This window comes from Microcoleus sp. ARI1-B5, assembly GCF_036705795.1.
In the GTDB taxonomy this organism is placed as follows: Bacteria; Cyanobacteriota; Cyanobacteriia; order Cyanobacteriales; family Microcoleaceae; genus Microcoleus.
The window spans coordinates 74,539-131,639 of sequence record NZ_JAUBVK010000002.1; the positions used below are offsets into that span (position 1 = coordinate 74,539).

At 46.1% G+C, this 57,101-nt stretch carries 57 protein-coding genes and 1 pseudogene (1 of these 58 running past the window's edge); 32 read left to right on the plus strand and 26 right to left on the minus strand.

Translation table 11 applies throughout. The annotated features are described in order from the left end of the window. Positions 1-181: pseudogene (locus QUB63_RS03125) on the minus strand (leucine-rich repeat domain-containing protein); the annotation flags it as partial. 36 nt (positions 182-217) lie between these two features. On the opposite strand from QUB63_RS03125, the gene QUB63_RS03130 reads away from it, so the two are divergent. Continuing rightward, entirely contained in the window at positions 218-367 is a 150-nt protein-coding gene (locus tag QUB63_RS03130) for a hypothetical protein (RefSeq protein ID WP_332943344.1), read from the plus strand. Here the strand turns inward: QUB63_RS03130 and QUB63_RS03135 are convergent. Continuing rightward, positions 364-945: a Uma2 family endonuclease gene (locus QUB63_RS03135; RefSeq protein WP_332943345.1), complete on the minus strand. Its 582-nt coding sequence runs from the start codon at positions 943-945 to the stop codon at positions 364-366. The two genes, QUB63_RS03130 and QUB63_RS03135, sit on opposite strands and share 4 nt — an antisense overlap. A gap of 25 nt (positions 946-970) precedes the next feature. Next, complete coding sequence (locus QUB63_RS03140; protein ID WP_332943346.1) at positions 971-3,847, minus strand: diguanylate cyclase; 2,877 nt, start codon at positions 3,845-3,847, stop codon at positions 971-973. 519 nt (positions 3,848-4,366) lie between these two features. Here QUB63_RS03140 and QUB63_RS03145 point away from each other — a divergent pair. The 7 genes from QUB63_RS03145 (at position 4,367) to QUB63_RS03175 (ending at position 11,138) form a co-directional block, all read left to right on the plus strand. Continuing rightward, positions 4,367-5,050 (plus strand): class I SAM-dependent methyltransferase, encoded by a 684-nt coding sequence (locus QUB63_RS03145; protein ID WP_332943347.1) that lies wholly within the window; start codon positions 4,367-4,369, stop codon positions 5,048-5,050. A gap of 440 nt (positions 5,051-5,490) precedes the next feature. Beyond that, entirely contained in the window at positions 5,491-6,036 is a 546-nt protein-coding gene (locus QUB63_RS03150) for an RNA 2'-phosphotransferase (RefSeq protein WP_332943348.1), read from the plus strand. 71 nt (positions 6,037-6,107) lie between these two features. Continuing rightward, positions 6,108-7,316: an AAA family ATPase gene (locus tag QUB63_RS03155; RefSeq protein WP_332943349.1), complete on the plus strand. Its 1,209-nt coding sequence runs from the start codon at positions 6,108-6,110 to the stop codon at positions 7,314-7,316. Between the two features lie 265 nt (positions 7,317-7,581). Further along, entirely contained in the window at positions 7,582-9,774 is a 2,193-nt protein-coding gene (locus QUB63_RS03160; protein ID WP_332943350.1) for a PAS domain S-box protein, read from the plus strand. A 187-nt stretch (positions 9,775-9,961) separates the two neighbouring features. Continuing rightward, positions 9,962-10,255: a TIGR03792 family protein gene (locus QUB63_RS03165; protein WP_332943351.1), complete on the plus strand. Its 294-nt coding sequence runs from the start codon at positions 9,962-9,964 to the stop codon at positions 10,253-10,255. A 143-nt stretch (positions 10,256-10,398) separates the two neighbouring features. Further along, positions 10,399-10,815 (plus strand): XisH family protein, encoded by a 417-nt coding sequence (locus QUB63_RS03170; protein WP_332943352.1) that lies wholly within the window; start codon positions 10,399-10,401, stop codon positions 10,813-10,815. Beyond that, positions 10,806-11,138 (plus strand): XisI protein, encoded by a 333-nt coding sequence (locus tag QUB63_RS03175; protein ID WP_332943353.1) that lies wholly within the window; start codon positions 10,806-10,808, stop codon positions 11,136-11,138. The genes QUB63_RS03170 and QUB63_RS03175 overlap by 10 nt, the downstream gene beginning before the upstream one ends. Positions 11,139-11,315: 177 nt before the next feature. Here QUB63_RS03175 and QUB63_RS03180 read toward each other — a convergent pair whose 3' ends face one another. After that, a complete protein-coding gene (locus tag QUB63_RS03180; protein ID WP_332943354.1) occupies positions 11,316-11,576 on the minus strand; it encodes a hypothetical protein in 261 nt (86 codons plus the stop codon). A gap of 109 nt (positions 11,577-11,685) precedes the next feature. Between QUB63_RS03180 and QUB63_RS03185 the strand changes: the two genes are divergently transcribed. Next, positions 11,686-11,934, plus strand: a complete 249-nt coding sequence (locus tag QUB63_RS03185; RefSeq protein WP_332943355.1) for a hypothetical protein — start codon at positions 11,686-11,688, stop codon at positions 11,932-11,934. A gap of 85 nt (positions 11,935-12,019) precedes the next feature. On the opposite strand, the gene QUB63_RS03190 is transcribed toward QUB63_RS03185, so the two are convergent. The 3 genes from QUB63_RS03190 to QUB63_RS03200 form a co-directional block, all read right to left on the minus strand. Then, on the minus strand, positions 12,020-12,148 hold the full coding sequence (locus QUB63_RS03190) for a hypothetical protein (RefSeq protein WP_332943356.1): 129 nt from the start codon (positions 12,146-12,148) through the stop codon (positions 12,020-12,022). 61 nt (positions 12,149-12,209) lie between these two features. Next, positions 12,210-13,535: a radical SAM/SPASM domain-containing protein gene (locus QUB63_RS03195; RefSeq protein ID WP_332943357.1), complete on the minus strand. Its 1,326-nt coding sequence runs from the start codon at positions 13,533-13,535 to the stop codon at positions 12,210-12,212. Continuing rightward, a complete protein-coding gene (locus QUB63_RS03200) occupies positions 13,532-14,614 on the minus strand; it encodes a glycosyltransferase family 4 protein (RefSeq protein ID WP_332943358.1) in 1,083 nt (360 codons plus the stop codon). Before QUB63_RS03200 ends, QUB63_RS03195 begins: the two co-directional genes overlap by 4 nt. A gap of 253 nt (positions 14,615-14,867) precedes the next feature. On the opposite strand from QUB63_RS03200, the gene QUB63_RS03205 reads away from it, so the two are divergent. After that, positions 14,868-16,253, plus strand: a complete 1,386-nt coding sequence (locus QUB63_RS03205; RefSeq protein WP_332943359.1) for an NB-ARC domain-containing protein — start codon at positions 14,868-14,870, stop codon at positions 16,251-16,253. 141 nt (positions 16,254-16,394) lie between these two features. Here QUB63_RS03205 and QUB63_RS03210 read toward each other — a convergent pair whose 3' ends face one another. Continuing rightward, positions 16,395-16,529, minus strand: a complete 135-nt coding sequence (locus QUB63_RS03210) for a hypothetical protein (RefSeq protein WP_332943360.1) — start codon at positions 16,527-16,529, stop codon at positions 16,395-16,397. A gap of 437 nt (positions 16,530-16,966) precedes the next feature. Here QUB63_RS03210 and QUB63_RS03215 point away from each other — a divergent pair, with 437 nt between their 5' ends. From QUB63_RS03215 to QUB63_RS03225, 3 genes are all read left to right on the plus strand, one after another. Next, positions 16,967-17,788 (plus strand): hypothetical protein, encoded by an 822-nt coding sequence (locus tag QUB63_RS03215; protein ID WP_332943361.1) that lies wholly within the window; start codon positions 16,967-16,969, stop codon positions 17,786-17,788. A gap of 376 nt (positions 17,789-18,164) precedes the next feature. After that, entirely contained in the window at positions 18,165-20,267 is a 2,103-nt protein-coding gene (locus QUB63_RS03220; protein ID WP_332943362.1) for a M3 family metallopeptidase, read from the plus strand. A 131-nt stretch (positions 20,268-20,398) separates the two neighbouring features. Then, positions 20,399-20,626, plus strand: coding sequence for a hypothetical protein (locus QUB63_RS03225; RefSeq protein ID WP_332943363.1), 228 nt, complete (start codon positions 20,399-20,401; stop codon positions 20,624-20,626). A gap of 378 nt (positions 20,627-21,004) precedes the next feature. Here the strand turns inward: QUB63_RS03225 and QUB63_RS03230 are convergent, their stop codons facing one another. Further along, a complete protein-coding gene (locus QUB63_RS03230; protein ID WP_332943364.1) occupies positions 21,005-21,196 on the minus strand; it encodes a DUF433 domain-containing protein in 192 nt (63 codons plus the stop codon). A 557-nt stretch (positions 21,197-21,753) separates the two neighbouring features. Here QUB63_RS03230 and remA point away from each other — a divergent pair. Next, positions 21,754-22,020 (plus strand): extracellular matrix/biofilm regulator RemA, encoded by a 267-nt coding sequence (remA, locus tag QUB63_RS03235; protein WP_293251527.1) that lies wholly within the window; start codon positions 21,754-21,756, stop codon positions 22,018-22,020. Positions 22,021-22,098: 78 nt separating this feature from the next. Further along, a complete protein-coding gene (gene gmk, locus QUB63_RS03240) occupies positions 22,099-22,662 on the plus strand; it encodes a guanylate kinase (protein WP_332943365.1) in 564 nt (187 codons plus the stop codon). A gap of 139 nt (positions 22,663-22,801) precedes the next feature. Here gmk and QUB63_RS03245 read toward each other — a convergent pair whose 3' ends face one another. Then, positions 22,802-23,527, minus strand: coding sequence for a hypothetical protein (locus QUB63_RS03245; RefSeq protein WP_332943366.1), 726 nt, complete (start codon positions 23,525-23,527; stop codon positions 22,802-22,804). A 127-nt stretch (positions 23,528-23,654) separates the two neighbouring features. On the opposite strand from QUB63_RS03245, the gene xseA reads away from it, so the two are divergent. Further along, positions 23,655-24,815: an exodeoxyribonuclease VII large subunit gene (xseA, locus tag QUB63_RS03250; RefSeq protein ID WP_332943367.1), complete on the plus strand. Its 1,161-nt coding sequence runs from the start codon at positions 23,655-23,657 to the stop codon at positions 24,813-24,815. Between the two features lie 5 nt (positions 24,816-24,820). After that, positions 24,821-25,048 (plus strand): exodeoxyribonuclease VII small subunit, encoded by a 228-nt coding sequence (gene xseB / locus QUB63_RS03255; protein WP_332943368.1) that lies wholly within the window; start codon positions 24,821-24,823, stop codon positions 25,046-25,048. Between the two features lie 228 nt (positions 25,049-25,276). Here xseB and QUB63_RS03260 read toward each other — a convergent pair whose 3' ends face one another. From QUB63_RS03260 to QUB63_RS03285, 6 genes are all read right to left on the minus strand, one after another. Then, positions 25,277-25,660 carry a DUF5615 family PIN-like protein gene (locus QUB63_RS03260; protein ID WP_332943369.1) on the minus strand — a complete coding sequence of 128 codons (384 nt, stop codon included), beginning with the start codon at positions 25,658-25,660 and terminating at the stop codon, positions 25,277-25,279. Next, positions 25,657-25,917: a DUF433 domain-containing protein gene (locus QUB63_RS03265; RefSeq protein WP_332943370.1), complete on the minus strand. Its 261-nt coding sequence runs from the start codon at positions 25,915-25,917 to the stop codon at positions 25,657-25,659. Before QUB63_RS03265 ends, QUB63_RS03260 begins: the two co-directional genes overlap by 4 nt. Before the next feature lie 228 nt (positions 25,918-26,145). Next, positions 26,146-26,355 (minus strand): CsbD family protein, encoded by a 210-nt coding sequence (locus tag QUB63_RS03270; protein WP_293251539.1) that lies wholly within the window; start codon positions 26,353-26,355, stop codon positions 26,146-26,148. 291 nt (positions 26,356-26,646) lie between these two features. Next, a complete protein-coding gene (locus QUB63_RS03275; RefSeq protein WP_332943371.1) occupies positions 26,647-27,486 on the minus strand; it encodes a PHP domain-containing protein in 840 nt (279 codons plus the stop codon). Between the two features lie 229 nt (positions 27,487-27,715). Next, complete coding sequence (locus QUB63_RS03280; protein WP_332943372.1) at positions 27,716-27,997, minus strand: hypothetical protein; 282 nt, start codon at positions 27,995-27,997, stop codon at positions 27,716-27,718. An 86-nt stretch (positions 27,998-28,083) separates the two neighbouring features. Beyond that, positions 28,084-28,332 (minus strand): hypothetical protein, encoded by a 249-nt coding sequence (locus QUB63_RS03285; RefSeq protein ID WP_332943373.1) that lies wholly within the window; start codon positions 28,330-28,332, stop codon positions 28,084-28,086. Between the two features lie 154 nt (positions 28,333-28,486). On the opposite strand from QUB63_RS03285, the gene QUB63_RS03290 reads away from it, so the two are divergent. Further along, on the plus strand, positions 28,487-28,813 hold the full coding sequence (locus QUB63_RS03290; RefSeq protein ID WP_332943374.1) for a hypothetical protein: 327 nt from the start codon (positions 28,487-28,489) through the stop codon (positions 28,811-28,813). A gap of 169 nt (positions 28,814-28,982) precedes the next feature. On the opposite strand, the gene QUB63_RS03295 is transcribed toward QUB63_RS03290, so the two are convergent. Then, entirely contained in the window at positions 28,983-29,447 is a 465-nt protein-coding gene (locus tag QUB63_RS03295; protein WP_332943375.1) for a hypothetical protein, read from the minus strand. 55 nt (positions 29,448-29,502) lie between these two features. Here QUB63_RS03295 and QUB63_RS03300 point away from each other — a divergent pair, with 55 nt between their 5' ends. Both QUB63_RS03300 and QUB63_RS03305 read left to right on the plus strand, forming a co-directional pair. Next, entirely contained in the window at positions 29,503-30,123 is a 621-nt protein-coding gene (locus tag QUB63_RS03300; protein WP_332943376.1) for a histidine phosphatase family protein, read from the plus strand. 50 nt (positions 30,124-30,173) lie between these two features. Beyond that, positions 30,174-30,548 (plus strand): VOC family protein, encoded by a 375-nt coding sequence (locus QUB63_RS03305; RefSeq protein WP_332943377.1) that lies wholly within the window; start codon positions 30,174-30,176, stop codon positions 30,546-30,548. A gap of 162 nt (positions 30,549-30,710) precedes the next feature. On the opposite strand, the gene QUB63_RS03310 is transcribed toward QUB63_RS03305, so the two are convergent. Both QUB63_RS03310 and QUB63_RS03315 read right to left on the minus strand, forming a co-directional pair. Beyond that, complete coding sequence (locus tag QUB63_RS03310) at positions 30,711-30,980, minus strand: hypothetical protein (RefSeq protein ID WP_332943378.1); 270 nt, start codon at positions 30,978-30,980, stop codon at positions 30,711-30,713. A 63-nt stretch (positions 30,981-31,043) separates the two neighbouring features. Next, on the minus strand, positions 31,044-31,715 hold the full coding sequence (locus tag QUB63_RS03315; RefSeq protein ID WP_332943379.1) for a phosphoribosyltransferase: 672 nt from the start codon (positions 31,713-31,715) through the stop codon (positions 31,044-31,046). A gap of 289 nt (positions 31,716-32,004) precedes the next feature. Here QUB63_RS03315 and QUB63_RS03320 point away from each other — a divergent pair, with 289 nt between their 5' ends. Continuing rightward, the gene (locus QUB63_RS03320; protein WP_332943380.1) at positions 32,005-32,691 is read left to right on the plus strand and encodes a uracil-DNA glycosylase; all 687 of its coding nucleotides are present in this window, start codon (positions 32,005-32,007) and stop codon (positions 32,689-32,691) included. 65 nt (positions 32,692-32,756) lie between these two features. Here QUB63_RS03320 and QUB63_RS03325 read toward each other — a convergent pair whose 3' ends face one another. Genes QUB63_RS03325 through tyrS form a run of 3 tightly spaced genes read right to left on the minus strand, consistent with a single transcriptional unit; the run spans position 32,757 to position 35,370 of the window. Then, entirely contained in the window at positions 32,757-33,347 is a 591-nt protein-coding gene (locus tag QUB63_RS03325; protein WP_332943381.1) for a hypothetical protein, read from the minus strand. Positions 33,348-33,384: 37 nt separating this feature from the next. Continuing rightward, positions 33,385-34,095, minus strand: coding sequence for an orotidine-5'-phosphate decarboxylase (gene pyrF / locus QUB63_RS03330; RefSeq protein ID WP_332943382.1), 711 nt, complete (start codon positions 34,093-34,095; stop codon positions 33,385-33,387). Positions 34,096-34,137: 42 nt separating this feature from the next. Continuing rightward, the gene (gene tyrS / locus QUB63_RS03335; protein WP_332943733.1) at positions 34,138-35,370 is read right to left on the minus strand and encodes a tyrosine--tRNA ligase; all 1,233 of its coding nucleotides are present in this window, start codon (positions 35,368-35,370) and stop codon (positions 34,138-34,140) included. A gap of 308 nt (positions 35,371-35,678) precedes the next feature. Between tyrS and QUB63_RS03340 the strand changes: the two genes are divergently transcribed. Next, on the plus strand, positions 35,679-37,598 hold the full coding sequence (locus tag QUB63_RS03340) for a transglycosylase domain-containing protein (protein WP_332943383.1): 1,920 nt from the start codon (positions 35,679-35,681) through the stop codon (positions 37,596-37,598). Positions 37,599-37,970: 372 nt separating this feature from the next. On the opposite strand, the gene QUB63_RS03345 is transcribed toward QUB63_RS03340, so the two are convergent. From QUB63_RS03345 to QUB63_RS03355, 3 genes are all read right to left on the minus strand, one after another. Then, positions 37,971-38,294, minus strand: a complete 324-nt coding sequence (locus QUB63_RS03345) for a DUF1825 family protein (protein ID WP_332943384.1) — start codon at positions 38,292-38,294, stop codon at positions 37,971-37,973. 333 nt (positions 38,295-38,627) lie between these two features. Next, positions 38,628-39,221, minus strand: coding sequence for a signal peptidase I (gene lepB / locus QUB63_RS03350; RefSeq protein ID WP_332943385.1), 594 nt, complete (start codon positions 39,219-39,221; stop codon positions 38,628-38,630). A 327-nt stretch (positions 39,222-39,548) separates the two neighbouring features. Beyond that, positions 39,549-42,026, minus strand: coding sequence for an ATP-dependent Clp protease ATP-binding subunit (locus QUB63_RS03355; RefSeq protein WP_332943386.1), 2,478 nt, complete (start codon positions 42,024-42,026; stop codon positions 39,549-39,551). A 705-nt stretch (positions 42,027-42,731) separates the two neighbouring features. Here QUB63_RS03355 and QUB63_RS03360 point away from each other — a divergent pair. The 8 genes from QUB63_RS03360 (at position 42,732) to QUB63_RS03395 (ending at position 53,838) form a co-directional block, all read left to right on the plus strand. Beyond that, positions 42,732-44,807, plus strand: a complete 2,076-nt coding sequence (locus QUB63_RS03360; RefSeq protein WP_332943387.1) for a histidine phosphatase family protein — start codon at positions 42,732-42,734, stop codon at positions 44,805-44,807. A 104-nt stretch (positions 44,808-44,911) separates the two neighbouring features. Continuing rightward, entirely contained in the window at positions 44,912-45,106 is a 195-nt protein-coding gene (locus QUB63_RS03365) for a hypothetical protein (RefSeq protein ID WP_332943388.1), read from the plus strand. Positions 45,107-45,198: 92 nt separating this feature from the next. Further along, positions 45,199-47,493 (plus strand): ABC transporter substrate-binding protein, encoded by a 2,295-nt coding sequence (locus tag QUB63_RS03370; RefSeq protein WP_332943389.1) that lies wholly within the window; start codon positions 45,199-45,201, stop codon positions 47,491-47,493. A 495-nt stretch (positions 47,494-47,988) separates the two neighbouring features. Continuing rightward, entirely contained in the window at positions 47,989-48,759 is a 771-nt protein-coding gene (locus tag QUB63_RS03375) for a carbonic anhydrase (protein ID WP_332943390.1), read from the plus strand. Between the two features lie 95 nt (positions 48,760-48,854). Continuing rightward, positions 48,855-49,286: a hypothetical protein gene (locus QUB63_RS03380; protein ID WP_332943391.1), complete on the plus strand. Its 432-nt coding sequence runs from the start codon at positions 48,855-48,857 to the stop codon at positions 49,284-49,286. Between the two features lie 36 nt (positions 49,287-49,322). Further along, a complete protein-coding gene (locus QUB63_RS03385) occupies positions 49,323-50,042 on the plus strand; it encodes a mechanosensitive ion channel family protein (RefSeq protein ID WP_332943392.1) in 720 nt (239 codons plus the stop codon). Between the two features lie 204 nt (positions 50,043-50,246). Next, positions 50,247-52,376, plus strand: a complete 2,130-nt coding sequence (locus QUB63_RS03390; protein WP_332943393.1) for an adenylate/guanylate cyclase domain-containing protein — start codon at positions 50,247-50,249, stop codon at positions 52,374-52,376. Positions 52,377-52,386: 10 nt separating this feature from the next. After that, positions 52,387-53,838 carry a mechanosensitive ion channel family protein gene (locus tag QUB63_RS03395; protein ID WP_332943394.1) on the plus strand — a complete coding sequence of 484 codons (1,452 nt, stop codon included), beginning with the start codon at positions 52,387-52,389 and terminating at the stop codon, positions 53,836-53,838. A 134-nt stretch (positions 53,839-53,972) separates the two neighbouring features. Here the strand turns inward: QUB63_RS03395 and rimI are convergent, their stop codons facing one another. After that, positions 53,973-54,632: a ribosomal protein S18-alanine N-acetyltransferase gene (gene rimI, locus QUB63_RS03400; RefSeq protein ID WP_332943395.1), complete on the minus strand. Its 660-nt coding sequence runs from the start codon at positions 54,630-54,632 to the stop codon at positions 53,973-53,975. Positions 54,633-54,791: 159 nt separating this feature from the next. On the opposite strand from rimI, the gene lysA reads away from it, so the two are divergent. Together lysA and cdaA are read left to right on the plus strand one after the other, a co-directional pair. Next, the gene (lysA, locus tag QUB63_RS03405) at positions 54,792-56,231 is read left to right on the plus strand and encodes a diaminopimelate decarboxylase (protein WP_332943396.1); all 1,440 of its coding nucleotides are present in this window, start codon (positions 54,792-54,794) and stop codon (positions 56,229-56,231) included. Between the two features lie 176 nt (positions 56,232-56,407). Next, positions 56,408-57,101, plus strand: partial view of a diadenylate cyclase CdaA gene (cdaA, locus tag QUB63_RS03410; protein WP_332943397.1) — the 5' portion only. The gene runs 200 nt beyond the window's last position; the window shows 694 of its 894 coding nt (coding positions 1-694); its start codon is at positions 56,408-56,410; its stop codon lies beyond the right edge, outside the window.

Below are 57,101 nucleotides of genomic sequence, written 5' to 3' on the forward strand. Positions count from 1 at the left end.
GATTCAGCTCTGTCAAATTTGACAGTATCTGTTCCGCTCCATAATGGTCATACTTTCTTAGTGCTGTTTTTATCACCACATTAACTGTATGCTTCGCTTCTTTTGAAAGGCTGCCAAAGTGCAAGCGCCAGTCGGCAAAGCGGATGTAAGTGGCAGCAGGGTGTGGCTTTTGAGAGGACATAGGGCAATAACCTCCTGGAAAAGTTGCCAAAATCTGATGTCGGCATCTACCTTAAATAACATATCTCTAGCGTTTTGGGGGTTATGCAAGCAAGGGCTCGCGCTTATTGGTGGTGCGATCGCGATCGCCAGCATTGCAATCTGGAACTCGGGCTGCAAGCGATCGCCCAACCCGCTTGGACTCTAAACCCCAGAAATCCCGCGCCGAAACTCCTTAACCGCTTCAATTTTAGAAGCCATCAGCAAGCACCGAGACAGCAGGTTAATATCTAAGTCTGGCAGAACTTCGCTTTGGGCAATTTTTTCATAGCCGTGCGATCGCAAATGATACAGAGCAAATAATCCATCCTCCCAAAACCAAACTTCGGGCACTCCCAAGGCTTGGTAGCGATTCAATTTGCTTTCTCCCCCACTGGTAAATACTACTTCGATGGCAAGATCGGGGGTTTTACCTGTTGATTTTCCAATTAAAAAAGATTCATCAGCTTGCACCGAGACTTCCTGTCCCTTCTCTTGAGTAAAGCTACCCAAGGGGTTAAACTCGATGTCTTTTTCAACAAAGTAGTCCATCAGTAAACCTGCAATCGTCCTGCTGAATGATTCGTGTTCTTGCGAAACTGCCAAAATTTCTACCTCGCCTTTGAAATAAAACAGTCTGATACCGGGGGAGTCGGAGAATCCCTGTTCGATTAGTTTGAATTGTTGCCAATCAATCCCGGAGTGAGTTAACCGTTGGTCTTTGGGCTTATCTAATATTAGTGTCATGGCGCGACCTCCTTTAACTATTATATTATCCTAGAAATGCGGCAACCGAAACCCGATCGCGCCCAGCCTCTTTCGCCCGATAAAGCGACTCATCCGCGATCGCAATTAACGTCGCCGGCTGCGACATCGGCGCCGGAATGCAGCAAGCCACACCCAAACTCAGCGTGACATATTCGCTGACAGCAGACTTAGCGTGAACAATCTGCAAACCCCGCACCTGTTGGGCGATAATTTCAGCAACGCAAGCCGCACCTTCAATATCCGTATTCGGCAAAACTATGGCAAATTCTTCTCCACCGTAACGCGCAACTAAATCAGCCGATCGCTTTACCGAACGCTGCAGAACCTGCGCCACTTGCCGCAAACACTCATCCCCCGCTTGGTGGCCGTAAGTGTCGTTATAAAGTTTGAAATAATCGATATCGCACATAATCAAAGACAGCGGTGCTTCTTCCCTCGCCAAACGCCGCCATTCCGTATCCATATAGTCATTAAAAAAGCGGCGGTTTCTTACCTCAGTCAAACTGTCGTAAGTTGCCAAATACTGCAAGGCTCGATTCACCGTTTCTAACTGCCGTTTCTGCTGCTGCAACTGGCGGTTTAGCGCCGTCAACTGCTGTTCGGCTGCGTGGGTTCTGAGCAAATTTCTTACCCTCGCCAACAGTTCCCTCTCGTCAAAAGGCTTGGAAATATAATCGTCAGCACCGGCATCCAAACTTTCGATCCGAGCTTCCATACCCGATCGCGCTGTCAAAAAGATTACCGGAGTCGAACTCAACTCAGGCGTGTTCCGAATCTCCTTGAGCAAATCCAGTCCGTTTTGTCGGGGCATGATTTGGTCGCTCAAAATCAAATTGGGCTGCAAACTCTTGGCTTTTTCTAAACCTTCCACCCCGTCCATCGCCACGGCGACTCGATAGTACGGACTCAATAAATTTTGGAGGTAAGACAGCAGAAAATGGTTGTCTTCTACTACCAGCAACAGCGGTAATTCTCGGCTGTCACTCGTCAATTGTTCCCCATTATTTTTGTGATTAAAACTGTTAGAGTCTGGCAGCGGGGCTTCGGGTGCGATCGCCCCGACATTTCCCGCGCACAAGTTTTGAGAGCCGCATTCAGTCAGTCCGGCCAATTGGGCGATCGCGCTCACCAACTGATTCGCCTCCACCGGCTTCGACAAATGCCTCTGAAACCCCGCAGAGAGCGCCGATGCCGAATCATCCTCCCGGACGCCTCCCGTGAGCGCTACCGCCGGCAGCAGTGCCCTGTGCTCGGACATTTCCATGGCTCGGATGCGGCGGATCAAATCGCAGCCGTCTGTTTCCGGCACCGCCATATCGCTCACCAACACGTCGGGCCGCGACTGTTCCAACTCGGCCATCGCTTCGCCGGCGCTACTCACCGCTGTTACCTTGGCTCCAAATGCTTCGAGGGCTGTTTTCAGAAATTCCCGGATCTCGGCGCTGCTTTCCACCACCAGCACTTGCTTTCCGGCTAGCGGTTTGGAAACCGATCCGGCGTGATTTTCGGGGAAATGGGCGATCTCCCGAGTGCGATCGTCGTGTACATTTTTGCTGTGAGCGATCGGTAGCAGCACTCCAAACGTCGTTCCCTGTCCCAGCCCGGGACTCTGGGCCCAAACAGTTCCCCCGTGCAGTTCCACCAAATGCCGCACAATTGACAGCCCCAACCCGAGCCGATTTTGTTCCTTGGACTGGAAGCTATCTGCGGGGCGGAAGTAGTCAAAGATGTGGGGCACAAATTTGGGTTCTATCCCGCAACCGCAGTCGCTGACCCGAATCAAGGTGCCCGACTCTGTAGGCTCGATCCGCACTTGAACGGGGCCTGGTGTCGATTCTGGGGTGAATTTGATGGCGTTGGCGAGGAGGTTCCAGACTATTTGCTGCAAGCGTTTGGCATCTGCCAAAATGTAGCTGGCGCCGGGGTAGAAATGTGTTTCTACGCGGATGTTTTTGGCCTCGGCGGCGGGGCCGAGGGTCTCGATCGCCGATTCTATGACAGAGGGGAGGTGAACCCGGCCGACGTTGAGGTGGACTTTCCCCCGCAGCAGCCGACTCAAATCGAGGAGATTGTCTATTTGCCGGTTTTGCAATCTGGCGTTGCGCTCGATGATTTCCAAAGCGCGGCTGGTGGTGGCTTCGTTTAACTTGCGCGATCGAGCTAGCTGCACCCATCCCAAAATCGCGCTCAGGGGCGATCGCAGTTCGTGGGACGCGATCGCCAAAAATTCGTCTTTTGCCTGGTTGGCTGCTGCTTGGGCTGTTTCAACGGCTTTGCGATCGGTGATGTCGAATCCGATCGCCAAATACTGACAGGGTTTTCCCTCGAAGTCCAACACCGGAACTACTGCTGCGTACACCCAATAATGGCTGCCATTCTTGGCTTTGTTCTTAATTTCTCCTTGCCAAACTTCATTTTTAGTAACAGTTGACCGCAAATTTTTGATGAATTCCCAAGACTTATATTCCGAGTGGAGGATGCCGAAATGGCAGCCGATCAGTTCGGTACGCGAATAGTTAGAGATGCTGCAAACTCGATCGCTGACGTAGTTGATAATTCCTCGGGCGTCGGTTCTCACCGCCAGTGCTGAGCGGTCGATCGCTCCTTTAAAATCTAAACATTCTTGCAGCGACGAATCTAGTTTTTTTGTCGGAGAAATTTTGGCCCGGCGATCGTGCGTGTCCGGTTGCTGGCGATCGGCCTTATCCTTGCTCCGCTGTTGGATTTCCATTGCTTCTATTTTCCCCTGACGGCTGACACCTAATCTACTCGCATCCTGATTCATTATCACAGTTTTTTGGTTGGCGCTGGCGGGTGCAATATTTTGTATATTTTCATTTTCCTGAAAACTTTGCCGTCCGCACATCCGCTCGGGAGTCATACCATTTTAGATTTTAGATTTTAGATTTTAGATTTTAGATTAGGAATGACTAATGACTATCCAAGTTGGGAGCTTACCTGCACTTGCATTATTTTTTTCAACTGGAGTACCCTCAAATTTTATTGGGAGTTGAGACTAAATTTGTCAACCTGAGGACATATTTTCTCATATCTGCCCGACGGGCGGCTGGGTACAAACCGTCAACTTTTTTCTCACAATTACCCTCCCGCATCTGGCACAAAATCTACTTTGCCGCAGGCTTTCGGGTCTGGGGCATTCTACCTCATCTCCACATACCATATATATGTGCAGGGCTTGACAGTTTCCAAATAATTGGCTCTTAAAGGGCGAACAAAGTCCGTGTTTTGCGATCGTCGGCAACTTCTGTTAAATTATTTTAATCTACATCTTGACAGCGCTGTAAATATTTTGTATTATATATGTAATATAGCCTCAAACGAGAAAGCAGCCCAACTGCATTAACGCACTCAAGTATTAACAGGTTGAGGAAAATTTTCAGTGAATTTAGACGCTGTACGCGAACAATTTGAACAAAGAGCCTTTGATTATGACGGTTTAATTCCCCGCCTGATTCCGCACTATCGCGAGCAACACGATTTAATATTGCAGTTAATCCCTTTTGAAACCAAGGTTAAAATAAAAGTTCTGGATTTAGGCGCGGGAACTGGCATACTGTCGGCGATGATTTTGCAAACATATCCTCAAGCAAATGTCACAGCTTTTGACATGGCTCAAAATATGCTGAAAGTTTGTCAAACTAACTTGTCCGCTTTCGGAGAAAGGCTGACATTGCAGCAGGGGAACTTTGCCGAAGATGATTTCGGCCGCGGTTACGATTTGGTAGTTGCTGGGTTGGCAATCCACCACCTAGACGGCGCAGGGAAACAAAAGCTATTTCACAAACTTTTTCAGTCAATGAATGCCGGGGGAATCTTGCTAATCCGAGATATTGTGACAGGTGCTACCCCAAAGTTGACCGAGCAATACGAAAACTTGTGGCGGCAGTACATGAAAGCTAACGGAGAAGACGATGCAGCCTGGTTTCAAAACTATCTAAAAGAAGATATTCCTTCCTCTGTGGAAGAGCAGACAAAGTGGCTTGCCGAAGCTGGTTTTGCAGACGCAGCCTGTCACTGGCGCTATCTCAATTTTGCTATTTTTGGCGGAGTTGTCCGAAGGTAGAAGGCAGAGTTTTTGAGAATTATCAAAAAATTTTGTAGGTACTTCAGCGATGAATGTTTTGACTGCTTACTGAAAAAAAAATCCCTGCTCCGCACCCTACAATTAGTTAGCTTGCTACTTCTAGCTGAGGCCCGATCCCCCCTAACCCCCCGCGCAGGGGGGAACCGGAAGCGCAATCAAAGTCAACCCCTACTCCCCTGCGCGGGGGATTTAGGGGGATCGAGCCTTCCCAAGGGGGGAAGCGGAAGCGCAATCAAACTCAACCCCTACTCCCCTTCTTAAGGGGGATTTAGGGGGATCTAGATTCGGCTATAAACGAAAGATACAAAGGATTTTAGATTTAAGCAGACAAGCTTTGGCTTCACTCACCCTTTCGCAGTCCAAACAGATTAAATAAACCCGATTATTACACAAAATAACGCAACAAATCAAGTAAAATCATGAATGATACCCGATTAATCAAAATCAGCAGATATCTCAGCAAACACCTGCGCCACGCGCCCTCGCGCATCGGCATTCAACTCGCGCCGGGGGGCTGGGTTCCTGTTAGCGAACTCCTCGATGCCTGCAAAAAAAATAACTTCCCCGTTCAGCTTTCTGAACTCAAGGAAGTAGTCGCGAAAAACGACAAACAGCGCTTTTCCTTCCACGAAACGGGCACTCTCATTCGTGCCAACCAAGGACACAGTGTAGAGGTTGACTTGCAGTTAGAACCCGCTGTTCCCCCAGATATTTTATATCACGGAACAGGTAGCACTGCCGTCGAGTCTATTCTCAGTCAAGGTATTAGGAAAATGTCGCGGCATCACGTTCATTTGTCGGCGGACATTCAGACAGCGCGTAAAGTAGGTGCCAGACACGGCATCTCGGCAGTCTTGGCTGTAGATGCCGCAGCAATGCAACAGGAGGGACATACATTTTACTGCTCGGATAACAGAGTTTGGTTAGTAGATATGGTGCCCCCCAATTATCTAAAAGTCGGTTGAGAAAATCCTGTTTGGTTATAGCAAATGTGCGGAAAATATTTTAAAATAAGAGTAAGTAGGAGTTTCACAAAATGAGTGCGGAAAATATGGGCGATCGCGAAAACAATCTCAATCAAAACAATCCTCAAAATCGAGGATTGCTCGGCTCTGGCTGGCGCCCTCTCTACCGTCAATTTGATTGGGAACACCTGCTGCACTTAGCGTCGAGCGACCCCAGAGAACTCGCTCAAAAGACTTTAGATGCAGCCAGCGATATTGCCGATGCAATGGGACGACATCAATATACCTGGTGGGCAAACATCTTAAATGTATTCTCGGAAAATACTCGCTACGAAATAGACGAGTTTTGGGATTACATTACTCCGCAGCCCGTTTACCCGGATTACCGTTACAAAGATGTTTTAGTTACCGAAACGCCTGTTGTTCAATTGGTCAGCCGCGCTAGCATTCCCATCGACTACGTTCTCAACAAACTCCAAGAGATTACTGTTTTCAAAGTTCTGGAGTTGCTGGGAAAACCGGATGCGATTACCCAGTTTTTTATGGAACGGCATTTTTCTTATCCGCCGGAACGATTTGTTAGCTGGGAACGCTTGGAAGTTTTGGGTACTGTTTATGCTTATTGGGCCCGATGCGGCTGTTGGCTGCAAATTGACAGCTACGACAGGGGAAGACGCTGCTACACTCTGATTTGCCAAGATATTGCGCCGCTGGTTAGCAAGGCAACTTACAATTTAGCGGTGATTCTCAGCGGGTACAAAAGCCGCGTCGGACAGGTTCACAGTCAGTTCCCTATTCGGACGTTTTCTGCGGAAGTTCAAAGTTTTACGGATACTGTTCAGCAGGCTATTCTGGATCAAAATCAGTTGGCTGTTTTGGTCAGCGGTGAACCGGGGACGGGCAAAACTGCTTGGACTCAAGCGGTAGCAAAGGAGATTTTAGTGCCGCTGGGTTATGTGATTTTTATCTTGGATCACGATGCTGTGGAAAATTTTGTGCCGCCGAGTTATTTGGAGCGGATTTGCATCATTATTAACGAGGCTGATAATTTGGCTCAAGATCGATCGACCGCAGCGGCGCAACGCAGTAACAAAACTGAACATATTTTGAGTTTGCTGGATGGAACTTTGTATCAAAGCGTCATGGACGAACACGGCATTCAATTTCAGCAAAAACTTGTAGTTTTACTAACTTGCAACACGATTGAAAGATTAGATCCTGCAATGTTGCGGAAAGGGAGAGTGGATTTTACCAGTGAATTTACGCACAAATTTGTTTGAGCAGACACGTAAAGTCTCAAGCAATTTGGGCGATCGCACTTACGGCACGGCCTCAAATATTGAATAATTATGAGGAAATCTTCTGAAGGTCAAAGTTTGGGGAACAATTTATTCAGTACCTCTAGACACATCCCTCTCAAAAATGATATTAATGAGGGGTGAGACCCTCTAAGGGTCTCACCCGAAACCGCGAATCAGGGGAAGAGCATTTTGGGTCGGAAATAGAATTTTTCAAACTTGACAGCTATGGAGGAAATCCCAAACCGTGCAAACTAAGCCAGTTAATCAAAACATTCGACTGGGAAGGTATGCCGACGGGACAATCCCGATCGCCCACCAACCCCCAGAGGCAGCCGTGTCAGAGAGTAAAGAGGGATTTCGGCGGTTGGTGGAGCGCTCCGCTGACGCCGTGGCAATGGTAGATTGTGAAATGTGCTATCTGTCGGTTTCTCGTCGCTGGAAAACAGATTGCGGGCTCGGTGGCGGTGAGGCGATCGGCCGCTGTCATTGGGAAGTGTTCCCGAATCTCCCCGAATATTGGCAGCAAAACGCCCGCGCTTGTTTGGATGGAGTTTTGGAATACAGCGAGTTTGTGGCAGGGCGAGCGACCGCATCTGTAGCAGAACAAATCGAAAGTGAGGTCGGCCGGCCGGTAAAATGGGTATTTTGGCCGTGGAAAAATAGCTCGGGTGCGATCGGCGGTTTGATCCTGTTTGCCGAAAAGATAGCTGAAACAAATTGCTACAATACATGGACGCCCGAGGCCAAAAGCAAGCAGTTAGAAACAAAACTACAACTAACTCAAATTGCCCTCGACAATGCTGCTGATACAGTTTTTTTTACTACCTCAGACGGTCAAATTTGCTACGCGAACAAAGCCGCTTGCGCTCGGGGAGGCTACTCGGAATCGGAACTGCTAAACCTGAGAATGAGCGACATAGATTCGCAGTTACCAGCATCGGATTGGGAAGCACACTGGGATCAACTCAAGCAGCAAAGCAACCTCACTTTTGAAACCAGTTACAAAACCAAAGACGGCGCCTGTTTTCCCGTCGAAGTTCAAGTCAATTATTTAGAATATGACGGCTGCGAATACTGCTGCGCGATCGCGCGCGACATTTGGGATCGCCTCGCAGCAGAATCAGCACTTTTAGAGGCGAAAGAGCAGCTTCAAGCCGTCTTGGACGCCGTGCCAGGATTAGTTTCTTGGGTAAGTTCCGATTTGCGCTATTTGGGAGTAAACCGACATTTAGCTACCGCTTACCAAATGCCTGCGGAACTATTTACGGGTCAGAAAGTAGGTTTTTTAGATACAAGTCCCAAATTTAACGATTTAGTCTACGATTTTTTTGCCAGCGACCAAAAGAAGACATCTCAAGAAGTAATATCGAACATCAGAGGAGAAAACAAAACTTATTTAATTGTGGCTCAAAAATATCAAAAAAATACGGCTGCGGTATTTGTGGGATGGGACATTACAGAAAGCAAACAGTCTCTGTTGGCTCTGCAAGAATCGGAAGAACGCCTGCGGCAGCAAGCGGCGAAATTAGAGCAGACGCTGTTAGTTTTGCGGGAAACTCAAACTCAACTGATTCAAACAGAAAAGATGTCTTCTCTGGGGCAGTTGGTAGCAGGAATAGCGCACGAAATTAACAACCCAGTTAGTTTTATTTCTGGTAATATCAGCCACGCGAATGGCTACATTCAAGAAATGATGCGCTCGCTCGATCTTTACCAAAAGTATTATCCCGATCCCGTGCCGGAAATAGAAGAATTGATGGAAGAATTAGACTTAGAATTTATCAAGAAAGATTTACCAAAACTGATAAATTCCATGAAAGTCGGTTCCCAAAGGATTCGGGATGTGGTGCGATCGCTCCGCTTGTTCTCGCGTACCGACGAAGCCCAAATGAAGCCCGCAGATATTCACGAAGGTTTGGACAGCACTGTGCTGATCTTGCAAAATCGCCTGCAAGCTAAAGGGGGACGCCCGGGGATTTCTCTAGTAAAGGAATACGGGGATTTGCCGCGAGTCCGCTGCTATCCGGGACAGTTAAATCAAGTGTTCATGCACTTGTTGACAAATGCGATCGACGCTTTGGAAGAAGGGGGCAGAAATCCGGAAAAGTATGGTACAATGCAAAGTCAGTCTTTGTTGTCTTCGGGCGGCTCGGGATCTGAAATATTCAATCCCGAAATTCGGATTCGGACATCGGTGATAGGGGAGAGCTCCGTGGCGATCGCCATTAGCGACAACGGCCCTGGAATGACTGAAGAAGTTCTCCGCTGCATCTTTGACCCTTTATTTACCACTAAATGTCAGGCCACGAGCACTGGTTTGGGATTGGCCATCTCCCAGCATTTGATAGTAGAAAAGCACGGCGGTGAGTTGCAGTGTATTTCTCGTCCGGGAGAGGGAACTGAGTTGATAGTTAAAATTGCGATCGGTAACGATTAATTGATTTGATCCAAATATGGAGTTATTTTAGGGTGCTTTTACTGTCAGAATGGGGCGACTAAGGACTAAGGTTTTTTCACTAAGTTTTGTAGGTGCGTCAGGAATGAATCGGAGACGACATACCAATCATTTTTGGCCTGAGGCACCCTACAAAATCTACAATCTAAAATCTACAATCTAAAATAATATGGTAATTGAGTGGCTGAGATTTAAAGTACCTCCCGAAAAATGGGAACAGTTTATTTTGCGAGATGAAGAAGTTTGGACGGCCGGACTCAAAAGTTGTCCCGGTTATTTGGGGAAGGAAGTTTGGGTGGATGCGGTGGAAAATGAGGTGGTGATGTTGATTCGCTGGGAAACTCGGGAACAGTGGAAGTCGGTGCCGCAAAGCACAATCGATGAGTTGGATGCTAAAATGGGCGATTTGCAAATGCCGATCGCCGAAAGTCGGGAATATCAAGTTCGCAAGTTTTTGCATTAGTATTGCAACTCGTACAACGCTCGCACTGTTTGGTATTTGGTGTGAAGGGCGATCGGCAATCCTTTTCTCTACTATTGATTCTCAGGATACTGGTAGAATTAGACTAGATCGCCTATACTAAAAAGTATAATTATGGAAAATCTATGCCTGCAAAAGATATCTTTCATGCTGTTGTACGTTCAGCGTTGGAAAAAGAAGGGTGGGTAATTACTCACGACCCTCTGTATCTCAAAGTAGATGAGGATAAGTTATATGTCGATTTAGGTGCCGAAAATAACCTATTAGGAGCAGATAGGTATGGACAAAAAATAGCAGTAGAAATTAAATGTTTTTTAGGTCTTTCATTGGTTAATGAGTTTCACGAAGCTATGGGTCAAGCTTGGAACTATAAAGTAGTTCTAGAAGAGCAACAACCAGATAGAGTTCTTTACCTAGCCATTCCGGTAGATATTTATGAGGAGTTTTTTACTCGACGTTTAGCTCAAATGTCAGTGACGCGGATGCAATTAAACTTGCTTGTATTTAATCCTATAAAAGAGGAAATCGTATCATGGAGATAGAAAAATATAGAAAACTAATCCAGTCTATTATTGAAAAACACTCTAGCTGCAATTGTGAAGATCCCGAAGTGGAAACTCAAATTGCTTTTGATCGCGATCGCGATCGCTACTTGATGTTTCATGTGGGTTGGCGTGGAGAAGGACGAGTTTATGGATGTGTGATTCACATCGAAATTAGGTCTGGTAAAATTTGGATTCAACGGGATGGAACTGAGGTGGGAATAGCTAACGAGTTAATTGAATCGGGAGTAGCTAAGTCGGATATTGTTCTGGGATATCGATCGCCCTATATGCGGAAGTTTACAGAGTTATCGGTGGGGTAGTGGCTGCGATCGGACAATAAGTTGAATCCTCAATGTATTCCAATTCTTTCGGCAGGTATTTAAACGCTCGATTCAGTTAGAGAGTTGCTGCCGTTGGAGAGAGTGATTGGCAAATATGGCATGATACTCGATCGCCCCAGGCTATCAATTCGCTCTATAAATGGAAATCGCTGACTATTAAGCATGAGCTAATTTTTGGGCGGCAAGTAGAAGTTCTGATAATGCTTGAACTGATTCTCGATCGGCCTGTGGAGACCATACAACTGCACTCGTTGATGCTAGTTGATTTAGAAGTACATTTTCTGAATTAGTATCTTCAATAGGTTCGAGGCTGCATCCTTCTTCCTTAGCAACTGCAAGTAGGAGAAAGTGAATGAGTCGCAGTTTATCTGGATGAGATAATTGAGCGACGGTGGGTAAAAGCTCGCCCAGAGGCATATTGCTTGTTTAAGATCGCATACATTTATTTTAGCCTTTAAACTCGCGTTTTAATGGCGATCGCTCTTTTTTAACTCAAGCATCGCAACTCGTACAATCATCGCACTGTTTGGTATTTGGTGTGAAGGGCGATCGCGCTTTGATTTTAGGCGATCGCTCATCAGAAAAAAGAAAGGGCGATCGCTCTTTCATTTTCAACTATAGCTCATTAGAAATAAGAAAGGGCGATCGATCTTTCATTTTAGGCAATCGCTCTCGATCGTGTTGGAGATGTCGCTCTTGTTGGAAAAAATTAGAATGGCGATCGCTCTTGTGGGAAAAAATTAGAAGTGCGATCGCTCTTGTGGCAAAAAATTAGAAGGGATCTCGGAAAATCATAGCATATGAAAGAAAACTTCTCCTGGCAAGTTATTGTCCATAACTTGCCAGAAGAATACTAACTTTTACTCATCACAACCGCATAGGTGGTTGACGCAAGAGCAAGTTGCTTTTTTTACTTCTTCCTTAGTCGCTTGAGGAAGAGCAACACGACGGATGTCTGCCTCACTTTTAGCTGCTTGAATTTGCCTCATAAAAGACTCCTTTGTTTTGATTTAGTTGAACATCACACTAGACTCGCTACAGACAAAGTTTTTACTTGCCTATAATGAGGTTGATGTCTTGACCGCATTCTATAGCATAACGATGCTGTAGGCGTTTATCTAGTCCTGAAAAGGGGAGTGTGCAATCTTCACCTACACTTCCTTCAATTCCCCTTAATTTACGACATCCTCCCATGCACATAGGCATAAAGGTACATGACAAGCATTTATCTTCAAATGCCGTAATCGAATTCCACTGATTTAATCTTTCACCTTCCCAAATAATTGGGCCATCACTTCCCAAAAATCCTAAACGATCTTCTGTTTTGAACTTACCAACTGTGCATTTAAACACATCACCATTGTAATTGATGACAAATTGATTAATCCTGTCAGCATAACAATATGTGAGTTTGCCGGGTGACAAATCATTCATTGTAACGGCAAAACCTAAGCGACGGGCATACTCATAAACATCTTCCACAGTGGTAGCTACTTGTCGCTCTGGCATTGGATCTACAAACTTTCCATATTCTTCACCAAAGATACGTTCACAAACAATGTTGAGATTCGATCTTACATCTTCAGGAAATAGGTGCAGTAAGTCAGGAATTGTGTTTATATTGGAATCGTTGTAATTGATTCGCAGCTTAATACTAACCTTTGGATGCGTTTTTGCCAAGGAACAGACATTTGACATTACACGATCAAATGAGTCCCCACCTCCGCGTAAAACCCTCATGCGATTGTGGATTTCAGGAGGACCATCCATAGTTATTTGATAGCTGTACAAGCCCAAATCAGTTAATTTTTGAGAGCGTTCATGACTGAGAAGATAGCCATTAGTCGTTATATGAGAGGAAAAGCTCACATCTGATGCTTGACAAAGATTGCGAGCTTTTTCTTGTACTCTCACAACTGTGTCATAGCTCAAAAGGGGTTCACCCCCAAACCAACTAATTAGAACCACCTTAAAACGGGGAATCATTTTTTCAAGCCAAGTAACGAGGCGCTGCTCAACTTCATCATTCATCGCTGATTTTTGATGATCTTCATAGCAATATGGGCAGGCAAAGTTACAGTTCATATTGGGCATAACAATGACATCTAGTCGATTACTATCTCTAATGCCAAGCCTGCTTCGTTCTAAAACAACTGCAACTTCGTCAAATTCATCGGGAACAAGGAAACCCTGTTCAGTTAATTCTTGAGCTAGTAGATCGTCATTGCAACTTTCACCAGTGTTAAAGATGCGATCGACTTTCGCAATCGTTTCTGTGTCAAGAGCAAAAAATGCGCCAGTCAATGTGTTAAACAACAATGTCTCATTAGTGGGTAAGTAGTGAGTACGAAAATTGAATTGAGATGGCTTCATCATAATTTTTTACCTATTTTGGTATAAAGCTTAAAAAGCTCATTGACAGATTTTGACCATTGAAACTCTCTGCTTCTTTCTTTTCCTTTGAAAGTGCGCTCCTTTGAATTGCTAAATACTAATTCTTCAATTGCTTCTACTAAATGATTTACATCGTGAGGATTAAAATAAATTGGAGAATCCCCGCCAACTTCTCGCAAAATTGGTATGTCAGAACATACTACTGGAATTTCACAAGCCATTGCTTCAAGTAGCGGTAAACCGAAGCCTTCAGCCCTTGTTGGAAAAACAAAACCATAGGCTGATAAGTATATAGATACCAATTCCTCCAACTCTATAAACCCTAGTAGTTTAACTTTTGATTTTAATTTGAACTTATCTATTATTTTCATTTCTTCCTCAAAGAAACTACGCTCACTTCCAACAACTACAAGGTTGAAATATTGATTGACTTTCGAGAGAGCAAAAGCTTTGAGCAGCAAAATGAAGTTTTTATAGTACCTTCTACCTCCAACAAAAAGTAAAAAAGGCTTGTCCAAATAAAACTTAGTTATATTTTTTATGACTGTTTTTTTACCAATAAGATTTGACTTATGGAAAACACTTGAAATTCCATGATGAATTACTGTAACTCGCTCAGGGTTAATCTCATAATGTTGTAATAGACAAGCTTTTGTTGTATTGCTAACAGCAACCACATGCTCGGCTAGTTGGACACAAAGTTTCTTTTGTTTCATAAAGTTTTTGAAGTTGGTTTCATAAATGAAGTAATCTGGGAAATCTTCATAAATTGTATCGTGGAATGTTAAAATTTGTTTGGCTTTCCTATTTTGTGGCAAAGTATAATATGTGGAATGAAACAAATCGCACTCTTGTCTATCTTCCTGATTAACTAAGTTTAAATACTTGCTTATTGGGTGGCTATCAAAGTAATTATTATCTCCCAGACTCATTGTTAAATTTAATTGGTGTTCATTCAAAATTCCCAAATGAAGAATTACATTATTCCAATATGTAATTAATCCACCAAACCATTGAAGTGAGTAGATAATGCCATCTATAAAAACTCTTATGCTGCTCATGTCACTTACACCTATTTTGAGTGTTTTCTTAATGACGCATGATTATTACCAGTTGAAAGAAGTATAAATTTAAAATTTATACTTGGTCATTATGTCTTATAAATAAAGATGTGTCTAGTCCCTAAATATCCTATTTTGCCGCTAAACTTTCCCGGCTTTAATTATTTGAATTTAATACTAAAACATCTAAAGATATCCTAAAAAGTCTAAAATTGTGCTATAATATGCAAAATGCTTGTACCTACTTAACCCAATGAGTCTTAAAGAAGTGTTAAATCTCGTCGATAAGATAGTATTCGAGAAAACTGGTCAGCACCTTGACGATTTACAAGAAGCGGTAGTGAAAGGAAGCTTACAACACGAGACATACAAGCACGTAGCCAAAGACTTTGACTGTTCTGAAAGTCGTGTTAGGAATGCAGCTTCGCAATTATGGCAGATACTTTCAGAAGAATTAGGGGAAGATGTCAGTAAATCTAATTTACGATCGGCAATTCAAAGGTTCCAAGTCTCTAATGTTTCAAACTTTACACAAAACGTCATCGAACAACACATCAGTGGTAATTTTAACACCTGTGGAGAAGATACACACTCGCCAGATATATCAAAGTCACATCCAGATAATGACGAAAAATCTAACTCAAAACAAACTAAAATTGTACATCAAGATTTAAGTGAGATGCCGGATTTGGGCGACTTCTTCGATCGCACCCTCGAACTCCAAACCCTCACCACCTGGATTCTACAACAAAACTGTCGCCTCATCACCCTCACCGGCGGACTCGGCATCGGCAAAACATCCCTAGCAGTACAACTCGTAAAACAAATCAAACACGAGTTTGAATACGCAGCTTGGTTCACACTAGACGAATTCCCCACCATCGATAAATTTCAATCTAACCTAACACAGCTTTTTTCCCAGTCAGAAAACCTAGATTCCTCGCCAACAAACCAGAAACGCTTACCGCTGATTAAGTATTTACAAAAGCATCGCTGTTTAGTAGTCTTAGATGACGTTCACAACCTTTTCTGTAGCGGCGAATTAGCAGGAAAATATAAACAAGAATACGAAGAATATCGCTCTTTATTCAAACAGATAGAAAAATTATCCCATCCCTGTTGTTTTCTGCTAATCGGTTGGGAACCGCCCAAAGAAGTGCCTCAACTCACCAGCGAAAATACTCCCATTCGTACCTTACAACTGACTGGCTTAGACACCGCAGCCGCACGGGAAATACTGAGAGATAAAGGATTAACAGAAATTGATAACTGCGAAGCACTCATTCACCGCTACCAAGGCAATCCGTTATGGTTAAAAAGCGTGGCGACTTTGATTCAAGAGTTGGGAATCGGCGCGGCAGAGTTATTAATAGATGATACCATATTGTTGCCGGAAGATTTGAAAGATGTTTTGCAGCAGCAGTTCGATCGCACTTCCGAACTAGAAAAACAAGTCATGTCATTGTTGGTGACAGAAAACCAGCCAGTCAACTTCGCCAAATTGCTACAACATGGACAAATATCATCATCCGATTTGCTAAATGCCTTGCAATCTCTATCGCGGCGCTGCTCGATCGAAAAACAGGAAAGTCTTTACACTTTGTCACCTGTACTGAAGCAGTATATCAAAGGATTGTAACGGAGATGTTGTACCAATATCTATCTCGCGTAGCTAAAGTGCCGCCAACTACAGAAACCGGGTTTTTACCTAATCTGTGGCTGCGATGAAATATTCTCGCAAAAAACCCGGTTTCTGGACACCCGTGGGTAAGTCCTAATTTTAAGCAAATTTGGCATAGAGAGCTGAAATAAAATTCACGCTTAAAAAGCCGACGCCTAGTACGAGAATAATAAAGATTGTGATACTGAAAATAGACTTTAGCCGATCGGCAATTCCGGGTTTTTCTGAGTTCATCGGTCAATTTTTGCTGTAAATTCGTCGCTCCGGGAAATTGAGAAGGAGTAAATTATACCAATGCGCGAACAAAAATGCAACTCCCGATCGGCTAAAAACTCCGATCGCCGTCAGTAGGTGGCATTTTTAATCTAAAATATAAAATCTAAAAATGGAAAATCGACTGGCCTGGGCAGCGATTGTCGATCGCGCGAACCCGATCGCGCCCGCGTCCTGTAAAATAGAGGGCGCCTTGGGGTTCAGCTTTTAACAGCCCCAATTGTGGGCGACAGCAAGACCACAAGCAAATACATAATAATATGTCAGTCATCCTTAACTTACTTAATCAGGTAAAAATAGAAGAGTGCCCCGAAATAATCTAAAACATATAACTGAAAAAAGGATATAAATGAATGCTCCACCCAGTCTCGCAACCTTACCAACAACGAGAAAATACTATGACCCAAAGAGCCGTGCGGAAGCCAAACCCCTCTGCTAGAAACCACAGTCGGCCAAGTTTTCCTCAAAGACACTGGCTGGAAGTGGCAGAGTACGCCTCTCTGGCGGCCTCTGGTGTGGGTTCCCTGGCGGTGGCTGTGTCGGGTCAAGCTTTTTACGGAGTGGCTCCCCTAACTTTGGCTTTGTCGCTAAATGTGGCTAACCGATATCGATTCGAGCAGCAAGTGCGGGTTCATCAAAATTCGGAACTGGCCCAAGTACAAAAATCTGTAAATAAGGTCGAAAAAACGGCGGTGACGGTAATTGTTAAATTGCGGAGGCAGTTGTCAGCAGATATTGCAGCGCTGCGCCAGCAAATGGCTGCATTGCCTAGGAATGCAGCTTTTGAGGAGTCTATAGACATTGAGCGGCAGTTGCTGAGTTTGGGAGAGTCGGTAGCTTCTTTGCAAGAAATTGTCGCGTCTGCTGTGCTCGATGTCCGCCAGCAGGTGAGGGAACAAATGCAAGATTTATCCATCGGCCAACCGGCGAATCTCCAAGCTGTGGAACAGGCTATAGAACAACTCCAAAGCGCGACGAGAAGTTTGACAGAAACTGCTCTCACCCGAGACGACTGGGAAGTAGTAAATACTAGATTTTTGGAAATCCAGAAAGTCATGGCCAATTTGCAAAGCCAAGTGCAAGCTCCCGCGCAGCAATCGACGCCGGATTTGTCTGTAGTCCAAGCTCAAATCCACCGTTTGGAACACGAGCAACAAGAAGTTGTCAAACCTCACCTCAAGCGCTTAATCTCGGTTGTCAAGGAGTTGCAAAACAGTTGATAGTTGACAGTTGACAGTTGACAGTTGGCAGTTGACAGTTGACAGTTGACAGTTGACAGTTGACAGTTGACAGTTGACAGTTGACATTAGTGATTAATGATTGGTGATTAGTGATTGGTGATTAGTGATTAGTCATCAGTCATTAGTCAGTAGTCAGAAGGAAGATTTTCCCACTCTCCCACTCTCCCACTCTCCCACTCTCCCACTCTCCCCTTCTCCCCATCAGACCCTCTCCCCCTCTCCCGCTCTCCCCTTCTCCCCCTCTCCCCCTCTCTCCATCTCTCGGCAGGAGTCCAACTTTTTCGACAACTGTGTTACAAATTGAAAAGGTAATCTGTCTAATTCAACTGTTTTCAACCTGTTACAAGAAAATTAAATGACTGCAACCGTAACTGTTACTGATAACCCGTTACTAATTGGCAAAGGATTGCCACCGTTTGACGCGATCGCACCCCAACACGTAGTCCCTGCCATTACCCAACTGCTGACCGAACTAGAAGCCTCGCTAGCCACCTTAGAAGCCTCTGTCGAGCCGACTTGGAGCGGTTTAGTAGAACCCTTGCAGCGGCTCGGAGAGCGTTTAAATTGGAGCTGGAGCATTGTCGGACATTTGATGGGGGTGAAAAATAGCCCGGAACTGCGATCGGCCCACGAAACAGTGCAGCCGGAAGTAGTAAAATTTTGGAGCAAGCTCAGTCAAAGCAAACCGCTTTACGAAGGTTTTAAAGCGCTGCGGGCGATCGAAAATTGGGACAGCTTAGAGTCAGCTCAACAGCGAATTGTCGAAGCCGCCATCCGAGACGCCCAACTCTCCGGCGTCGGTTTAGAAGGCGAGCAAAAAGAGCGTTTCAATGCCATTCAATTAGAATTGGCGGAAATTACTACCCAATTTTCCAATCACGTCCTCGACGCTACCAAAGCTTTCAGTATCACCATCACAAATAAAGACGAAATTGACGGTTTGCCGCCGAGTTTGTTGGGTTTAGCAGCTCAAGCCGCTCGCAGCGCCGGCGCAGAAAATGCGGATGCCGAAAACGGCCCTTGGCGGATTACTTTAGACTTTCCGAGTTACGGCCCTTTCATGCAGCACAGCACTCGCCGCGATTTGCGCGAAAAGTTGTACAAAGCTTTTATCAGCAGAGCAAGCAGTGGAGAATTGAATAACTGGCCTTTGACCGATCGCATTTTAGCACTGCGTCACGAAAAAGCTGCTTTGCTCGGCTTTAGCAGTTATGCGGAATTGAGCTTGGCGAGCAAAATGGCTCCTAACGTTACAGCAGTGGAAGCTTTGTTAGAAGAATTGCGCTTAGCGAGTTACAATGCTGCTATCAAAGATTTAGAAGAGTTGAAAGCTTTTGCTGCCTCTAAAGGCGCGCCGGAAGCTGGGGATTTGAAGCACTGGGATATTGGTTTTTGGTCGGAACGGCAGCGGGAAGAAAAGTTTGCTTTTAGTGCTGAAGAATTGCGCCCTTATTTTGCGTTGCCGCAGGTATTGGAGGGGTTATTTGGATTAGTAAAGCGGCTGTTCGGCGTGACAGTAACGGCGGCGGACGGTCAAGCTCCTGTGTGGCACAAAGATGTGCGCTATTTCCAAATAGATGACGAAGCCGGAAATACGATCGCCAATTTCTATCTTGACCCCTACAGCCGCCCCGAGGAAAAGCGCGGCGGTGCTTGGATGGACGAGTGCGTGGTGCGCGCTAAATTTGTGGAAGCGGGCAAGACAACAACGCGGTTGCCGGTGGCGTATTTGGTGTGCAACCAAAGCCCTCCGGTTGACGGGAAACCGAGTTTAATGACTTTTGTGGAAGTAGAAACTTTGTTTCACGAATTCGGTCACGGTTTGCAGCATATGCTGACAACGGTAGACTATCCTGGGGCTTCGGGCATCAATAATGTTGAGTGGGATGCGGTGGAATTGCCCAGTCAATTTATGGAAAATTGGTGTTACGATCGCGCGACTTTGTTCGGGATGGCAAAGCATTACGAAACCGGGGAAAGTTTGCCGGAACACTATTACCAAAAGCTGCTAGCAGCGCGCCACTACATGAGCGGCAGTGCCATGCTCAGGCAAGTACATCTTAGCAGCGTTGATATCGAATTGCACCACCGCTACCGATCGGGCGGCAGCGAAACTGTGGCGGATGTCCGCAAGCGCATCGCTAAAACTACGACTGTTTTGCCTCCTCTGGAAGAAGACGCATTTTTGTGCGCTTTCGGACACATTTTTGCGGGCGGCTACGCGGCGGGCTATTACAGTTATAAATGGGCGGAAGTGCTCAGCGCTGATGCTTTTGCGGCGTTTGAGGAGGCTGGTTTGGAAGATGAAAGTGCGATCGCCTCTACAGGCAAGCGCTTCCGAGATACAGTGTTAGGATTGGGCGGCAGTTTGCACCCGATGGAAGTGTTTAAAACTTTCCGGGGACGCGAACCGAGCACCCTCGCTTTGTTGAGACACAGCGGTTTAGCTGCGGCTTAATCTACTGTGTAAAAACCGGGATTAATGCAGGTAAATTTATCTGCATTAATTCCGGTTTTTAGCTGAATTTACTTCGCCTCGCTGCACAAAACGGCTGATTCAGGTTAAGATAAGGGACAGGAGGTTTTACTATGCCAACGACTGCTCGAGAAATTTATACTGAAGTTGTCCGCAATTTGTCGCTGACGGAACGTTTGCGCTTAGCGAATCTTATACTCAACGATTTAGTTGAGAAAAATGTGTCGGTTATCGATCGAAGCGATACTTGGACTGAGGACGATCGAACCGATATAACAACCTTCTCTTTACAGTACGCATCTATGCTTTTCCCTGACAGCGAGAACAAACGACGGATCTAGGGGCTACAGACTGTACTCTTGAGGATTGGGTCGCAGCAGGTTTACCAGAAAGAATTGGTTTAAAGCCCGCCCGCCTTGTAGGGAGAAATTAAAATCAGACTATTCATTAATCCCATCCTCGGACTTCCAGGTAGAGGTCGCCCTCAAGCGGTCAACTGTCAACTGTCAACTGTCAACTGTCAACTGTCAACTGAAGGGTTGCATCCGTTTTCCGCAGCTTCATCGTCACTCTACCGCCGTCTGCTAACTTGGTTCGGATTGGGCATCTATCAGATCGTGATTGGAAAGATGTTTGTGCGTGCGTAAAAGTAGCTTTTGCAGAGTTGAATGAGCCTGATTCACCGTCTTTTCGGTAGCGTGAATTTCCTAAACGATAATTTAAGCGTACCGCACGCAGCCATAAATATTCTCTACCTGCAAATCTGGATAATAGTCTCGAATAATCTCTTCAAATGAAAGTCCCTCAGCCAGCAATTCGAGAACACTTTGTACAGTAATGCGCGTAGTTGCTATGCAAAGTTTGCCAAAATGAATTTTAGGGTGGACTGAAATTCTCTCCGTATCCGCCATCAAGTTACAGGCTGTACTAATTGTAGAACATCATGCAAGAAACATCTGTAGTTTGACACATCATCCCCAATCTTTTTATGTAAAACTGGGCAAAAAGTGCGGCGCAGCTATCCCTCGCGGACCCAATCGCCAGCAGCTTTTAGATTAGCTGGAGTGTCCGTCAAAGCAACACCAGTATTATTACTGTCAGTAGAAACAGCAATTTAGGAGTATTTCCTGTTATTTTATCAGTGATTATACTTAACTTCTGCTCCCACCTCAAATTAAGTTTACATTTCGCAACATTTACAGGCTGGGTCTCGATACAGCTAATGCTTTTATGAGCAACTAAAAATAGACAATTTTACCGAATCTTTAATATAGAGCGGTCAAAAGCGGTAGGTTTTTAAATTTTTGATAAAGACGGGCGGACTCGACATCAAAAAATAGAAAAAAATGCAGGTAAAAACTAAAAAATTTAGTTATGAATAATTTTAAACTTGTCATAAAAAATCTTTGTATATATAATAATAAGTAAGGAATAACAGTTGCTCGTTCACCCATAGATTAAGATTTTCATGGATATTCAATTAATTAATATCGGTTTTGGTAATATTGTGTCTGCTAACCGAGTGATTGCCATTGTCAGTCCCGAGTCAGCGCCAATTAAGCGTATAATTACTGATGCGCGGGAGCGGGGACAACTGGTTGATGCTACTTACGGCCGTCGCACGAGAGCGGTAATTATTACAGATTCGAGTCACGTCATCCTCTCGGCGATTCAGCCGGAAACGGTGGCTAATCGTTTTGCGCTCAGCAAAGACGGTCAAGGTCGGGATGATTGAGGTTTGTCAGTTGCAATTTGAACACTTACAGTATAGAGTAAGCGAAAACTCAAATTGTTACACGTTTCTATTCTAAAAATGAAACCCGGTAAATTAATTGTTCTGACGGGGCCTAGCGGTGTGGGGAAAGGCACCTTAGTGCGATCGCTCCTCAACCGCCATCCCGAATTATATCTTTCGGTATCAGTGACAACTCGTAAGCCCCGCGAGGGAGAAATTGAGGGAAAGCACTACTATTTTGTCAGCCTCCGCCGCTTTGAAGAAATGGTTGAGGCTGGCGAGTTGGCAGAATGGGCCCAGTTTGCTGGCAATTTTTACGGTACTCCATATTTTGCTCTCCAGCAGGGAATCGGCGAGGGAAAATCGGTATTGCTGGAAATTGAACTCGAAGGAGCAAGGCAAATTAGAAATAAGTTCCCGGAGGCTTTGCGACTGTTTATTTTACCTCCTTCTTGGGAAGAATTGGAACGGCGGTTGCGGAGTCGGGGTCAAGATTCCGAAAGTGCGATCGCCCGTCGGTTGCTGCGGGCTAAAGAGGAGATTGAAGCTGCGGGGGAATTCGATTTCCAAGTTATCAACGATGATTTAGAAGTTGCATTAAAAGGACTGGAATCGGTATTGTTTGTCAGCCACAGGAAATGAGAGGATGATGATTTGATATTACCAATTACCAGAAAGAATTGGTTTAAAGCCCCAAGCCTTGTAGGGAGAAATTAAAATCCGACTATTCATTAATCCAATCCTCTTACTTCCTTTGTCAAGTGCTGTCAATTGTCAACTGTCAACTGTCAACTGTCAACTGAATTACCCATTTTTCTGTACGGGCTAAAACTTCGGTACTTTGTTTAATAGCAACACAAACTTTTAAATTTAATTCCAGAGTTTCGGAAGCAGGCGAAAATTTCCTGAGCGGTTCGATTTCGCGAGCTGAACAGCCCAACATTTCCATATAAGCTAGCGTCCAGCCAATAGCTGCAATGTCGCTTACATAGCCTTCTCCGGCACACAGGTGACAACCCAATTCGCCCTCTGGGTAGCACTCAGGGCAAACCCAATTGCTGAATTGTGAATTTATCAGAATTGTACGGGAGGCTGAGGCAATTGTTAAGGCTTTAATGTGGTTTTGAACTACTTGTTTAAAACCTCGGTTTTGGTTGCTGCGGTGGTCGGAATTGTTCTGCGATCGCCCGCTCGCAATTCTTTGCTGTTGTGGCGAAGCAAGAGATGCTGTTCGGGTCTCAATTTTGACATTAGATTCGCCCAGGTTCGCCGTTAGCTGAATGCCGCAGTCTTTCGACTCTTCAGTCTGAGAGTGGTTGAGTGCGCTGTCAGAATCGGATTCTGCGCCACCGGCAAAATCTTGCATCGAGAGGTGATGTTCGATCGCCAAAGACCAAGTTCTTTTATGCCGGAGGTCGCCATATTTTCGGGCTTCGGCCTCATTAATGCCGATCGCCGCAGCCTCTTGGCGCAGCATATTCATCGAAGTCATGACATCTGATATCATTAGTTTGTTTGCAGTTGATTTAGGATCGCCCGTAGAGAAGCCCTCGAAGAGGATCGACCTACAAATAAATACCTTAGATATAGTAGCCTAAATCTAAAATCTACAATCTAAAATCTAAAATTGTTTAATGAATTCAATTCTTCCCGATACAACATTGTCGGTGGGCGGACTAACATCATACCTGCAAGACTTGTTGGAGGGCGATCGCAACCTGCAATCAGTTTGGCTGATCGGCGAGGTGTCAAACGTTTCGCACCACCCCAGCGGCTGCTTTTTCACTCTGTGCGACACCGACAAAAGCGCTGCGATTCGCTGCGTGGTGTGGAATTCTCAGCGGCAAAAATTGGTGCAAATGCCGGCAAAAGGCGAACAGTTGCTGGTTTTGGGAAGCATCCGGGTGTACAAAAATCGCGGCGAGTACCAGTTGACTGTTGTGCAATCGCTACCGGGTGGGGAAGGGTTGCAGGCTTTGCGGTTGCAGCAATTGCGAGATCGCTTGGATGCTGAGGGTTTCTTCGATCCCGCCAGAAAGCGCCCGATTCCCGCACACCCGCAAATTGTGGCCGTGGTGACATCCGATACCGGCGCTGCTTGGGGAGACATTCAGCGGACTCTAGCCCAAAGATATCCGGGTTTGCGGGTGTTGCTGTCGCCGACAGGAGTGCAGGGAGAATTGGCTGCTGCTGCGATCGTCAGGGCGATCGCCCGCGTAGAATTGGACGGTAGGGCTGATGTCATAATTTTAGGGCGCGGCGGCGGTTCTGCGGAGGATTTGGCTTGTTTTAATGATGAGAGAGTTGTCAGGGCGATCGCCAATTGCACAATCCCAATTATTACAGGTATCGGACACGAAAGAGACGAATCTCTCGCCGATTTAGTAGCAGATAAACGAGCCCATACTCCGACTGCGGCGGCTGCTCAAGCCGTACCAATTTTAGCAGACCTTTACTGGGAACACAAGCAGAGAATGGTCAATTTAGCAAGTGTTGTGCGGGCCAGATTTCAGCAGGAAGAAGAGCATTTGCAACTGTTACAAAATCGATTAAAACGTTTGCCTGCGACATCCCGAACTTTGCGGCAAGCAACTGGTAAACTGGAGGTATTGCAAGAAAAGTTATCCGCCCTAGATCCGGCGGCGGTATTGCAAAGGGGTTATGCGGCGGTAATCCAAGGTGACGGTACGATTGTCCGCACAACTGACGGTTTGGAATTGGGTGAGGAGTTGACTGTGAGGTTGAGCCGGGGCGTGCTGAAGGTTAAGATTGTAGAAGTTTTGGATGCAGAATAAATGTTATGGTTAACTCGCAGTTGCGCCAGTCTGGCTGGAATTATGAGGAAACGGTCGATCGAATTGAAGCGATTATCGATCGGGTGGAATCGGGAGAATTGCCTCTAGAGGAGGTTTTCGAGCAGTTTGCGGTGGCTGTTGAGTGCTTGCAGGAGTGCGAAGGTTTTCTGGCGCGGGGGAAGGAACAGATGGATTTGTCGATCGGGCTTTTGGCCGCGGAACCGGATTTTTAAGCGCAGGTGAACGGGGATAAATGTAGGTGAAATAGCGCGTTTAGCCGAAAGTCCGACGGGGAATTAATTCCCTGTCTCATAGCGAAAGTCCTCGCTATGAGGACTGTTAAACTCATGATACTAAATCCGGGTTTGCTACCCCCTTTCTCATTACCAAACACAGAATCAACATCGATATTCTTTGCGTAGAAACCGGGTTACTTTGCATAACTCCTTTATTTGAATTTTTTAGTCAGATTCATCTTCCGATATTGCTTGATACTCCAAAAGCTGTTCCCCTCGGATAATCCACAATTTACCCGTAACTTCTGCCGCATCCAATCCGCGAATTAATATTTCTACTGCCGCTTGCAAATCTGGCGGTTTCGCTTGAGAAGGCAGACGCAGTAACACAATCCCAGAATAATCAGAAGGATTGTAGCGGAGGCGATTGCCAAACCCCCTATCCAAAGTCACCAAACATCTACCTTCCCTCCGACAGATATCAATCAACAATCCATCCGCTGTTGAACTCAAATTTTGTTCCCGTACAGTCGCAACATCGTGCCCAGCTAAACGTAAAAGCGAAACAACGCGGATGCTTCCCAAATTTTCATCAAGTTTTAACTTCACTTTAAAACTACCTTTTTTTCACCCACAGGAATTTCCACATAACAATCTCTTGCCAACTCAGCCCCATAAGCAATACAAGCCAAAACGTCTTCTCGTTCAATTCCCGGATATTCCTCAAGCAATTCTTCAAAAGTCATTCCACTAGCGAGAAAGTCAAGAATCAGAGAAACCCAGATGCGATGGCCGCGAATACAGGGTTTGCCAAAGCAGATATTCGAGTCGATTGAGATGCGAGACAGTAAATTATTTTGAGTCATGTCTTTTCAATTAGATATTTTCCATTGATTCATTGTAATGAATTTTAGGGTTGAGTTGGGTGGGGGCGGGTTTACAATAGGGACTTCTCCATTGTGCTTTTGAAGAGATATCGCAAAAGTCAGCCAGTTTATGCAAATTCAAAAAATAAATCATATCAAACCCAATTGATGACACAGGATTTGATATGAAGCGAATTCTATTAGCCAGGATTTGGTATAACGCAGTTTCTACAATTTGTCGATCGCCCTTTTGGCCTTGTCAGTCAGATTTTTCACCGCATCTTTCACATCTTCTGCTGCGTGGCGGGCGGCGGCTTCCGCTTGTTTCGCTTTGCCTTCAGCCTGGTCTTTTTTGTTGCCGGTGATGTTACCGAAAATTTCCTGAGCTTTGCCTTCTACATTTTTGCCGATCGCCTTTGCTCTGTCTTCTGTACTCATAATCAGCTCCACTGAGTAGTTGAATCTTACTACTACCCTAACATTAGCTCAACAGAAGTTACTCGCTCACTTCACATTAATTTATGTTGGGTTTAATTTTTCTCTGTTTTTAGTATACCTATTGCACAATATTTGATTGATACAGAAACCGCAGATGATGGCAGATACACACAGATAAACGCAGATAATTTTCAGATTGTTTTCTACTTTTGCACGATGCCTAGTAGGGTGCGTCAGAATGACTTGATTATTTCGATTTACTCTGATATAAACTGACGCACCCTACACTTATTACTTCAAACTCGCCGCTGCAACTTTAATCGGTTCGAGCAATTCTAACGGTATATGCAGCATATTCAATTGAGTAGTTTCAACACCTTTTCTTTCATTTCTTTCTATTTCTGGGCCGTGATAATCGCTGCCACCTGTCATCAGCAAACCGTAATGAAGACACAAATCTTTCAACTTTTGGATTTGGCTAGAACTGTGGCTGGGATGGTATACTTCAACTCCCATTAAACCAGCATCTACTAATTCTTTTAAGACTTCCTCAACAGCGCCGCCGCGAAATAAATAAGGGTGAGCCCAAACTGGTACTGCGCCACAACTTTTCAGTAAATCAATGCCTTCGACGATCGAGAATTTCTCGTAATGAACATAAGCCGGGCCGTCATCTCCCAGCCAGCGATCGAAGGCTTCCCGCGATGATTTGGCGTAACCTGCTTGTACCAGCGCGCTAGCAATGTGAGGCCTTCCCGGTGCCATTCCTGGGGATGATGTTTTTGGTAGTTCGATCGCGTATCCCATTGCTGCTAGTTTGTCTACCATTTCTTGCGATCGCCGAAACCGTCCTTCCAGGCGAGCATTCAAAGGAATTTGCAATTTATTTCGGTCTGGATAAAAACCTAAAATGTGCAATGATCTGCCGTTGTGCACTGTACTGAGTTCAAGTCCGGGGACTATTTCTATACCGTGCAAAGCAGCGGCGGCAAAGGCTTCATCCCAACCCGACACCGTATCGTGATCCGTGACGGCTAAAGCGCGAACCCCGGAAGACGCGGCGGCGGCTACGAGTTCGGCTGGGGTGAGAGTTCCATCGGAATAAGTTGTGTGACAGTGGAGTTCTAGCATTTTTTTAGGGTAAGTTTAAGTCTGCGAAACCTGCAATTATTCTCCTCACTCACACGAGATACCGTGTCACTGCAAGCAATAAGTTTTTTTATTTAAATCTGGTTAGCTTTAATTAAGTTACCGAGCCTTTTATTGCTAAATTTGTGTTGATTAAAACTCTTGTGGGGAGTAGGGGTTGGGCATCCTGCCCGCCCGAAAAGTTCATTTTAGATGCGCCGCAACAGCTTACCTATTTCTTTATTTCTCGCATTGGGTGAAGGACACCTTCGGGCAACTTGGGAGGAACCGGCGATATTTCAATACTTTGGATGTTGTGAACTGGGATAACTACAAGTTTATCTGCCAATTCAAGAATTATCGGATCGGCTGTCAACATTTTGTGCAGGCGAGTGCCTAAATTTGCTTGCTCTCCTACTCTTACCTCTGGCGGAATGAACTCGAAATCTTGCTGTTTGCCGTTGGTATAGTGGATTGTCAGAGTGATAATTCTGTCTTGGTTGGTTGCTTCCATAGTTTTTTCCCTTAACAGTCGATCGGGCTTCAGCTCAAAATCAACAATAAATCTAAAGTTGCGATCGCACCACCGTGGGAAAGCTGTTAACAAAACCGCCCTGTCGGTACGAAAGTCCGGTAACAGCTAATTTTACCACAAAAACTGTACTGAAACTCCCCAACGTACCAAGTATATAACTGGCAATCGCGCTGTCTGCGCTTCTGCTCGCCCGATCGCCTTTGCCTGAAATAATATTCGGGCGATTCCAGCGGACGATAGCTTCGCTTCACGGGCTTTCTGCTGTGCCACTTGGCAAATTGGCTGACTTTGGCCTCTGCCGCGACTCGACTCAAAGCGCTCTCAAGTTATACAGCAAAAGGACTTGAGCGCTTTGAGGGTCAAAGTTTTTTGAGGTGGGAACTGTGGAGGTTGGGATAGCGGCATTGTGCGATCGCTACCGTTGAGGAATTTTTTATAAATTAATAACATGACATTCAGGTACAGCGTATGAAATCCACACTTTGCTTTCCCGAAACTTCCGTTCAGTCTAACGTAGTTGCTTTTGATAAGAGTGCTATTGAATCTTGTATTGCTGCGGCTTGGATTGACTTAGTAGGAGGAGACTTTGACAGCATGGCAGGAGATGATTGGCTGGGATTGTGCGGCGACATTGATGACGGCGAAATTTACCGGGAATGGTTTTTGTGGCAAGATAGCGAAGTGACTCAAGAGTGGGAAGCTTACGATCCAATTACTAATTATCGAGTTGTGGCATTTAGCCGAGAAATGCTGATTTCTCAAATCGACAAAATAGAAGATACCAGAAAAATTTAGCTTTTCGGGATCGCGTTAAATTTTGAGGATCAACTTTAATCATAATTCTGTCAACAAACCCAGTTTATCCCAAATATTTTAGGTTGAACACGATACATCGAGCGCGAAACCGGATTTCTCAGACCAAAACTATAGGTTGGGTTTCGTGTCACGGGCCCAACCTACTAATTTATGTCGCTACTGCTTTTTCTTTTTCTCGTTCTAATTTGCGCTGCTTCAACGCTTCAAGATTTTGTTTGATCGTGTCGATCGCACTTCCATTCCCCTGCTGTTGGTACAATTCGCTCGCACGGATCAAATCTGCCACAGCCTCGCCATCCGATCGCAAATTCGCAAAAATCAAGCCGCGATTGTGGTAAGCCTCTGCCGTTGAAACCTGTTGTATGGCGCTAGTAAATTTATCTTGAGCTTTGCGGTAATTTCCCGACTGATAAGCCTCAATTCCAGCTTGGAAATAAACCGCAGCTTTGCTTCCTGCGTCGGTAGCCGGAAATTCTGGCGAGTTTAAAATTGGTTCTTTAAACAGTACAGAAATGCTGCCCTTCCCGGAGTAAGCCCAAGTCATTGTTCCCATGCCAATCCCCAGCGCAGCGACAACAATCACAGACAGAGCAATAAAATTGGTGAGTTCCATAGAGAAATATTTGTTGTATTACAATATGATAAGATAATTTCTAGCTTCTGGAACAATGGCTGCGCGGATTCACCTCAACAGGAAATGGTTTTTCGGCTCGCTAGCTTTAGTATTGTCGATCGGCATAATGAATGCAACTGCAACTTCTGACGCAGCAACCAACGCGCAAACTCAAGCGGGCTGGAAATTGTTGCAGCGGGGCGAGACAGGGTTGGTAGTTGCAATGCGGCACGCGATCGCCCCTGGAACCGGAGATCCTGCTAACTTTAAATTGGGCGACTGTTCCACCCAGCGCAACTTATCAGCCCAGGGAAGAACACAAGCCCAGCAAATTGGAGCCGAATTTCGCAACCGCAACATCAAAATTGCCAGAGTTTTATCAAGTCAGTGGTGTCGGTGTCTGGAAACAGCAAAATTGATAAATTTAGGCAAAGTCGAACCGTTAAGAGCGCTGAACTCGTTCTTTAGCGACAGCAGCCAAGAAGCCCGACAAACAGATCCAATCCGCAAATTGATTGTTGAAAACCGCAACACAAAAGGCGCGATTATTATCGTAACGCATCAAGTAAATATTACAGCGATTACAAATATTGTTCCCCAAAGCGGCGAAGCAGTGATACTTAAAAGCGATCCACAAGGTAAAATCAAAATAGTCGGACGACTTGGCGGATTTTAGCGATTTGCCTGTTATTAATTTCCCTTACCAATTACCAGTTCCCTATCTATATGAGTTTCCAGTACAGAGCCGCCCTAGTAACTTTAGCAGACCTTGACAAAGAAGTTCTAGTTAAATTTTACACCAAATTTCTCGACCTAGAACCAAACCCTTACATTCCCAATACTTATGCTGAATTTCAACTCCCCGGTTTAAGACTCGGCATATTCAAACCCAAAGACTCCCACAAATCCGAATTTGCAAATCGAGCAAAAACAGGCATGAGTTTGTGTTTGGAAGTCAGCGATATCGAAACTGCGATCGCCCGAATTTGGGCCTTAGGATATCCGCCCGCCGGAGAAATTATAAAAGCGGCTCACGGTCTAGAAATCTATGCCTTCGATCCCGCCGGCAACCGTCTAATTTTGCATCAATCGAATCAGTAGATAAGAGTTAGCGATTGAAATCGCCTCTACACAAACGATGTCCACTCCAAGCGGACTAAGAAATCAAGTTATACAACAATCACAAATGATTTGTGAACTCTCGATCTTCTCTCCTCTTCCTTCGCGTCCTTAGCGTCTTCGCTTCGTTCAAAACTCCCTTAACTATCTAATCAATTCAGCAAAACTATAAAAACTGATAATTAATAACAACAAAGCCGTCAGATGAGTCAACTGAAATTGAGGCCGCGGCCCGATCGATTCCCGCACCAAAATTGAAAAAGACGAACCAATGATATAACTCAAAGAAAGCGTTAAATACTGCCACTGCAATGTTAAACTCCACAGCCCGAGCAAAATCATCGCCAAAGTCAACATTACCAACTCAACAAACCGAGGCGGATGGTGCTGAGCAGACAGAATCAAAGTGTCCAACCAATATTCCCAAGGTCTCATGTTTTCGCGATCGAGCTTTTGGATGTAGCCTTCCAGCTTAACCTACGATCGCCATTCAATCTGTCGCTGCAAACACGCCAAAGCCTCCGCCGTCTCCACCTGCGGAAACTGCGCGTAAAAGCGGCTGACACTGTAAAAAGGGTCTGGATTCTCCAGAACGATCGACTTATCGCCCATTTGGGCCAAAAATCCCATCAAATCTGCCGGCGCGACGGGCGCGCAAATCCACAAAGCCGCCGGTTGCTGCGACTGCAAAGCCTGCGCCGCCACAGCCACCGTCATCCCCGTCGCAATGCCATCGTCCACCAAAATCGCCAAAGCCCCCGCCGCGCTGACATTTGGCCGCCCAGAAGCCAAATCCGCCAACAGAGATTGAGCGCTATTTTGAGCCTGCTGGAGTGCTGATTTTTGCAAGCGCAAATTAGGCTGCTTTTGCTTTTGCCAGAGAACATGACCGTCAGCAGTTGCAGCCCCGATCGCCAATTCTAAATTATCTGGGCGAGTAATTTTCTTCGCGACAACCACATCCAAAGGACAGCCCAAGCGGCGCGCAATAGGTACAGCCACCGGCAAACCCCCGCGCGGCAAGGCATAAACAATCGGTTTCACAGCTTCCTGTGCAGTTAAATTCAACTTGCCGAGCTCGTCTGCAACTGCCTCGGCCAGTTTTTCGCCTGCATCGGCGCGATCGTCAAAAAACGGGTTAGACAACATATTCCTGCCTGTACGAGCTCAACCAAACAATTGGAAATTTGCGAGTCAGAAACCCGGTTTCTTGGCAGATACTTCGCTGCTAAACCAAGATTTCTCCCAGAAACCGGGTTTCTTTGGCGCTAGTCATGTGAGATTGTGCGAGTGTTAATTTGGGATTGTACGCGCGGCGTAGCTATCCCGAGCGTGAATCGACAGCATTGCATAAAACCATCGAGCCAATCTCAAATCACCAAACCCGATCTAAACTATAAACTCTAGACTCAAAAAAATCTCCCTAATTGTAAAATTTATGTCCAGCGACTTGCAACTGAGCCTTTTTGACAACAATCAAAGTGCCACTTTCCAAACAGAGTCAATACCAGCAAATGCCAAAATTCCCATTCCTCCGGGCACTTATCAAAATATGGAACAAATCGGCGAACACTGCAACCGCTGCTACCGCTGCGAATTGGGCAACAGCCGCACTCACGCCGTCATCGGGCGCGGCAATCCTCAAGCCTCAATTTTGATTGTGGGAGAAGCGCCCGGACAAAACGAAGATGAAACCGGATTGCCCTTCGTCGGGCGATCGGGCAAACTGTTAGATAAGATTTTAGAATCCGTGGGATTGAGTGCAGAAACCGACGTATTCATTGCCAACGTCATCAAATGTCGCCCTCCCAACAACCGCCCTCCGACAGCAAAAGAAATCGAAGCTTGCAAACCTTACTTGCTCGAACAAATTCGCATCTTAGACCCCAAAATTATTTTATTAACCGGTGCAACAGCCCTGAAAGGTTTGCTAAGCGACAAGCGGCCCATTAGTAAAATTAGAGGTCAGTGGATTGAATGGGAAAATCGTTTGTGTATGCCAATTTTTCACCCGTCGTACTTGCTGCGAAACCCCTCCCGCGAACCGGAAAGTCCGAAATGGTTTATGTGGCAAGATATGCAACTAATCAAGGCTAAACTAGAGGAATTAAAAGAGCAATTCTAATCAATTTTTCTTGTGGATTTGTCGCGGCGGGTTTCACCAACAATCTCTGCTGTTTACCCACAATCTCAAAAACCCGCTCTCTTTGCATGACAATCGCGCAACCACAAACGAATAGCCTCAGCAATTTCGCTTTCACTATCTTGACCTAATAAAGGACGAATATCCGTCGCAGTACCAAACCGAGAAACGATTTTTGCTAACTCCCAGCCGTTCTCGGTTTTAGTGAAAAATAACCAATGATATTGCTGAATTTCGACTGGTTTTCCCCCGCGATACTGGCGTTCCAAAGTAGTAATAAAAACTTGACGGGCATTGTCAGGAAGTGCATCCCCAGAATTTAAAGGTAACGGTTCAAACTCGGGGCTGCCGGCTAAAATTATTTGAGGCAGCGCGTAACCGGGCGGTGTGTTAGTGTTAGGAGAAAAGTGCGATCGCACAATTACGCGATTAGCATAACTCGGCAAATCTTGCAACAGACGATCGACCAAAGTTTCTAAATCAGCGGGACAGGGCGATCGCACTAACAAACCATACCGACTGGCATTTATACTGTTAGTATGATTTGTCACAAAATTAACTGCCCAAGTCGGAGTTGCAACCGCAGATATCAGCAGATAAACACAGATGAACGCAGATAAAATTCCATTGGCGTTCATCGGCGTTTATCGGCGGTAAAAAACAACATTCCTATTGTTACTCCAACTCTTCACAAATACGCGCAAAAGCCGCCACCGGATCGGGCGCAGCAGTAATTGGCCGCCCAATCACCAGATAATCCGCACCAGCTTTTAAAGCCGCCTTTGGAGTCATCGATCGCTTTTGATCCCCTCCATCGGCCCATTTGGGACGCACACCCGGACAAACTAACAGAAAATCATTCCCGCAACTCATTCTTAACTGTTCCACTTCTTGCGGAGAACAAACAGCCCCAGCTAAACCCGTTTCCTTAGCCAACAATGCCATGTGCAAAGCATACTCTGGTAACTCTAAAGGTATTTTCAAATCAAAAGCCAACTGTCTGGAATTCAAACTCGTCAACAGAGTAATTGCAATTAATTTAGGACTCGGTTTATCCACAGCCGCCGCCCCTTCAGTCAAAGCCAACTGTGCCGCTTTCAGAGCATCTTTACCGCAAGTAGAATGAATTGTCAATAAATCCACATTGTACTTAGCCGCAGCCCGACAAGCACCGGCAACAGTATTCGGGATATCGTGAAACTTCAAATCCAGAAAAATCATTTTTTGCCGCTCTTTCAGAATCGCAATAATTGCCGGGCCACAGCTAACGAATAGCTCTAAACCCACTTTCCAGAAAGATACTTGCGGGAGTTTGTCAAGAAGTGCGATCGCCTCTTCTTGACTCGAAACATCCAAAGCAACAATAATTCGATTATCAGCGTTCATCTGCGTTCATCTTCAGTATTCATCTGCGGTTAAAAAAGAGATTCAAGACACCAATCGCACAAACTTATTCTTCCCAACCTGCAAAACCTTACCGCATAAATCAGCAGGTGATTCAAAAGTAAGGTTAACATCAGAAACTTTATCGCCCTCCAACTTCACCCCACCGCCCTGCATCAACTTCCGCGCATCACCGCTGCTTTTACAAAGCCCGCTAGCACTCAGAATATAAAACAACTTAGCCGGAAACTGCACGCTTGCCAAAGAAAACTCCGCCACAGCATCAGCTTGTCCCGCAGCACCTTTAACCAGCGCCATTGCATCTTGTTGCGCGCGATCGGCTGCTTCCTTCCCCCGATACTGGCGCACCACCTCCACAGCCAAAAGTTTCTGTTTTTCTCGCGGATTTTCTGGCAATTCATCAAGTGGCAAATCTGTCAATAGTTCAAAATACTGGGCGATCGAACTATCAGCAATTTTCTCCAACTTAGAATACATAGTCAGCGGGTCTTCCGACAAACCCACATAATTGCCCAAAGACTTCGACATTTTCTGCACCCCGTCAGTCCCGATCAAAATCGGCATCAGCAAACCAAACTGCGGTTTCATCCCGAAATGCCGCTGCAAATCTCTCCCCACCGCAATATTAAACTTTTGGTCAGTTCCCCCCAACTCCACATCCGCTTCCAAGGCCACTGAATCGTAACCTTGCATTAGGGGATACAGAAACTCGTGCAGGTAAATCGCATTTTCCTGCTGCATCCTGTTATCAAATCCCTCTTTAGCGAGCATCTGCTGCACCGTCATCGTGCCTAGGAGTTCCAAAATCTTCGCCAAGTCCAATTTTGACAGCCACTCGGAGTTATAGCGAATTTCCAAGCGTCCCGGCGTGTCAAAATCTAAAATCGGACGCACTTGGTCTAAATAAGTCTTGGCATTTTCTGCCACTTGTTGGGCCGTCAACTGTCCGCGCATCTCCGACTTCCCTGTCGGATCGCCAATTCTTGCGGTAAAATCTCCGATGACCAGTACCGCCGTGTGGCCGGCATCCTGAAACGCCCGCAGCTTGCGGAAACAAATGCTGTGCCCCAAGTGAATGTCAGTCCCTGTTGGGTCGATTCCCAGTTTGACTCGCAACGGCCGATCGACTTTTGCCAGCATTTGGGCTAAATTTTCCTCAGGGTTGCTAGAATCAGGTCGATCGGGAAAAATCTCGCTGATGCCGCGGTAAATCGTTGAAAGGTTAGGAGAAATCATAAAAGAGCGATCGTCCATCATCATATTTTGCCAAAGTGCAGCAGAATTAGTTACACTCACTGGTTGACACATAAACACACAACTATCAAGCTACTATAATCCCAAAGCTGACCGGCTTTCATGAGCAAACCCATCCAGAAACGGATACAAGCCCCTGACGTTATGAGTGTGGAGAACCCACAATTTTAGACGCTAGTTCAAACTCCTAAATTCATCTGTGGAGAAAATCTAAAATCTAAAATCTAAAATCGATTGACTCAGAGCCTCCAGGGTTCCCATCTAAAATTAAAAGTCTTAAACCCCAAATCGAGTGAGGAAGTGAAATCCACGTGTCAACCAACGCAGTCCGCAAAAATACGGAAAACTCAGCCCCTGTATTCGAGTTTGTTCAGTCAGTCAGCAAAGTGACAGCCGGAACCATACTCAGCATGACAATGCTTGCCAGTTCCGTAGTCGCCGGCGGACTGGTTGGCTTAGCGATCAGCTTCCGCAATTTGCCAGATGTTCGCATCTTGCAAACCTACTCTCCCACAGAAACCACTCACATTTACGACATCAACGGCAGGCCCCTAGCCAGCATCCACGATGAAGCAAACCGGGATGTCGTACCCCTTGACAAAATCTCCCCGAACCTGAAACGGGCTGTTCTGGCGATCGAAGATAGCAACTTCTTCACCCACAAAGGCATCAACCCCGGCGGGATAGCCCGAGCTCTCATAGTCAACCTAGAGAAAGGTAGAACCGTTGAAGGCGGTTCGACTATGACAATGCAGCTAGTCAAGAACCTGTTTCTATCTCCCCAGTCAAAATTCAGCCGCAAAATAGCTGAAGCGGTAATGTCTATCCGCTTGGAGCAAATTCTCAACAAAGACCAAATTCTGCAACTGTACCTGAATCAAATCTACTTAGGTCACAACTTGTACGGCGTAGAGACAGCCTCTCGAAGCTATTTCAACAAGTCAGCAGATAATTTGACTCTTTCAGAAGCCGCGATGCTGGCCGGCTTAATTTCCGCCCCCGAAGAATACAGTCCTTTCGTCAATTACAAGTTGGCAAAAGAGCGGCAGGAAATCGTTTTAACCCGCATGAAGGATCTCAAATGGATTACGCCGGCCGAAGAGACTGCCGCCCGAGGGCAAAAAATTAAGCTCGGCAAAATTACCTCTTTTGGCGGCTCTCAAGTTCCTTACGTCACACAAGCCGTAGTCCAGGAGTTGACACGGCGTTTCGGGCGAGATGCCGTGCTCAAGGGCGGAATGCGCGTTCAAACCACGATCGACCTCAAAATGCAGCGCATAGCCGAAGAAACCGTCAAAGCGTGGCACGAAAGGCTTTACTACCAAGGACTTTTTTACGATCGCGACCAAGGTCAAATAGCCCTAGCAGCCGTCGATCCCCGCACCCACTTCGTCAAAGCAATGGTTGGCGGCGTCGATTACGAAAAGAGTGAATTCAACCGCGCCATTCAAGCACGCCGCCAGCCCGGATCTTCTTTTAAGCCTTTCATCTACTACGCTGCCTTTGCTAGCGGCAAATACGGCCCCGATTCAGTTGTCTACGACTCCCCTGTCGGCTACCGCGACGGCGACGGCTACTACTACCCTCAAAACTACGGCGGCGGCTTCTCCGGTGCCGTCAGCATCCGCAGAGCTTTGGAAGTATCGCTGAACATCCCCGCCGTCAAGCTCGGCCAAGAAGTCGGATTGAATAAAGTGATTGAGATTTGCCGGGTGCTCGGCATCAGAAGTCCCATGGAACCCGTGGTTTCTTTGCCCTTGGGTGCAGTTGACTTGACTCCTTTAGAAATGGCCGGAGCTTTTGCTACCTTTGCCAACAACGGCTGGCATTCTGACACCACGTTTATCGTGCAAGTCACTGACAGCAGCGGCAACGTCTTGCTCGACAATACGCCCAAACCCAAATTAGTTCTCAACGCCTGGGCTGCGGCATCTGTCAACAGCGCCCTGCAAGGGGTAATTAACAACGGAACGGCAAGAGCGGCCCAACTCGGGCGGCCGGCTGCTGGGAAAACTGGTACAACTTCCTCAGAGCGGGATATCTGGTTTGTGGGTTACGTGCCGCAGTTGTCGGTGGCTGTTTGGATAGGCAACGACGATTACACACCGATGAGCTACGGTGCTACTGGCGGTACTATTGTTGCCCCTGTTTGGCGCGATTTTATGAGCCAAGCTTTGCAGGGCGTTCCCGTAGAAGATTTCAAACCTGCTTCAGCTTTTGAGCGCCCTTAATTATCAGTTGACAGTTGATAGTTGACAGTTGACAGTTGTTAGTTGTCAGTTGACAGTTGTCAAACAAAATATAACTCAATACGGTTCAGTTAAGAATAATCAGGCATCTTCTAGAGACCTGTATTTCTCACAAAATTGTGAGATTAAATTCGCAAAAAGCGTTAACTGAACCGTATTGCAATATAACTAATTTACCCTCTTGATTTTTTCTGTCTCGCGTTGTGCCGACGCAAGCCTGTAGATGTGTAAATTCTCTTCGCCCGGATTTGATGGTTTTCTCAAGACTAATGACCAATGACTAATGAAAACTGTCAACTGTCAACTGTCAACTGTCAACTGTCAACTGTCCACTTTCAACTGTCCACTTTCAACTTATGATTGTTTTTCCAGCTCAGATTTCATCCGCTCCAGCGTTGAGTTCATTTGCTCAAACATCTGCTGGGGCGTAATCCCAAACTGATTGAGCTGTGTTTTTAACTGCTCTACAGTCATCTGAGCCATGAAGTCCTCAGACAGCTCGAAGCGCTTCATAAAAATACGGTAGCGCTCCATCATAGATTCCATCTGAGCGATGAACATTTTTTTGCCTTCGCGATCGAATTTACCGTAATTGCCGCCTAGTTTGACGAGAGATTGATAGTCTTCAAACAACAGCTTGGCTTCTTGCTGAACAATTTCTGAATCAAAAAATCCCATAGCTTTCCTAACTTTTTAATATGCAGCTAATTTTCATCTAGGCGGGAAATACCGCCGCTTTTTGTACTATTTTATCAGTTGCCGGAGGAAGTCCCTACCCCTCAAGACGCAAGAATCAGTAGAAATTTCCGTACAGGATAAGGCATGGGCATTGGGGCATTGGGAATGGGGCATTGGGAATGGGGCATTGGGAATGGGGCATTGGGAATGGGGCATTGGGAATGGGGCATTGGGAATGGGCCCGCGCAGGGAATGGGGCATTGGGCTTGCGATGACAACTGTCAACTGTCCCAGGTCAACTGTCAACTGTCCCAGGTCAACTGTCAACTGACTTCAAACTTGCCCGATGCGTTCTAGCGGCCAAAACCGCACCACAGCGCGGCCGATGATATTTTTCTTAGGTAAAAATCCCCACCTGCTAGAATCGTTGCTGTTGTTTCGGTTGTCTCCCATCACGAAGTATTGATTTTCCGGGACGCGATAAGGCCCCCACTGGTATTTAGGAGGTTCGGCAATATATTTTTCGACCAGGGGTTTGTCGTTGAGATAAACTAAACCTTTTTTAACAGCGACGGTTTGACCCGGTAAGCCAATTACCCGCTTGATAAATGCTTGGTCTTGGGTAAAGCCTTGTTCTTGCAACTTTTCCGGCGGGGCAAATACTACGATGTCGCCAGTTTTTGGAGGTTCGAGATAGTAGGAGATTTTTTCGACTACGACGCGATCGCCCACGTGCAAAGTTGGTACCATAGAATCTGAGGGTATGAAGCGCGGCTCGGCGACCAACGCTCGAATCACTATTGCTAAACCTAAAGCAATAATCACTATCTGAAGATTTTCTCGCTGCGACTTCCAGGCTTTCTGCCACCAGGTTTGGGCCTGAATTTCTGCTACTTCTGTACCCAAATTCTTTTTTTCAGATGTCATTTATTTCTCCCGTATATAGTCGCGGCTAATTATCTAATTGGCATGGAAGCAGGTCGCTCTAATTCAACGTAAAACTTTGTTTGGGTATTCAGAAACCCCGATCGCGCCGGCACCGGGGCGCCACCACTACTAAAACCGAGTCGATCTGTTTTATGTTTTTTGAGACGAAGATACTTAGAAAAGTGTAGTACATTCTGTTGATTTTAACTCATAAAAAAGGCAGAGAATTTTAATTCTCTACCTTTTTTTAGGGGAGGATTTTGAGTTATTTGCGATCGCCCGATTGGTTATTTCACAACTTTACTCGCGATCGCGCGCCACTCAACCTTACTCAGCACCTTGGGGTAGCAATTCCCGCTTTTGACCTTGCAGCACCTTAACAACTCCGTCCTCGCCGACATCCACAACAGCGATATCGCCGTCTTTGATGCGGCCAGAAAGGATTTCCTCAGCCAAGCTGTCTTCCAACAACCGCATAATGGCGCGGCGCAGGGGTCGAGCTCCGTAGCTGGGGTTGTAGCCTTCTTCTACCAGCCGTTCTTTGAATTTTTCGGTCACTTCGAGAGTGATTCCCTGTTCTGTCAAGCGGCCGAACACTTCTTTGAGCATGATAACGGCGATTTCCTTCACTTCTTCCCTGTTCAACTGACGGAAGACGATAATTTCGTCAAGTCGGTTGAGGAATTCTGGGCGGAAGTAGTTCTTGAGTTCTTCATTAACCAAAGAGCGAATGCGGTTGTAATTAGCATCGGCTTGGTTGTCGCCGAACTCGAAACCGAGGCCGCCGCCACCTTTTTCGATGACCTTAGAACCGATGTTGGAGGTCATAATCAGCAGCGTGTTTTTGAAGTCCACGGTGCGACCTTTGGCATCTGTTAAGCGGCCGTCTTCCAATATTTGCAAGAGCATATTGAAGACATCGGGGTGGGCTTTTTCGATTTCGTCGAACAAGACTACCGTGTAAGGACGGCGGCGGACTGCTTCTGTGAGTTGGCCGCCTTCGTTGTAGCCGACGTAGCCCGGAGGGGAACCGATAAGTTTGGAGACGGTGTGACGTTCCATGTATTCGGACATATCCAGCCGAATCATGGCGTCTTCGGAACCGAAGAAATAGCCGGCTAGGGCTTTGGTGAGTTCGGTTTTGCCGACGCCTGTGGGCCCGGAGAAGATGAAACTGGCGATCGGGCGATTGGGATTTTTCAAGCCGACGCGAGCGCGGCGGATGGCGCGGGAAACGGCTTTCACTGCTTCTTCCTGGCCGATCAAGCGCTGGTGCAAGGTATCTTCCATGTGCAGCAGTTTTTCGGATTCAGATTCAGTCAGTTTGTTAACCGGTACGCCCGTCCAACTTGCGACGATTTGAGCGATATCTTCTTCGGTAACTACTGGCGATGGGTCGGTTTCGCCGGTGCGGGCCGAGTCGGTTTTTTTGGCTTGGGAAATAGCGCGAATTTCGGCTTTGATCGTCATTTCCCGATCGCGCAATTCGCCGGCTTTGTCAAAGTCTTGAGAACGCACCGCTTCGTCTTTATCTTTGAGGACTTGGCGGAGTTCCTTGTCAAGTTCTTTAGCTGCGGGGGGCAGTTGGGAGTTGATCAGGCGGACTCTAGAACCTGCTTCGTCTACCAAGTCAATGGCTTTGTCTGGGAGGAAGCGGTCAGAGATGTAGCGGTGAGAGAGTTTGGCTGCGGCTTCCAGGGCCGTATCCAAGATTTTCAGCTTGTGGTGCTGTTCGTAGCGTTCCCGCAGGCCGAAGAGAATCTCGATCGTCTCGTCAACGGTGGGTTCGCCGACCATGACCGGCTGGAAGCGCCGTTCTAGGGCTGCATCGCGCTCGATGTGCTTGCGGTACTCGTCGAGGGTCGTAGCGCCGATACACTGGAGTTCGCCTCTTGCCAAAGCCGGCTTGAGAATGTTGGCTGCGTCGATCGCCCCTTCAGCCGCACCTGCACCTATCAAAGTGTGCACTTCGTCAATCACCAAAATCACGTTACCCGCAGTGCGGATTTCGTCCATGATTTTTTTGAGGCGCTCTTCAAATTCGCCCCGGTATTTCGTACCGGCGACGAGGAGGCCGATGTCGAGGGTGACGACGCGCTTGTCTTCGAGGATGTCTGGGATATCGTTGTTAGCGATGCGCTGGGCGAGGCCTTCGGCGATCGCAGTTTTACCGACTCCGGGTTCGCCGATGAGTACCGGGTTATTTTTGGTACGGCGACCGAGGATTTGAATTACCCGTTCGATTTCTTTTTGCCGTCCGACTACTGGGTCAAGCTTGCCATCGACGGCCATTTGAGTCAGGTTGGCACCGAATTCGTCGAGGGTTGGGGTTTTGGTGCGAGCGCCGCCGCCGGTGGCTGCGACTTCTGCGGTTTCTCCCAGCATCCGAATCACTTGGGTGCGGACTTTCGACAAGTCTACTCCCAGATTTTCCAGGACTCTGGCCGCTACTCCTTCACCTTCGCGGATCAGGCCCAGCAGCAGGTGTTCGGTGCCTATGTAATTGTGTCCGAGTTGGCGGGCTTCTTCGAGGGACAGTTCTAGAACCCGCTTGGCGCGGGGGGTGAACGGAATTTCGACTGCTACGAAGCCCGAACCGCGCCCGATGATTTTTTCGACCTCAATCCGAGCATCTTTGAGGTTTACCCCCATTGATTTGAGGACTTTAGCCGCAACTCCGGTTCCTTCCCCGATCAGACCCAGGAGGATCTGTTCTGTCCCTACGAAGTTGTGACCCAGGCGGCGAGCTTCTTCCTGGGCCAACATGATTACTTTTATTGCTTTTTCTGTGAAGCGTTCAAACATGGTTTATTCCCACCTGCTATGTGCCCGTTTTGAGGTCACGCTCGCACAACGAGCGTTTTTGTTCGAGTGTTAACTCGTAATGCCAATTTTAGCGCGACACTCCCACCGCGAAAGCCGCACTCGGCTGCGGTTGCAGATTCCAGGCTCATGTTGCAGGGTGGCTTTCAACTGGGAAGACCCAAATGGTGGCTGACCTACAACCTCCCCTAGACTGCAAGAAGATTGCTCTTCTCGGCCTGTGCCCAACCTACGACTGCGTATTGATGGATTCTAGCACAATCTTTTTGGCTCTTATGCAGGTGCAAAAGTGATAATTCTCGAATTACAGGGCGGGTTTTATACAAAACTTATTAGTTTGATGCAGGATCTATGTCCTAAGCTAGATAGAAGTTAAGCTGCGGCCCATCTCCAGAATCTGTTGGTTTGCGAGGGCGAGAGCGAGCTGGGCTTTACTCATCTAAAATTTTGCCCCCGATCCGTTGAAGATGTGGGTAGTCTTCATGTTGTCTATTGTGCGATCGCTCCCGATCGATTAGTGAGTGTTGATACACTCCGAGGAGTTTGGATCAGACTATACTCTGCACGGTCAAAGACATTGCTTTCGTAGCAGAGTGCTTTGGTCGTTAACTCGTCTGACTTAAAAGTCTGAAACTTCAATTTGGGAAAAGAATCTAAATCCCGTTTAAGGCGTAGTGAAAGTAAAAAATGAACACTAGAAACTTAGATGACCAGGTAGAAAGTACCGAAAATGGCTCGATCGAAGTTACAAGTAAATTCCACGATGCAGCCACAACTTCTGCAGCTTCACCAAAAGAATTCAATGCAGAACAGCTAGGACGTGTCTACTTTATTCGGCACGGTGAAAGTACCAGTAACGAACGCAACATTTTTGCAGGAGTTCTGGATGTTGACCTCACATCCTTTGGCCGGTTGCAGGCGCGCCGTGCAGGTGTTGACCTGAAGAAAAAAGGTACAAAGTTTGACGCCGTATATGTCTCACACATGAGACGCGCTAGGCAAACCTGTGAAATCGCCCTTGCTGAAAGTCAAGCACTAAAGTCGCCAAATACCCCCGTTCAGATAGACCATCGAATTAGCGAGAAATCCTTTGGCATTTTTGCAGGCCGCAACCTAAATCTGCTTCGTCTAGCCTTGGGCTACGAAGGCTTTGAGGAAATGTTGCATTCACACAACGAAGCACCTCCGGCGGGCGAAAAGATTGCCCAAGTTTACTATCGCGCTGCAAATTTCTACGAAGACAAAGTTGTACCGCACTTAAAACGGGGCGAAACGGTTTTAGTAGTGTGCCACCAATATGTATTGGAGCCTTTAGCACTTTACTTAAGCGATTTACCGCCGACTGATTACAAACATTTGAAACTGCCCAATGGTAAAGCTCTCAGCGGTGTGGATCTAGTCAATTTTCGCAACAAGGAATCCGGCGGTGCCGCTTCTCTGCGGAAAGAGATCAACGATCTTTCAATTATGTGGGCGATTTTGATCTATGCCGTTGCCTTCTTGCTGGGAAGTTTGGTAGGGGCAATCACCGCCGCCGCAGGAGGGATTCCGCCAGCGCTATTTCGATCGATAATCGTTGCGTGTCTGGCCGCCTCAACATTTTATACCTACCTGGACATTGACTTTGCCGCCAGTAAACGCAAAGTAACTTCTACTGTGAAGTATCTAGTTTACGGGTGGATGGCAGTGCGATGGGCAGTTGGGCTATTATTAATATTTTCTGGACTCTTGTATCAGAGTCCCGCCGATCTGTACAAAGTTTTGTGGGTGCTGTTTTGGATGGTTCCACCAGCCCTTACTTCCCCAGTTTTATCGGTGCTTTGGGGCGGTAATCTTTATCCGTCGGCTGTTTTGTCAAGGACGTTATCCATCGTTGCTCCCCTGGCGCTTCTGGCTACATTGAAGGTTGCCAATTTACCCATTAACGTTGACAGCCTGATCTTTTTCGGTATCATTCTAATAGTTGGTCTGGCAATACCGGGAGCGATCGCCCAGTTTTGGCGCGACAAATCCCCGGTTGAATCAAACCACCACAGTAAGAACTGGAAATTTATCGGCGTGCTGGCTGTTGCATTAATGGCCTTGGCAACAGGGTTTCAGTTTACTCCTGCAACATTCCTCAGCGATATATTTTCCTCAACGGATACAGCGCGATCGCTAGCTTGTTTGCAGCAGCTTGCATTGGCAACATTAGTCTTTGTCTCGATGCGCGTAGCAGCTACATTAACCTCTGTATTTACAAAGGGCAAGCTAAGCAAGGCAGAAGCTCGGGATGCTTATATCCTGCTGGTGAATCCCAACTTTTTCCTTTGGGCGGCTCTTTTCATCGGTGTTAGTGCAACTACTTCAGATGTGAAGTATGCAATTTTTTGGGCATCGCTGGGCTTTTTCTGCATCCCTCTCGTCGAACAGATATTGTTCATGAATTCATTTGGCAATGACATATTGAGAGAAACACTGCGCTCTTCGAGAGTGGCAACAGAAGATGTTAAAAAGCTTTTCTTGCAATTGGATACGGATGGAAGTAAGGCGCTAGATCGCTCTGAGATTATGGAGTTGTTAGGGCTGATCGAAGATATGACAACAGGCGAACGCAGCTCAGAAGAAATTAGAAGCTACGTCACTGATTATCTGTTCAACATTCTTGACAGCGATGGCAATGGCAGTGTTGATTTAGCAGAATTAGAAGAGTATGTATCAACCTATGGGTTGGTTGCCAACCTGAACGTCGTCTCTGCTAGTGCATCCCCAGTTGGAGCATAAGTGGCGATCGCCCGGAGTTGATACTAATGGCTATGACAGAATTTACAAAAGTTCTGTCATAGCCAAGTTCAATAGAGGGGCAATTTACAGATTCAGCGGCGTGGATGCTTGTACTCCAAAAAAAAGCCTACGAAATCAGCAAAGCTGAAGTTACCATCAAGCGCCAGAATCAAGCCATCAGCCAACAGCAAGAAGGCGCTGATACCCTAGTCCAAGCAAAACTTGCCCTCGAAGCAGCCGAGGGCAATACAGGGAAGTTCGTCGGGATTGTGATTGTTTCGATATATCGAGCGAGATAATTAACCTACTTTGGCCTTGACTATGACATAAGGCATTGGTTGAATTACGGATATATGTTTTGACTTTTTACCTATTGAATGGTTGGATAAAAATGCGTGGAAGAAAAGTTATTATCTGGTTAGCCCTTGTTTTGTTAGCCCTAACAGTGAGTATAGGTACTGCTATCTTCAACAAACAAAACCAAGAAAATATAACTATAGCGATCGCAGCTCCCTTAACCAATGCAGGGGAAGCGACAGAAATAGCAGGAAAGTCAATGCTCCGAGGCGCTGAACTCTACGTCAAGGAGGTCAATAGGGCAGGGGGAATTGGTGGCAAGCACCTGACGCTACAAGTCTATGACGACCAAGCCAAACCCAACGCGGCTGAAGAAGTAGCTAAGAAAATTGTTCAGTCAAAAGCAGTCGCCGTCATCGGTCACTATTCCAGCAGCACATCTAAGGCAGCCGGAAAAATTTATCAAGCCTACGGTATTCCAGCTATCAGCGGTTCAGCGACTGCTGATTCAGTCACCCAGGGGAATGATTGGTATTTTCGCACGATTTTTGCCGACAGCTTTCAGGGCAAATTTATCGCTTATTACCTGAGAAAAGTTCTGGGATATTCAAAAATTTGTCTCATCCACGGCTACGATGCTTATGGTTTAGGTTTAGGTCAAACTATTGAAGCGGCTTTCCGAGAATTGGGAGGAGACATAATCACCAAGTGGCAACTAGATAAAAATCAAAACAAAGCTACAGACCAGGTTATTATTCAACAATTGCAGGAACTCAAAGAGCTCGATCGAGTTCCAGAAGCAGTTGTCTTGGCTACTAATCGCGACCAAGTGACGAACTTGCTTGCTGAAATGAAAAATCGCCATCTGGATTTTCCCGTATTTGGTGGCGATGATTTAGGGGATGTGGCTATTGCTCAAGCCTTTACGGAGCGCCCTGAAGAAAAGGAAAGTCCTGGCTTCTTTACGAACGGTCTTTACGCCACAGTCCCGCTCATTTATGACGTTGCTGACGATCGGATTCTACAATTTAGGAGAAGATTTGAACAGACTTACGGAACTGCTCCTGGTTGGTCGGCTGGTTCTTACTATGATGCTGTCAGTGCGGTGGTGGAAGCCATTAATCGGACTCAATTGACGAAGAAAGATTTACCAAAAGCGACTTTTACGGGGAAAGACATCAAACAAGACCGTTACTTGGTTAGAGAGGGTTTGGCTGCGATCGACAGCCCAGAGACAGCGATTCAAACAGGAACTAGAACCTTTTACTTGGATGAGCAACGAAATGCTGTTGTCCCTATTGCTGTGGGACTGTTTGACAAAGCGAATCTTGTCTCGGCTTTTACCCAACTGCAAAATATTCCCAACATCAGAAAAGTTGCCAATCTAGAGTCACAAATCAAGAACAGCAATATCGTGCAAATCGGGCAGCAATTCCTGCAAAAGACAAACATCATTTACGCTGGTATTGATATCAATAAAATTGGCTCCCTAGACGAAAAAACTTCAACCTATTTAGTCGATTGTTATCTGTGGTTTAGATATAAAGGAGAACTAGATGCTGATAATATTGAATTCATCAATTATGGCATAAATCGGCTCGATTCGGGGGAAAAATTAAAACTTAGCGACCCCATAAAAGTTGGGAAAGAAGCTGGTGTAAATCATAAAGTATACCGGATTAAAGCAGATTTTCATGAAGAGTTTGATTTTCACAATTATCCGTTCGACGCTCAGCGTTTGTCGGTGAGATTTCGACACGCCAACCTCACCCGAGACAAGCTGATTTACGCAATAGATTTTGTCGGAATGCGCGATAAGTCATCGACCATCAAGGAATTACCTAAACAATGGAAAGAGCAGGTTTTTCAGGAAATCAGCTCTTGGAATCCTGAAAAGGTTTCTTTCTACCAAGATACCCTGACTAACAATTCTACTTTAGGCGATCGCCAAGTTATTGATACCAACTCCAATTTAGAATATTCCCAGTTTAATGCTGTCATCAACATCAAAAGGGACTTACTTGGTTTCAGCATCAAAAATTTGCTGCCCCTCTGGTTCTTTGTGGTTGTGGCATACCTGTTATTGTTTCTTCCCTTTGAGCATCTCTCAGCCGAGGTATTGAGTGGTCTGCTCCTAGCGGTCGTATTTTACCATCTGAGCTTGCTACAGGCTCTGCCAGATGGCGTGGGTTATGTCGTTGCCCTCGACTATGCCTTTTATCTAGTTTACTTGCTACTTGGTTTAGAGCTAGTGCTAGTCATAGTGGGGAATAGAGAGAGTTTCCAAAAAAGTGAAACCAAGCTTAGGCAATTAATGGGGTTTGGAAGAGTGGCTTTTCCCGTCATTATTTTGATGCCTTCTGGTCTGTTTTACTGGTTGTATTTCTAGGTGAATAACTGCCGAAAGATTCCAGAAAAAGCAAATTTTTACAATTTACGCAAAAAACCAAAAGCCAGGTCGAGCGCTACTAAGAATGAGATTCAATCCCTTATTAATACTAAATTGTTATTAAATATGAAAGTTTCAGCACCGAGCCAATCATTAGACATAGGAGTCAAAAGCAAGTCAAGAACCGACAGGATGCCTGTGAAGCGAGAATTATGGGAGAGGTCTATTAGTTTTCCCAAGCTTTTCCGGCGACAGCAACCTCATAAGAATTGTGTTCTTGTGAATTGACAAAAAGCTATTTTTAGCATGAGTATGGTAAAATACTCTTCAAAGGTGGGAAAAGTTAGGTAAAAAACTTTTACAATAAAGCAAAAGGGCAGGGCTATACTAATGCCAAGATTTCTGAAGAACTGTCGGGGCAGTCAAAACGGTTGTGTTGCACTCATCCACGCTCCTGGGCCAAAAAATGCTGTTTAGAACTAATGGTTAACAATAATGGATAGACGAACTTTACTTAAACTCTTGGGATTTGGGGCGCTGGAAATTTCGTTCGGTGTCAGTTTCCCATCGTTGGTGTCTGCTGTTGAACACGGAGTTGAGTGGGGCTATATCGGAGAAAGCGGCGCCCAGAATTGGGGGAACCTGTCTCCCGAATTTCAAGTGTGCAAAACGGGAATCCAGCAATCGCCGATCGATCTGCAAGGAGCGATCGCAGCCCAACTTTCACCAATTGAAATCGATTATAAAGAAAGTCCCCTACGCATCGTCAATAACGGTCATACCATCCAAGTGAACTACGAACCGGGAAGCTCAATTAAGCTGGACGGTGAGACCTTTAACTTGGTGCAATTTCACTTCCACGACCCCAGCGAACACACCATTGATAAAAAACCATTTGACATGGAATTGCATCTAGTACATCGCAGCGAGGCTGGTGCATTAGCAGTGATTGGGGTGTTATTGAAGCAGGGACAACACAATGCAGCCCTGCAACCGATCTGGGACGCATTCCCAAATCGCAACGAACGAGAGCAAGTAGTGAACTCAGTGAAAATAAATGCAGAGCAATTTTTACCAAAAGACCGAAAGGTTTACCGCTACTTTGGCTCTCTGACGACACCACCCTGCTCGCAAGGAGTCAACTGGATTGTGATGCAGCAGCCTATTGAAATCTCACAAAATCAGATCCAGCGATTTGCCAACTTAATATCCATTGACGCCAGACCTGTGCAACCGTTAAACAATCGCTTTGTGTTGCGTTCTTGAATAACGACGAAACAATCCCCGATTTTTAACAAGCAAGTCGGGGTAGTTTAAAGATAATAAACTGCCACGCTGTGTAAGTATCGAATTAGAAAACCATGAAAACTTTTGCAATATCATTTAGAGAAGCTCTTGCTGGTTCTGATTTGGGGAAACTCATTTTTAGTGGAGACATCTCGATCGTCCACATACCTATACCGCTGTTCAAAATCGTTCTGAGCGTCATTGTCCTCACACTTACCCTGGCGTTAAAACAAGTTTTCTCCGAAGTTATCATTCGCAGAATCGAGCGCCTGACTAGCAAAACGCAGACCACCTTTGACGATGAGTTGGTCGAGATTATCAAGCAACCTTTAAACTGGCTGATTGTCATCGGTGGACTCTGGATAGTGCAGCTAATTCTGGCAGAAAATTTCAGCCCTGAATTGAACGAAAAAGTAGAAGGTATTCTCAGGTTTGGTGCTTACGCTACTTTCGCCTTTATTGTTTACCGTGCCGCTCCTGTGTTGGGAGAGGTGCTTAAACTATAGGCGCTCAAAAGTGAAACCGAGTTAGACGATTTGCTCGTGCCCTATCTGCCGAAATTGTTTCAGGTGCTGGCGATCGCGATTATCTTGCTCAAAGCAAGTGAGGTGTTTTTGGGTGCATCGGCAGGGGCACTCATCGGTCTGCTTGGTGGAGCGGGTGTTGCCATAGGTTTGTTACTCAAAGACCTGATCTATGACTTGTGTTGTACCATCATTATCTACGTAGATAATCTGTTTCGACCCGGTGACCAAGTGACGATGCCTGGAATAGAGGGTCTAATTAAGGTGGAACAGGTGGGACTCAGAAGTACAACGCTTCGTATACTGAGCAGAAACACTATCCAAAAAGTGCCCAATTCTAAAATGATTAATGGAGTCGTTGAAAATTGCTTCCAATTGGTAGGGAATGATAATTCAATAGGTATCAACTTCACCCTGAAAATAGATGGTATTTCGGCAGAAAAAACCGAAAAAATTTGTATGGGTCTTCGAGAAATTCCGAAGTCTATTGAGATATTGACTGAAAAATTTTTTATCTACTTTAGCGAAATAAATCAAAATTCTCGTGTCATTAAAATTCGGGTTTTTGCTAAGACTAATGGTAATCCTCAATTATACTTTGATACCATCGAAAAAATCAACCTAGCGATACTGACTCTACTGGAGAAAGAGCAGATTAATCTATTCTCCTATTATCCGGTGCAATTTCAAACCAACCTTGGAGAAGCTCAAAATAACTTAGAACCGATCGAAAATTGACAAAGCCGACAAATACACCACAGGCATTAGACTTCTCCGAAAAAGAATGTAGAGACGCGAAATCTTGCGTCTCTATATTAATTAGACAAGAGACTTTTCCAACAATTAGTCTAAAATATTTGTAGCAGAATGGTTAAAATGGAATTTATGGAGATGTCTAGTCTAAAATCGAGAAATAAGGCAAATAATATCAGGAAACATCCTATGCAATTACTTAAGCAGTTAAGTATAAAGACAAAACTCATAGTCATTTTGCTGGTAGTCAGCCTTTGCGCTATGCTCGCCAGCACCTATATATGCTCTAGCAGTGGGAAAGCTACTATAACCGAAAAAGTCTTCAACCAATTAACCAGCCTTCGGGCTGCCAAGACTTATCAAATCCAAGATTATTTTGAAAGCCTTTACCACCACAGCCAAACCCTAAGCGAAGATTTGACAGTCGTCGGTGCCATGCAAGATTTCAAGACAGCCTACCGCCAACTTCAAGAATCAACAGTACCAGCGGATTTTGACAAAAAAATTGATACCTACTACCAGACACAATTTATACCCAAACTAACGCGAACTAACGAGGGTTCGCCTGTTCTGGCATCCTACACGCCAAAAACCGCCGCTGCCCGTTACTTGCAGTACCACTACATCGCTGCTAACCCCAACCCCGTTGGCAAAAAACTTCTCCTTGACAACCCAGGCGATGCCAGCGCTTACAGCCGCGCTCACGCCCGCTACCACCCTATTTTTCGCAATATAGTTGAAAAATACGGTTACTACGATATGTTTTTGATCGATCCCGAAGGAACAGTTGTCTACACGGTTTTTAAAGAAGCCGATTTTACCACAAACTTAACCGACGGCCCCTACAACGAGAGTAACCTAGCATCCGCGATCGCCGCCGCCCGACAAGCAAATGGAACGGGCTATGTAAAAATAGTAGATTTTAAGCCCTACACCCCTTCTGGGAGTGCGCCTGCGGCTTTTATCGCTGCCCCAATCTTTAACGGCTCCCAATTCATTGGTGTTTTGGCCCTCCAGCTTCCCGTTGACAAAATTAACAATGTGATGACTGGTAACAAAAATTGGAAACAAAATGGTTTGGGCGATTCAGGAGAAACTTATCTGGTGGGGTCGGATTATTTGATGCGCTCTGCGTCTCGTTTCCAGATTGAAGACCCAGAAGGTCATGCAAAAACTCTACGCTCGATCGGCACTGATGAAAAGACCATCAAGAAAATCAAAGAATTTAATACTACCATCCTCCTACAGGAAGTGCAAACAAAAGCAGTGAAGGAAGCGTTGTTTGGGAAACAGGGAACGCAGGTGCTCGACGATTATCGTAATATTCCGGTTTTGAGTTCTTATGCTCCACTAGAGATTGATGGATTGAGGTGGGTTATCGTGGCGGAGATAGATGTTTCTGAAGCCTATGCCCCAATTCACTCGTTTGAAAAAACAGTTTTGATTGGGGCTACTTTAATCATCGCGCTAATCACGCTTGTTGCCATGTGGCTGAGTGCAATCTTTGTCAAACCCATCAAGACGTTAATCGCTAGCGCCCGCAAGGTAGGGGCTGGGGAATTTGATGCGGTTGTCAAATCGGGTTCGCAAGATGAATTTGGAGACTTAGCTAAGTCATTTAACCAAACGATAGGCAGCCTTCGTGCCGAAACTCAACTAATCGAACAGGAAAATCGCCAAAATGAAGCATTAGTCTTAAGTATATTTAGTCCCGCCATAGCCAAACGCCTCAAACAGGGCGATCGAGAAATTGCCGAGCAGATTTCTAATGTCTCGGTCTTGTTTTCAGACCTCCACCAATTCACCAAGCTCACTCACTCAATGTCCCCTCAAGAGGTTGTTGCCTTGCTTAATGAACTGGTAACAGCCTTCGATGAAATGACAGAAAAATACGGCCTTGAGAAGATTAAAACTATTGGTGACGGCTACATGGCTGTATGCGGGCTTGGTGTGCCGCGTCTGGATCATGACAAACGCACGGTAGATTTTGCTTTAGAAATGCTGTCGTTTGTCCGCCGATTTAGTTATGAAAAAGACTTGCATCTAGATTTGCGGATCGGCATCAATTCAGGAGATGTGGTTGCAGGCGTGATTGGCAAAAATAAATTGCTCTACGATGTTTGGGGCGATACTGTAAATATTGCCAATAGGTTGAAGTCGGCTTGTGGGCCGGGAGCAATCTTAGTTTCTCAAGACATTTGCGATCGCTTGACCGAACTATACGATTTTGAGCTGGTTGGTGAAATTCAAGAACCAGGAAAAGAACAGCTAGTGGCTTGGCAAATCAAAAATTCTAAGCTTCCCATAAGTGTTCGATAGGAAGAAGTATATGAGTAATTTAAGCTTTTCAAACGACTGGCAAACCTGGGCGTTAATTGTCGGATTAGGCTTCCCATTCCTGGTAGTTTTACTAGGAGAAGTTATTTATCATCTACAAAGGCGCGGTAGACCGCTGGCGGCTACCCTGATGGTTGTAAAAAACCTCGTCTTGCCCATCTTAATGCTGATGGTTTTAATCAGGAATGTCCTGACGCTTGACGTTAATGGGAATTTTCCCAAGCTCGTCGCAACGCTGTTCTGGATATCTGTTATCTACGCCTCTCTCTCGCTGTTTAATGTGATTTTGTTTGAAGAAGCGGAGGCGAATACATGGCGGGCGCGGATGCCCAAACTGCTGATCGATCTTTCTAGGTTGTTTTTGGTGCTTGTGGGAAGCGCGATCGTACTGGCGGCAGTGTGGGGTGCTGATTTGGCCGGTCTTGCTACCGGATTGGGCGTTAGCTCGATCGTGATCGGTTTGGCGCTTCAGGATACATTGGGCAGCATCATGTCTGGCATTGCGCTGCTTTTGGAACGCCCCTTCAGTGTCGGTGATTGGTTGCGTATTGGAGAGATCGAAGGGCAGGTAGTTGATATCAATTGGCGATCGGTTCGCCTGCTAACTCTCGAACGCCAAGTGATTATTGTTCCCCATCAGTTCATTGGAAAAGAAATAATCCGTAATTACAGCCAACCAGAACGCATTTACAACCAACGCCTCAATATTGGCTTTTCCTACGATACCCCCCCTAACCTGGTGAAGCAGGTACTACTAAGTACAGCTTTGGCTACACAAGGAATATTAGCCGAACCCGAACCAGAGATCAAAACCACATCCTATGATGAGACTGCAATTATCTATGAGGTGGAGTTTTTTATCGAAAACTTTGAGGATGTGGAGCAGATACTCGATCGATTTATGACGCGAGTCTGGTACGCAGCGCAGCGAAACAACCTGACGCTATATCGCTACCGATACGAATATGCTGTGGAAGCTGCTGATAAGGCAGATAGCGCTTCAAGTAAGTTAGCCCAAAGCCTGCACTCAATTCCCGGATTTATGCCTTTAGCTAGAGAACCCAAAAATTTGGATGACTTAACTAAGGGAACTATTTTACAGAAGTTTGGTGCAGGAGAGAAAGTCATCCGGCAGGGCGAGCCTGGTAATGCTTTGTACATTATCATTGCGGGTCAGGCTAAGGTAACAGTTACGAACAAGTTCGGCATGGAGTTGGAGGTAATGACTATCTTGCGCGGTGAGTTTTTTGGCGAGATGGCACTGTTTAGTGGGGAACCGAGTCCGGTATCGATCGTCGCCGTTGACGATTTGCAAGTTTTTGTGATCTACTCGGATGCTGTCAATACGATGATTGAACGTCAACCAAGCTTGGGGCGCGAGATAGGTCAAATTATAGAAGCGCGAAGCAAAGCGGTAAGTATGGCTGTTCAGGCAGATGTTTAGTCCAATGCTGAGGTTGATTGCATATTAGGATGATGATGAAAGCGCTAATCATGCAGAGATTTGATTTCTGTTTGAGTAAATTCAATTCTTAGCATAACTGGAATCCCCAAAGTAGGCTGCTCAAAACTCAAAACTCACAACTCAAAACTATCGATCGACGGCTGCCAGTTTTTCTGGAGGAGCCGATCGCAAATTTGCTGTTTCTCGATCGCCAAATATTGCTCAAATTCCGGTTTTTCAATGCCGCTGCGCCACATAATCGCAGCATCTTCTCCTGTGTCTGCGTAGTATCGCTTGCGCCGTCCTGCCTCCTTAAAGCCAAATTTGTTGTACAGAGACAGTGCGATCGAATTAGAAGTTCGCACTTCTAAAGTTGCCCGTTCTAACTGTCTGCGGTGTGCCGATTTTAGCAATGCCCAAAGCAGAGCTTGCCCCAAACCCTGACCCTGAAAGCGCGGATCGATCGCCAAAATTGTAATGTGAGCTTCTTCTAAAATTGCCCACAGACAACCCAAACCGATGAGGGTTGGTGGAAGTTGTAGGGGCGGTGGATGGTGCGTGTCCGCCGCGTTTTGAGGGGTGAGAATATCAAAAGACTCAAGTTGGCTGTCCAATCTTGCCGATCCGCCGGAACCGGTTGCGGATGCCCACAAACCCAGTAAATCGCTGTTAGGACTGTCTAACTCGCGCCTGTAGCCTTCGATCGTCCAAAGTCCGCCAAAACACAGGCGATCGAGCTCGACTGCACTGTTGAGGTGTTCGGCGTTGATATGTTTAATTTCTAGAAAAGGCACGGCGGTCAATTGTACACTAGGAAATAAAGTAGCGATTAATTTTTTTTGCTATGGTCAAGTAATTAATCAGTCTCCAGACTTTAGTCTACAGCAGCGACTGTTCACTGCTGACTGAGGAATGCTGACGCATGAAAATAACCAAGGAGAGTTATTGCGCCGATGGTATCAACTCAATCTCTCAGGGTGGAATCTGGACTCGATCAGCCGTCAGAGTCTCCAGAATCCCTGAAAAGTCGTAGCGTAGCGGGGCGTAAGCCATCGCCCAATCAACAACTTTTACCGCTGACAGCTAAAGTTAACAGCCGAGACAGGCTGGAAATCGGAGGCTGCGAGGTGACAGCCTTGGTAGAGCAATTTGGCTCACCGCTGTACATTTTAGACGAAGAAACGCTGCGGACGACTTGCGCCCAGTACCGCGATGCTTTCAAGCATTACTATCCGGGCGAAACTCAAGTGCTCTATGCTTCTAAGGCTTGGAGTTGTTTGGCGGTTTGTGCGATCGCAGCTTCGGAAGGTTTAGGCATCGATGTCGTATCTGCCGGCGAAATCCGCACTGCACTGAAAGCTGGTGTCAGTCCCGATAAAATCTATTTCCACGGTAACAACAAGTCCCGCGAGGAACTCCAGCTAGCTGTCGAAAGCGGCTGCACTATCGTAGCCGACAACTGGCATGATTTAGAGACTCTCGCAGCCTTGGGAAGCAGCAAAACCGACGGGCCGATACGAGTTATGGTGCGGTTTACTCCGGGAATTGAGTGTCACACCCACGACTACATTAAGACGGGTCAAATCGACAGTAAATTTGGCTTCGATCCCAATTCGCTCGATGATGTATTTAAGTTCATCAGCGAACAGCCCTGCTTATCTGGTGTGGGAGTCCACGCTCACATCGGCTCTCAGATTTTTGAACTGCAACCCCACCACGATTTAGCGGATGTCATAGTTGGGGCCTTGACAAAAGCGCAGAGTTATGGTTTGCCAGCGACAGAAATTAATATTGGCGGCGGGTTGGGCATTCGCTATACTGAAGCGGACGATCCTCCAAGCATTGAAGATTGGGCTCGGACAGTTTGCACCGCAGTGGTGGCAGCTTGCAAGAAGCGGCCGCAATTGCCATTACCGAAATTGCTGTGCGAACCGGGTCGATCGCTCGTGGGTACAGCTTGCGTCACAGCTTACACTGTTGGCTCTAAAAAAGTCATTCCGGGAGTTAGGACGTATTTATCTGTAGATGGCGGAATGTCGGACAACCCGCGTCCTATTACCTATCAATCAGTTTATCAAGTCCTCGCAGCCGGCAAAATGTCTGCTGAGTTAACGGAAACAGTGACAATTGCAGGGAAACACTGCGAATCAGGCGATATTCTGATTAAAGATGCCAAATTGCCGGAGTGTCAGGCCGGAGATATTCTCGCCGTTACGGCTACAGGGGCATACAATTACAGTATGTCTTCTAACTACAACCGAGTGCCCCGACCGGCAGCGGTTTTAGTGAGAAATGGGGAAGCTCACACGATTTTAGAGCGGGAAACTGACGAGGATTTGCTGAGGTTTGACCGCCTTCCTGAAAGACTCGGAACTCAAAAGAAAAGTAAGTAAAACATAAAAAGTAAAAAGTAAAAAGTAAGATGATTCATTGGGATTTCTTGATGATTGTTTTTGAACTTTTTACTTTTGGCTTGTTCAGTAACGCGATTGGAATAACAACTGTTCATGGTTCATGGGTTCGAGTGCATCACGGTTCGCGGTTCACAGGCGGTAGCGTTCGATGAACCATGAACAATCAACAATCTGGCTATGACTTTGGCCTCGTTCAGTCCTTATTGATTCAGGCGATCGATATTGGACTGGTATTTGCGCTTGCGTATTTGGTGCTCGTCATTGTCGGGGAGCGCCGGACGCTTTGGATGGTACGCGGATTTATTATTTTGATGCTGGCGGCGGCGGTGAGCAACTGGGCTGGATTGAGACTGTTGCACGTGGCGCTCAACAGCTTGGTGACGGGTTCTGCTGTGGCAATGGCGGTAATATTGCAGTCGGAGTTTCGCCGATTTCTGGAACAATTGGGTCGGGGGGAAATTATACAATTGTTTGGACGCGATCGCCGACCAACTCCCGAACCGGACAGCGTAATAGATGAAATTGTGGACGCAGTAAAAGAACTTTCGCAAAACCGCACGGGCGCTTTATTAATTGTAGAAACAGATTCTCCGATCGACGATCGGGATTTTTCTGTGCCGGGAGTGAAGCTAAATGCTGAAGTGTCTAAGGAATTGTTGCAGACTATCTTTCAGCCGCAAACTTTGCTGCACGACGGGGCTGTTTTGATTCGGGCTTCGCGGATCGTGTCGGCGGGGGTAATTTTGCCTTTGTCCGATCGCAGCGCCTCGCGGCAGTTGGGAACCCGCCACCGGGCGGCGATGGGGATTACAGAACGGGTGCAAGCTTGCGTGTGCGTCGTGGTGTCGG

Coding starts and splice junctions, on each gene's coding strand:
- QUB63_RS03355 (WP_332943386.1), bottom strand. CDS start 42,026: ATGTTTGAACGCTTCACAGAAAAAGCAATAAAAGTAATCATGTTGGCC.
- QUB63_RS03225 (WP_332943363.1), top strand. CDS start 20,399: ATGCCAACGACTGCTCGAGAAATTTATACTGAAGTTGTCCGCAATTTG.
- QUB63_RS03270 (WP_293251539.1), bottom strand. CDS start 26,355: ATGAGTACAGAAGACAGAGCAAAGGCGATCGGCAAAAATGTAGAAGGC.
- tyrS (WP_332943733.1), bottom strand. CDS start 35,370: ATGATGGACGATCGCTCTTTTATGATTTCTCCTAACCTTTCAACGATT.
- QUB63_RS03365 (WP_332943388.1), top strand. CDS start 44,912: ATGCTTGTACTCCAAAAAAAAGCCTACGAAATCAGCAAAGCTGAAGTT.
- xseA (WP_332943367.1), top strand. CDS start 23,655: ATGAATTCAATTCTTCCCGATACAACATTGTCGGTGGGCGGACTAACA.
- QUB63_RS03380 (WP_332943391.1), top strand. CDS start 48,855: ATGAAAACTTTTGCAATATCATTTAGAGAAGCTCTTGCTGGTTCTGAT.
- QUB63_RS03170 (WP_332943352.1), top strand. CDS start 10,399: ATGCCTGCAAAAGATATCTTTCATGCTGTTGTACGTTCAGCGTTGGAA.
- QUB63_RS03280 (WP_332943372.1), bottom strand. CDS start 27,997: ATGGAAGCAACCAACCAAGACAGAATTATCACTCTGACAATCCACTAT.
- QUB63_RS03155 (WP_332943349.1), top strand. CDS start 6,108: ATGAGTGCGGAAAATATGGGCGATCGCGAAAACAATCTCAATCAAAAC.
- QUB63_RS03165 (WP_332943351.1), top strand. CDS start 9,962: ATGGTAATTGAGTGGCTGAGATTTAAAGTACCTCCCGAAAAATGGGAA.
- QUB63_RS03220 (WP_332943362.1), top strand. CDS start 18,165: ATGACTGCAACCGTAACTGTTACTGATAACCCGTTACTAATTGGCAAA.
- lepB (WP_332943385.1), bottom strand. CDS start 39,221: ATGACATCTGAAAAAAAGAATTTGGGTACAGAAGTAGCAGAAATTCAG.
- QUB63_RS03130 (WP_332943344.1), top strand. CDS start 218: ATGTCGGCATCTACCTTAAATAACATATCTCTAGCGTTTTGGGGGTTA.
- QUB63_RS03300 (WP_332943376.1), top strand. CDS start 29,503: ATGGCTGCGCGGATTCACCTCAACAGGAAATGGTTTTTCGGCTCGCTA.
- QUB63_RS03290 (WP_332943374.1), top strand. CDS start 28,487: ATGAAATCCACACTTTGCTTTCCCGAAACTTCCGTTCAGTCTAACGTA.
- QUB63_RS03325 (WP_332943381.1), bottom strand. CDS start 33,347: ATGAACGCCAATGGAATTTTATCTGCGTTCATCTGTGTTTATCTGCTG.
- QUB63_RS03140 (WP_332943346.1), bottom strand. CDS start 3,847: ATGACTCCCGAGCGGATGTGCGGACGGCAAAGTTTTCAGGAAAATGAA.
- remA (WP_293251527.1), top strand. CDS start 21,754: ATGGATATTCAATTAATTAATATCGGTTTTGGTAATATTGTGTCTGCT.
- QUB63_RS03275 (WP_332943371.1), bottom strand. CDS start 27,486: ATGCTAGAACTCCACTGTCACACAACTTATTCCGATGGAACTCTCACC.
- QUB63_RS03205 (WP_332943359.1), top strand. CDS start 14,868: ATGAGTCTTAAAGAAGTGTTAAATCTCGTCGATAAGATAGTATTCGAG.
- QUB63_RS03200 (WP_332943358.1), bottom strand. CDS start 14,614: ATGAGCAGCATAAGAGTTTTTATAGATGGCATTATCTACTCACTTCAA.
- QUB63_RS03345 (WP_332943384.1), bottom strand. CDS start 38,294: ATGGGATTTTTTGATTCAGAAATTGTTCAGCAAGAAGCCAAGCTGTTG.
- QUB63_RS03305 (WP_332943377.1), top strand. CDS start 30,174: ATGAGTTTCCAGTACAGAGCCGCCCTAGTAACTTTAGCAGACCTTGAC.
- QUB63_RS03215 (WP_332943361.1), top strand. CDS start 16,967: ATGACCCAAAGAGCCGTGCGGAAGCCAAACCCCTCTGCTAGAAACCAC.
- QUB63_RS03195 (WP_332943357.1), bottom strand. CDS start 13,535: ATGATGAAGCCATCTCAATTCAATTTTCGTACTCACTACTTACCCACT.
- QUB63_RS03135 (WP_332943345.1), bottom strand. CDS start 945: ATGACACTAATATTAGATAAGCCCAAAGACCAACGGTTAACTCACTCC.
- QUB63_RS03180 (WP_332943354.1), bottom strand. CDS start 11,576: ATGCCTCTGGGCGAGCTTTTACCCACCGTCGCTCAATTATCTCATCCA.
- QUB63_RS03315 (WP_332943379.1), bottom strand. CDS start 31,715: ATGTTGTCTAACCCGTTTTTTGACGATCGCGCCGATGCAGGCGAAAAA.
- QUB63_RS03295 (WP_332943375.1), bottom strand. CDS start 29,447: ATGGAACTCACCAATTTTATTGCTCTGTCTGTGATTGTTGTCGCTGCG.
- QUB63_RS03265 (WP_332943370.1), bottom strand. CDS start 25,917: ATGACTCAAAATAATTTACTGTCTCGCATCTCAATCGACTCGAATATC.
- xseB (WP_332943368.1), top strand. CDS start 24,821: ATGGTTAACTCGCAGTTGCGCCAGTCTGGCTGGAATTATGAGGAAACG.
- QUB63_RS03395 (WP_332943394.1), top strand. CDS start 52,387: ATGAGTAATTTAAGCTTTTCAAACGACTGGCAAACCTGGGCGTTAATT.
- lysA (WP_332943396.1), top strand. CDS start 54,792: ATGGTATCAACTCAATCTCTCAGGGTGGAATCTGGACTCGATCAGCCG.
- QUB63_RS03150 (WP_332943348.1), top strand. CDS start 5,491: ATGAATGATACCCGATTAATCAAAATCAGCAGATATCTCAGCAAACAC.
- QUB63_RS03360 (WP_332943387.1), top strand. CDS start 42,732: ATGAACACTAGAAACTTAGATGACCAGGTAGAAAGTACCGAAAATGGC.
- pyrF (WP_332943382.1), bottom strand. CDS start 34,095: ATGAACGCTGATAATCGAATTATTGTTGCTTTGGATGTTTCGAGTCAA.
- QUB63_RS03370 (WP_332943389.1), top strand. CDS start 45,199: ATGCGTGGAAGAAAAGTTATTATCTGGTTAGCCCTTGTTTTGTTAGCC.
- QUB63_RS03230 (WP_332943364.1), bottom strand. CDS start 21,196: ATGGCGGATACGGAGAGAATTTCAGTCCACCCTAAAATTCATTTTGGC.
- QUB63_RS03190 (WP_332943356.1), bottom strand. CDS start 12,148: ATGAGGCAAATTCAAGCAGCTAAAAGTGAGGCAGACATCCGTCGTGTT.
- QUB63_RS03210 (WP_332943360.1), bottom strand. CDS start 16,529: ATGAACTCAGAAAAACCCGGAATTGCCGATCGGCTAAAGTCTATTTTC.
- QUB63_RS03245 (WP_332943366.1), bottom strand. CDS start 23,527: ATGATATCAGATGTCATGACTTCGATGAATATGCTGCGCCAAGAGGCT.
- QUB63_RS03320 (WP_332943380.1), top strand. CDS start 32,005: ATGTCCAGCGACTTGCAACTGAGCCTTTTTGACAACAATCAAAGTGCC.
- QUB63_RS03375 (WP_332943390.1), top strand. CDS start 47,989: ATGGATAGACGAACTTTACTTAAACTCTTGGGATTTGGGGCGCTGGAA.
- QUB63_RS03175 (WP_332943353.1), top strand. CDS start 10,806: ATGGAGATAGAAAAATATAGAAAACTAATCCAGTCTATTATTGAAAAA.
- QUB63_RS03390 (WP_332943393.1), top strand. CDS start 50,247: ATGCAATTACTTAAGCAGTTAAGTATAAAGACAAAACTCATAGTCATT.
- gmk (WP_332943365.1), top strand. CDS start 22,099: ATGAAACCCGGTAAATTAATTGTTCTGACGGGGCCTAGCGGTGTGGGG.